The following is a 55,299-nucleotide window of genomic DNA, read 5'->3' as shown; positions in this document are numbered from 1 at the left end:
TTCGCCTTCCGCCGCGAAGGTCAGGAGGATTTCCTGCGCGCGGTGCGAGGGGCTGGTCGTCATCGTCTCTCTCCGAGTTCCCGACGCAGCGTCTCGTACGCATTCCTGAGGCGATAACGTACCGCCCGGTCCGAGACGCCGCAAAGCTTCGCTATGGTCTCCGTGTCCCCTCCCTCGATGCGGTGGCCTTCGAGGAAGAGGGCTACGGCTTCCCGCTGAAGGGGTGGCAGACGGTCGATCGCGCGAAGCAGCTCGTTCCGGAAATGTTCTTTTTCCTGTTCGGACCCGTCGGCGGCGAAGGCTTGGCTGATACGGTTCGTCAGGGCCGGGACGGCATCACCTTCACCGTCGCCCATGTCTTCGATGTGGTCGGTCCCCTCCGCCCGGCTTTCGGAACGCCGCAGCACGCCGATGCGCAAGGCGGTCATGGCGCGGGCGAACCGCACCTCGAAGAAATCCAGCTTGATGCCCGGAGACTGCCTGTCCTCGACGAGGAGATCGACGAGGCGGTTGACGACCTCGGTCCGCAACTCCTCCGCGTCGTAGCGGCGGCTGGTCCGGATCGAGCCCTTCAGGGAGCGCTCGACCCTCTCGATCAACACCTCGAACAGTCTCTGGAAACGGGTGTCCGTGTTGTCGTGGCGTGTCGAACGCAGCAGATGGACCAAGCATTCGCTCTCGACGTAGCCGGGCGCCTTGGGGTCCTCCGCCCGTGCCTCACGCACGATCCCATCCAGGTCGAGGGCGGCCAATCGGTCGAGGGCGGCTTCTATCGAAGGGGGGCGCACATACGACTCTCCCTTCTTGGTTCGTCGGTTGAGCGGGGGAGCCATCGCGAAGTCGGGATCAAGCCATGGAAACGGGGATCACCCAGCTCACGTGGCCACTTAGAGTGGCCGAAATTCGGCAGCGCCGACACGGTTGTGCAATGGCTTGGGGATCTTGCGCGCCGCCATGAACTCAATCGCCTTGGGATGTCGAGGAGCGGCATACCCGCTCCGGCGGGGACCGCGGGTTCGAGACGGCGGGCCTCGCATCGTCGGCACAAGACTCAGCCGATGATGGGCGCTCAAGGTGTCGCGGGCCGGCTCGGCGGAGTAGTCGCTTCCCCCATCCACATCAGGCTCATCCGAGGCGCGGGGGCACGGCGGCAACTCTCTTCCCCGAGCGCGACCGTGAGGCGTCCGCCTCATGCACGGGAGGGCGCAAACCGGCGCCCTCCCGACACGCGGTCTCCTACCGTCGCGGACTTGGCTCCCGCGGACCGCCGAGGGTGTGGACCCAAGGCCTTTCGGGTGGGCGCCGCGCCTTGGAGCCAACCAGCCTTTTGCGCTCCGACGGCGGCGGCAGGACCTTGACCGACGGGGGCCCGAAGAAGGCGAGTTGGACAGCCAGGGACGTGCCCATGGCGAGCTCCTGGTCGACCGCCGCCAGACGGAAGGTCCGCCCCGCCACCATCGCTTCGATCTGGCGCAGGTCGACGGGGTCGACCACTGCGGCGACCTCGAAACGGCCGCCGGAATCCTCGCCATCCAGGAACTCGATCCACTCGTCGGACCGGTAGGCGAGGCCGACGACCATCAGGTCGGCCCCGGCAATCTTCGTCGGCGGATACAAGGGTTCGGGCACCCCCGGGCCGACGGCCGACGCGCCCGCGTCACCGGGCGTCTCCCGCGCTTCGCGTGCGGGATCTCGATCATGCTTCGTGTTCAATGACAGCTCCGCGCTGGCGACGCACAGCCGGTCGATGCCTGGCGGCTGGCGTCGTTCGAGCCGGAGCGGAACGGGGACTCTTGCCAAGGGCGGTGGGAGATGCGAATCCACTGCCCATGCGCCGAAGCGCCCGTTTCCGCCCTCGGCGGTTCGGGGTTGCTGACCGGGGTGCCTTTGGCCTCGTGAGGGCGCACCCCGGTCGATGGATCGCAAGGAGGCGTGTGTGGGCGGCTACCCGCACACGCCTACCTGCGCGACGGCGGTTCCGGAACTTTCATTCCCTTACTCCTGGTCGGCTCGGGCCGACGCGGCCCGGGCAGCGCCTTGTACCGCGAGCACGGCCCTGGGAGTCAAGTCTGACCACCGCCTTTTACTGCAGGATCGGCCTGCGATCTGGCATGATCGCGAGATGATGCTCGATTGAAGCAGGATATCAGAGTGGCGTCGAAGCATTCCAAGGATTGAATAGCCTATTCTTTCGGATTTGATCTTGAAATATGAAAAAGCTCAATCCAGGCAGTCACTTATACAGAATGCCCGATCAAAGAGGCGACGGAAGGAGCAACGACGCAATCCTTGCCCCTGCTCCGGCAATCCTTCGCTGGCGGGTGGAGGAAACCGCGGGCAGGCTTGGCACCGCCGCGCCGACCTCAAGGGCGATCCGCGTGTCGGAAGCGGGGCGGCCCATGGTGCGCGATGTGGGTTGAGTCGGCCGCCGGTCCCATCCGGCCCAAGTATCGAGGCGGCCTGGGCGACGGTGGTACATAGCCGTCTCCGGAGCGGCCGGTGCCGCGCGAAAGCGTCATGTCCGGGTGGATGCCGGGCCCGCGCTTAGCCCTGCGGGCCGTCGACCGGGGGCATGCCTTCCCCGAGCGGGGATATTTTTTCCGCCTGGTGGTTGCCGGACACCGTCCCGGTAATGGCCGACGCAATATCTCCGCTTTCCCACCCCTTAGTACCGCACCGGAGCAATCCAGAGCAAAAGGGGGCCGCCAATACAATGGCGGCCCTTGGCCTTTGCGACCGACGCAGATCACTCCTTCCGCGCCTGCGCCCGATTACCTCGGGGACGATGGCAGCAAGGCGGCACCAGGAAAAGCCTTTGATGACCTCCTGGGCGAAGCCGCGGAGTGGGCAAAGAAGGAGCACAGCCCCTGATTTTATATTAGGATCGCCTAAATAAGATAAGGCTGACATTCTGGGATACGGACCGATGGACGTAGCGACTCCGACCGACCTGATGCGCCTGCAGGACAAGGCCGCCGACGCGGCCCGCCTGCTCCGCCTCCTCGCCAACGAGAAGCGGTTGCTCATCCTGTGCCTGCTGGTCGCCCGCGGCGAGATGGACGTGACCAGCCTCGCCGGGGAGGTCGAGCTCAGCCAATCGGCCCTGTCGCAGCACCTCGCCAAGCTGCGCGAGGATGGGTTGGTCGCGTTCCGGCGCGAGAGCCAGACGATCCACTACCGCCTTGAGGACCCCAGGGCCGCGCGGGTGCTGGCGACCCTCAAGGACATCTTCTGCCCGGAGCTCGGCTGACCGGTCTCAGCCCGGGAGGATCTCCGCCTCAAGCCCCGGGCGATCCGTCCGGTTGCGCAGCCGCAGGCTCAGGCCACTCCGGCGGGACGCCATCTCGGCGATGGCGAGGCCGAGACCGCTACCCGTCTCGCTCTTGTGTCGCCCACGGAAGAACCGTGTCGTGACGTGGGGCAGTTCCTCCTCCGGAATGCCCGGTCCCTCGTCGCGAACGACGATGCCCTCGCCATGCGGCCGCGCGCCCCAAGCCACCGTGCCGGTCACCATGTGCTGCACGGCGTTCTCGTGCAGATTTCGGACGGCGAGGCGCAGGCCTTCCGGGTCGGCCAGCAGCGTGTAGCCCCGTAGCCCCGGATCGATTTGGGTCCGGACCCCGGGAGGCGTCCGCATCCCCTCCACGGTCTCCGTCACCAGTGCGCCGACGTCGACCTCCGCCAGGGAGGGCGCCTCCCCTGCGGCATCGAGCTGGGCGGCGTCGAGCAACTGGCGGACGAGGCGCGTGGTCCGGTCGACGGCCGCAAGGATCTGTCTCAGCGCCGCCTTCGCCACGTCCGGGTCGGTGGCGGCCATGGCGACCTGGGCCTGGACCTTGAGGCCGGCGAGCGGTGTTCGCAGTTCATGCGCGGCGAAGGCCGTCACTTCCCGTTCGTGCCGGCGGGCCGATTCGACCTTGAGGAACAGCCCGTTCAGGGCGTCTGCCAGGGGACGCACCTCCGCCGGCGTCCGATTTGTGTCGATCGCACTCATGTCGTCGGCGCCGCGACCCGCGAGGTCCCGCGCCATCAGCCGCAAGGGACGCAAGCCCCGACCGAGGCTCGCCCAGATCAGCATGCCGAGCAACGGAACCATCAGGATGGCGGGTGTGACCAGGCCCATGATGAGGTCAGTGACGAGGCGCTCGCGGAGGCCAAGACGATCACCCACCATGACCCGCACACCTCTCTCGGCATCCTCCACGGTGAACACCCGCCAGGTCTCGCCGTCGACCTCGCGCTGCGAGAAGCCGGCCGGCGCGTCGGTCAGGCGGCGCTCCGGGGCCCCGGTCGACCGCGCTACCATGCGCCCGTCGAGCGACCAGATCTGGCAAGAAAGCTGCCGCTCGTAGGCCGTCGGGGCCGGGAAGGTTCGGGGTGCCCCGTCCGGGCCAGCGCTCCCAACCGCACCCACCAGGGAACTGACCATGCGGGCGGCTTCCTGCAGGCGGTTGTCGAGGACCTGCTCCACCTCGCGCTTCGAGCCGAGATAGATCCAGGCGACCGCGCTGAGCCAGATCAGGCCGGTGGCGAGGACGAGGATGGCGAAAAGCCTGACGCGTAGCGACCTCATGCGAGTGCCCTCATCCGGTATCCGAGACCTCGGACCGTCTCGATGGCGTGCTTGCCGATCTTGGCACGCAGGTTGTGCACGTGGACCTCGACCGCGTTGCTCTCGACCTCCTCCTGCCAGCCGTAGAGCCGCTCCTCCAGTTCGACCTTGGAGCGAAGCACGTTAGGTCGTTCCATGAGGGCCGCCAGAACCATGACCTCGCGCCGGGAGACGGCGACCGGCACACCGTCGACGGTGACGGCAAGGCTGCCGGGGTCGAGCCGAATTCCGCCGTGCTCCAGGAGCGCGGCGGCCCGACCCGAGGCCCTCCGGACGACGGCACGGATGCGGGCGGAGAGCTCGTCGAGGTCGAAGGGCTTGCCGAGGTAGTCGTCGGCGCCATCGTCGAGCCCGGCGATCCGGTCGGTCACGGCGTCCCGGGCCGTCAGCAGGACGACCGGCGTCCGGTCGTTCCGGCGGCGAAGCCCCCGCAACACGTCGAGGCCGGAGCCGTCGGGCAGCATCAGGTCGAGCACGATGGCCGAGAACGCGCTCGTGGCGAGCGCCGCCTCGGCGTCGGCGCAGGTTGCGACGCAATCGACCGTCGCCCCGCCCAGGCCCAAACCAGCCCTGAGACCGTCCGACAGGATGGTGTCGTCCTCGACGACGAGGATGCGCATGCGTGTCTCCCTTTACGGCCCCCATCCTCCGGGCCCCGCTTAAGCCTGGCTTAAGCTGCGTTTCCGACCCGCGGCGGGCCGATCCGATCCCGGACCCTGCCCATGCCGAACGTTTTCACCCACCTTATCCTCGCTGCCCTGCTCTGGACCGGCTCCTCGCTGTGGTCACCGGGGCAGTGCCGCGAGCCCGGTGCGCGGCCGACGCCCTTCACCGTCGATGCGGCTCGCGACCCAGACCTCTCGCTGCGCCTGCGATGGACCATCGCCCCCGGCACCTACCTCTACCGTGACAAGATCGCCGCCACCGACGCGAGCGGCAGGGAGCTTCCTGTCAGCACCCAGCTCGGCGAGACCAAGGATGACCCCAACTTCGGGCCGACGGAAGTCTATCACGGCGCGACGGAGGCCATCGTGCCGGGTGCGGCTCTCGCGGGGGTGCGCGAGGTGCGCGTCACCTATCAGGGCTGTGCCGAGAAGGGCATCTGCTACCCGCCGATCAACAAGGTCATCGAGGTCCCCGCGCTAGGTCCGCAGGCGACCGCGACCGCCGCGACGCCGGCCACGGACGCGCAGGCCGAGCCCGCGAGCGGCCTGCTCTCGGGCCATCTCGCGGGCGTCCTGGCGACCTTCCTCGGGCTCGGCCTGCTCCTGGCCTTCACCCCGTGCCTGCTCCCGATGGTCCCGGTGCTGGCCGGCATGCTGGCCCGGTCCGGGGAGCGGCTCTCGGCCGGACGAGGTTTCGTACTCTCCGGCACATACGTGATCGCGATGGCGCTGGCCTACGGGACGCTCGGCGTGGCGGCGGCATGGTCCGGGCGCAACCTTCAAAACGCACTCCAGACTCCCGCCGCGCTTGGACTGCTCGCCGCAGCCTTCGCCGCCCTGGCCCTGTCGATGTTCGGCGTGTTCGACCTGGCGCTGCCGTCCGGCGTCGCCGGCCGGCTGTCACGCCTGAACGGAGGCAAGCTTGGCGCGCTCGGCGCCGCCGCTGTCATGGGCTTCACCTCCGCCCTGATCGTCGGGCCCTGCGTGACGCCGCCACTCGCCGCGGCCCTCCTCTATGTCGCCCAGACCGGCGACGTGGCGCGCGGCGCCGCCGCCCTGTTCGCGCTCGGCCTCGGCATGGGCCTGCCGCTGATCGCATTCGGGACGTTCGGGGCGGGTATCCTGCCGAAGTCAGGCCCTTGGCTGGTCGCGGCCAAGCAGGCCTTCGGCGTAGTCTTCCTCGCGTTGGCCATCACCATGGTTTCGCGCCTCGTGCCGTCCGAGGTCTCCCTCGTGCTCTGGGGCGCGCTGGCGATCGGCGTCGGCGTGTTCGTCGGGGCGTTCGACGTCCTCAGGGCGGGTGCCGCGGGCCGGCTAAGCAAGGTCGCCGGTATCGTTGCCGTGACCTACGGCTGCGCCCTCGTCGTCGGCGCCGCGGGCGGCGGGACCGACCCGCTCCGGCCGCTCGCAGGCTTCGGCCCGTCGCGAGCGGTTCACGTCGAGGAGAGCCGGTCTGTCTCCTCCGTCCCGGCTTTCGAGGCCGCCCTCGCGGCGGCCCGTGCCGCGGGCAAGCCGGTGCTCGTCGAGTTCGCCGCCGACTGGTGCAGCGTCTGCAAGACCAACGAACGGACGGTCCTGGCTGACCCCGGCATCCGGGCGAGGCTGAGGGCCGTCTCGGTCATCCGCGCCGACGTCACCCGCGACGACGACGCCACCCGCGCCCTGATGCGGCGCTTCGAGGTGGTCGGACCGCCGACCCTCATCCTGATGCGCCCCGACGGCGGCGAGGTCCGCGAGGCCCGCACCGAGGGCGAACTCACGGTCGAGGACCTGAAGCGCCGCCTCGCCCTCGTCGGCGCCTGAGCCCCCCTTTTCGACAAACCAAGTTTCACGGAGACCACCATGGACCGCAGGACCCTGCTCGCCCTTATGCCCGCCGTCGCGCTCGCGCCTGCCCTGTTGTCGCTGGCGCCCCCCATCGAGGAGGCCTTCGCCCAGGGCGTCGACCCCAACGCCATCCTCAACGACCCGGAGGTGCCGGTCTCGGGCAACCCGAAGGGCGACCTGACCATCGTCGCCTTCCTCGATTACAACTGCCCCTTCTGCAAGAAGGCCGAGCCCGACCTCATCCGTCTGGTGAAGGCGGACGGGCGCATCCGCCTCGTCCACAAGGACTGGCCGATCCTCGGCGACGCCTCCGTCTACGGCGCCCAACTCGCCCTCGCGGCGAAGTACCAGGGCCGCTACGACGAAGTGCACCGCGCGCTCATGGGGATTCCGGGCCGCAAGATCCCGAAGGAGCGGATGCTGGAGGCGGTGGCCGCCTCGGGCGTCGACGTCGCCCGCCTGGAAGAGGACCGGAAGGCGCACCAGGCCGAGATCGCGGCCCTGCTCCAGCGCAACCTCGACCAGGCGGACGCCCTGGGGCTCCAGGGAACGCCGGTCTTCCTGATTGGCCAACTCAAGGTCGCGGCGGCGCTCGATTACGACGGCTTCAGGCAGGCAGTCGCCCAGGCCCGAGCGCGGGGTCGCTCGTGATGCCGCGGCCCCTCCGCCTTACGACGTTGATCGCGCTCGCCTCGGCGCTCGGCGCCTGCTCGACCTCGCAGGGGGCTCCGGCCCCCGTCGCGGAAGCCCGGCCGCAGATCACCCCGGAGGTCTTGCGCCGGTACGCCGCCGTCACGGACGAACCCTTCCCGGTCGAGGCGGTCGACCCGCGCGACCTCAAGGCTCGCAACGTCCGCCAGTTGGTCGACTACCCGTCAAAGGAGCTGCCCGGCACCCTCGTCGTCGATCCATACAAACGCTTCCTCTTCCTCGTCATGGAGGGCGGCAAGGCGATGCGCTACGCGGTCGGGGTGGGCAAGGCCGGATTCGAGTTCACCGGCGAGGCGACCGTGGCGCGCAAGGCGTCCTGGCCGCGCTGGACGCCGACGCCCGACATGCTCCGGCGTGATCCGGAGCGGAACGGGCGCTGGGCCGGCGGCATGCCGGGCGGCGACAGGAACCCGCTCGGCGCCAGGGCGCTCTACCTGTTCAAGGACGGCAAGGACACGCTGTACCGTATCCACGGCACGACGGAACCATCGAGCATCGGCGAGGCGGTGTCCTCGGGATGCATCCGCATGCTGAACCAGGACGTGATCGACCTGCACCGGCGCGTCCCCACCGGCACGAAGGTGGTGGTGCTCGGGTCCCGAGGCACCGTCCACGCCGCACGGCCAAAAGCGCCGGAGACGACGGGCAGCCTCGGGAACGGCGCATCCTCCGGACCGAAGCCGGACGACGGCCTCGATCATGCGGGGCTCGACAACCTATCGCGCAGCGCGTCGGAAGCACCCGAGCCTCCGGCCTATGACGGGGAGGCGGACGATGACGGTCTTTAGGAGCCTGATGATCGCGGTCGTGCTTGCGACCCTGGGCGTAGGGGCCGCCCATGCCGGCCCGGAAGCGCCGGCCGGGTACTACGCCGACCAGAAGGTGGTCTACCACAACGACGGCGGCCCCGACGGAGCCGCCTACTTCAAGCGCCTGCTCGGCAATCTGCGCAACCACGTCGAGACCGTGGGCAAGACCCACGTTGAGATCCGCGTGGTGAGCCACGGCGACGGGGTCGGGCTCTTCCAGTCGGCCGCGAGCGACAGGGAGCTCGCCGCCCGTATCGATGCCCTCAAGGGGATGGGCGTTCGGTTCCTCGTCTGCGGCCATACCCTGCGCGAGCGGAAGATCGACCGCAACACGCTCTACGGCGTCACCGAGGACGAAGTGGTGCCGAGCGGTGTCGCCGAACTGGCGCGGCTGCAGGGCATGGGGTTCGCCTACATCCATCCCTGAGTTGGTCGAACGGGAGACGGCGAGCCTCCCGTCGGCATCGATGCCACGCCAACGATGGCGTCCGCCCAAAGGCGAAGGCGCCCGTGCGCCACCGCACCCCCTCTGCGCGTCCCAATCCAGGCCGTCGGTTTCACGCTTGCCATTCCATTAGATGATGCTAAATAAGAGTTATCTAATGTTCTGGTTTGGCAGGGGAGGACGTCCCTTGCGCCCCGCCGGGCATCCCCCGGACCACCGTTTGGGAGCGACCACCATGGACGGCTTCACGCCTGTCAGCGCCCTCGCCGGCGGTGCCTTGATCGGCACCTCCGCGGCCCTGTTCCTGCTCCTCAACGGACGGATCGCCGGCATCAGCGGCATTCTCGGCGGCCTCCTAACCCCGCCATCTCGCGAGACGGGCTGGCGCGCCGCCTTCGTGGCAGGACTCGTCCTGGCGCCGTTCGCCTACGCCGGCCTGGGTGGCAGCCTGCCGCCGCTGACGGTGGATGCCTCGTTCCCGCTGCTCGTGGTCGCCGGTCTGCTGGTCGGGTTCGGATCGCGCCTCGGTGCCGGCTGCACGAGCGGCCACGGTGTCTGCGGCATCGGCCGTGGCTCGCCCCGCTCCGTGGTCGCCACCGGCACCTTCATGGCCGTCGCCATCCTGACCGTCCTCGTCGTGCGCCATCTCGTCGGAGCCTGAGCCATGGCCAAGACCGCCTCCGCCTTCGCCGTCGGTCTCCTGTTCGGCCTCGGCCTCCTCGTCTCCGGCATGGCTGATCCGGCCAAGGTTCTCGCCTTCCTCGACGTGACCGGGCGCTGGGACCCGAGCCTCGCCTTCGTGATGGCTGGCGCCGTCGCGGTCTCGGCGACGGGCTATTTCGTGGCGCGGCGCCGTGGGCGGCCGTTGCTCGCCTCCCGGCTTGAGATCCCGACCCGGCGCGACCTCGACCCGCGCCTGATCGCCGGCGCCGCGGTGTTCGGTCTCGGCTGGGGCCTCGCCGGCCTGTGCCCGGGGCCCGCCCTCACCCTGCTGACGGTCGCACCGGCGCAAGCTGTGACCTTCGTCGTCGCCATGGTCGTCGGGATGCTGGCGTTTCACCTTCTTCCGGCGGCAGCCCCGAAGCCGGCGGTCCAGGGAGCCGACGCATGACGCCCGGCCTGCTGACATCCGGCCTCGCGGCCGGCTCGGGCGGGGTCGTCGGCCTGATCCTCGGTCTCGTCGGCGGGGGCGGCTCGATCCTGGCGGTCCCGCTCCTGACCTACGTCGTCGGCGTGTCCTCGCCACACGTGGCGATCGGCACCAGCGCCCTGGCGGTGTCGGTCAGCGCGGCCGGCAACCTCGTCCCGCAATGGCGGGCGGGGAACGTGAAGTGGCGCTGCGCGGCGGCATTCTCGGTCGCCGGCGTCCTCGGCGCGCTGGCCGGCTCGGTCGCTGCGAAGGCGGTCGACGGGCAGAGCCTCCTGGCCCTGTTCGGTGTCGTGATGCTCGTGGTCGGGGGCCTGATGCTGCGCAAGCGGCGCGGTGACGGCGACCCCGAGGTGCGCCTGACGAAGGCCAACGCCCCGGTACTCCTGCCCTGGCTGCTCGGCATCGGGTTCGCGGTCGGCCTGTTCTCCGGCTTCTTCGGCATCGGCGGGGGATTCCTCATCGTGCCGGGCCTGATGCTGGCGACGTCGATGCCGCTGCCGATGGCCATCGGCACCTCGCTGGTCGCGGTCAGCGCCTTCGGGGCGGCGACCGCCGCGAGCTACGCCGCCTCCGGCCTGATCGACTGGCCGTTGGCCGGCCTGTTCATCCTGGGAGGCGTGCTCGGCGGCCTCGCCGGCACGCGCCTCGGCCAGAGGCTCGCCGGGCGCAAGCGAGCCCTGACCGTCACCTTCGCCGGCCTCGTCATCCTGGTCGGCCTGTACGTCGTCGCCCGCGGAGCCCTGCCGCTCCTCGGCGCCAACACCTGAACCCGAAAAAGGAGGCGTTTCATGTCGGACCAGACCATCGCAGCCCTGCGCGGGCGTCCCATCGTGACCGGCTTCCATGACGAGCCGACCGGCAGCATCCAGTACGTCGTCGCCGATCCCGGGACGAAGCGCTGCGCCATCATCGACCCGGTGCTCGACTTCGATCCGAAGTCCGGCGCGACCGCGACCCGCTCCGCCGATGCCCTGCTCGCCCACATCGAGCGCGAGGGCTACGAGCTGGAGTGGATCCTCGACACCCATCCGCACGCCGACCACTTTTCGGCGGCCGGCTACCTGCACGACAAGACCGGCGTCCCGACCGCCATCGGCGAGAAGGTCGTCGACGTGCAGCGGCTTTGGAAGGGGCTCTACAACCTGCCCGACACGTTCCGGACGGACGGTTCGCAGTGGTCGCGGCTCTTCGCCGACGGCGAGCGCTTCCGGATCGGCGACCTCGACGTCGAGGTGATGTTCACGCCCGGCCACACCATGGCCTCCATCGCCTACCGGATCGGCGACGCCGCCTTCATCCACGACACGCTGTTCATGCCCGACAGCGGCTCGGCGCGGGCCGACTTCCCAGGCGGCAGCGCGCACGCGCTCTGGCGCAGCATCCAGCGCATCATGGCCCTGCCGGACGAGACACGGCTGTTCACTGGGCACGATTACCGCCCGGGCGGGCGCGAGGCGGCCTGGGAGAGCACGGTCGCCCGGCAGCGGGCCGAGAACCCGCACCTCGTCGAGGCCCCGACCGAGGAGGCGTTCGTCCGCATGCGCGAGGCACGCGACCGCGAACTGCCGATGCCCAAGCTCATCCTGCATTCCCTGCAGGTGAACATCCGAGGCGGCCGCCTGCCCGAGCCCGAGGCGAACGGCAAGCGTTACCTGAAGATCCCGCTGGACGCCCTCGACGGCGCGGCCTGGGGCGAGTGACGGAGGAAGCCATGACCATGAGAAGCGCGAAGGATTTGGTGGCGGAAGCCAACCGCGAGGTTGAGACCCTGTCGGCCGAGGAGGCGCTCGCACGCCTCGGCCAGCCCGACACGATGCTCGTCGACGTGCGCGAAGGCGAGGAATTGGCCAAGACCGGCAGGATCGCCGGCGCGGTCCATGTGCCCCGCGGCTTCCTGGAGTTCCAGGCCGACCCGGAGAGCCCGACCCACAAGGCCGAGCTCGGCGGCGGTAGGCGCCTGGTACTCTACTGCGCCTCCGGCAACCGGTCGGCCCTGGCCGCCAAGGTGCTCAACGACATGGGCCTCGGACCGGTCGCCCACGTTGCCGGGGGCTTTCCGGCACTGGTCAAGGCGGGGGCCTCGGTCGACCCCGCCTGAGGACCGTTCGGGCGGTCAAGCTCGGGGTTCCGCATCACAACGAATGCATCGTGCGGTCGTCGCACCTTACCCTCACTCGAAAAGGCATCCGACCGTGACCGACACCCCGCATGCCGCCGATCCAACGGCTTTGCCCAGCGGCGATTGCTCCAAGGCGGGCATCGCTGCCCATCTTACGGGTCCGTTGCGGGATTACTTCTCGGTTGCCGAGCACGCGGCCATCCCGGAGAGGCTCTCGCTCCTCGTCGAGCGGTTCGAGGCGTCGCTGGTCGCATCCGGCGAGCGTCTCGGGGTCACGTTCCGCGACGATCTCCTCCGGGCGCTGCCGATGCTTCGGACGTTCGCGATGTCCCTCTGCGCGAATGCGGCCCGCGCCGACGACCTCGTGCAGGAGATGATGGTCCGGGCATGGGCCAACCGGGAGAAGTTCGTGCCCGGCACCAACTTCACGGCCTGGAGCTTCACGATCCTGCGCAACCAGTTCTACACCGAGATGCGCAAGGCCAGGCGCGAGGTCGAGGACGCCGAGGGCGCGCACGCCGCGACGCTTACGGCGGCACCGGACCAGGACCACGTCGTGGCGCTCGGGGCCGTGATGAACCTCATCGGGACGCTGCCGCTCCCGCAACGCCAGGCGCTGCTGCTCGTGGGGGCCGAAGGCTTCACCTACGAAGAGGCGGCAGCCCGCCTCGGCTGCCAGGTAGGGACCGTCAAGAGCCGGGTGAGCCGCGCACGGAGCCAACTTGTCGCCAGCCTGACGCAGACTGTTCCGTCGCTGTGCGTCACGAGACGCTACGATTCTCACACGGCCGTTTGACAAGGCCTTTCAAGGGTGAACGAATCTAGGCTGATGTTGGACACGCTGCCTGCTTACCTTCTCCGGGCGGCGCTCGGCCTCGCCCTTGGAGCACTGCTCGGCACGGTCGCACGGCGGGGTCGCTTCTGCACGCTCGGCGCCATCGAGGATGCCGTCTACGCGCGTGACACCCGCCGCGCGCGTGCTTGGCTGCTGGCGATTGGCATCGCCATCCTCGGCACCCAACTTTTGGAAGCCGCTGCCGGTCTCGACCTCTCCCGGTCGATCTACACGGGGCCGCGCTTGGAATGGGGCGCGATGATCCTCGGCGGGGCGATGTTCGGCTTTGGGATGGCGCTCGTAGGGACCTGTAGCTTTGGGGCTCTCATTCGGCTCGGCGGGGGAGACCTACGAGCCCTCCTCGTCCTGCTTGTGCTCGGCCTCTCAGCCTATATGGCAATCAGCGGCGTGACGGCGCTCATGCGCGTGACGATTACTGAGCCGTTAAGCGTCGATCTCGGAAGCCAGCGCCTCGGCGCTCTCCTGCGGCTCGATCAGGCGGGCCGCATTGTCGTGAGCGTCGTGGTAGGCGTCGGCTTCTGTATCGCGGCGCTCACGAGCGGCGCCTTCCGGGAGACGAAGCGGCTGCTGGTCGGCGCTATCGTGATCGGATGTGTGATCGTCGCCGGATGGTGGGCCAACGGAAGCGCGGGCTTCGACGAGTTCGAGACCCAGGCGGTCGGCTCCTTCAGCTTCGCTCGACCTGTCGGCGATACGTTGCTCTACGCCATGCTCGCGAGCGGCACGAAGATCGATTTCGGCGTGGCCTCGGTCTTCGGCGTCCTGGTCGGATCTTTCGCGTCGGCACGCCAAGCGGGCGAATTCTATTGGGAAGCGCCCGACGATGCCCGGGAGGTGAAGCGCCACCTTCTCGGCGCGTTCCTAATGGGCACGGGCGGCGTCACTGCCCTCGGCTGCACCATCGGCCAGGGGTTGAGCGGTCTCTCGACGCTGTCGGTCGGCTCGATGCTCGCCCTCGGCGCGATCCTCGTCGGAGCCCGAGCGGGTCTCTACTTTCTCGTAGACCGACATACGTGAGGGGCTTCAAAGGTTACGGCGTACGTCCGTTGCAGAAGGCGCGGTGCAAGGCAGCGATGATTTCGCGAACCTCGGGCCGGGCCAGCGCATAGTAGATGTTCTTGCCGTCGCGGCGGGCCTCGACGAGATCGTCGGCCCGCAACCGCGCCAACTGCTGGGACACGGCGGGCTGGCGCAGGTTCAGCAGTTGCTCCAGTTCCGAGACTGAGCGCTCGCCCTCGACCAACAGGCAAAGGATAACAAGGCGCGCCTCGTGGCCGAGAGCCTTCAGCAGCTCGCTGGCATCACGTGCATTGGCCAGCAACAGTTCCAGGTCGAGGCTGCCCGGGGCCTCGGCGCTCGTCACCGGCTGCGCTTGCTGCAACGGCATCATCTCACCCTTTTCCTTGCCGTCTAAAACCCGTCACGGGGAAGCCGGTAGCTGTTTCAGCAACCGCTCGGCCCGCCCCCAGAAAAACTCCTCGCCCGGATAGCCCTCGATCCGGTCGACCTCGGCGCCGCCTTCGATGAGGACGAATGTCGGTGTGTAGAGGATCGGGCGCTTGAGCGTGAGTCCGGGAGGGATGCCTGCGTCGAGATCGACACGGCGCAACGGCGCCCGCTTCCCGATATCCGTCTTCGGATAGATCGGCCCGATCTCCTTGTCCCACACCTTGCACCACGGGCAGCCGCGCCGCTCGAATTTGACCATTTCGGCGGCCTCGACGGAGCAAGGCCATAGGGCGCCCCCCCAAGCCCCCGCCATGACTGCCCGCCTCGTTTCCCGCATCGACCTTCCCAAGCTCAAGACCATCACTTTGATATAGCAAAAATCGAATGTGTTCGAGTGGAAGCGACGTGGCCGCCGGGATTGTGATTGGCCCCGGAACAGCGGACTCAATCGCCCCTTCACCTCGCCTCCTCTCAAAGCCACAGCAGCAGCGGGTATCAGGGGCAACGGATTGCCAGATGCGGGAAATTCGCACTACACATGCACGAACAAGAATATTTGGAGGGGACGTCATGTCGACCCGGCGCCGGTTCCTTGCGGGTGCCCTCGCGCTTGGCCTGCCTTCCAAAGCCATGGCCCAGGCGATCCAGGGCGATGACGGTCTCTACCGGGAGCCCTGGTTCCTCGAAAGCTTCCTCGACCTGTCGGACGATCTGAGGGCGGCCCGGGACCACGGCAAACGTCTTGCCGTCCTTTGGGAGTTGAAGGGCTGTCCCTACTGCAAGCAGATCCACCTCGTGAACTTCGCGGATCGGGCGACGAGCACGTATATCCGCGAGCGTTTCGATATCCTGCAGTTGAACTTCATCGGTTCGCGCGAAGTCACCGATTTTGACGGGCAGACCCTTTCCGAAAAGGGCTTCGCGGAGAAATACGGGATCTACTCCACGCCGAGCATACAGTTTTTCCCGGCGGAAGAATCGACGCTCGCGGACAAGCCGCCTCAGCAGCGCGAGGTCCTGCGCCTTCGGGGTTATGTCGCGCCTGAGGAGTTCCGGCGAACCTTCGCCTTCGTGGCCGAGCGAGCCTACGAGCGTACGAACCTGCAGGACTACCTGCGCTCCCCGGAGGCGGCGCGGCGGGGCTAACAGTTCGGCCGCGATGATCGGTGGCCTCCTGATTAACGCTTGACTCGAAAGCGATAAGCGTCAAACTTGCAAATATTCGCATATGTCGATTGGTTCGCCCATCGGCAGTGCGTGCGGTTCGAAACGACCGCACCCGCCGCAATGACGGCGCACCGAGGAAACGCCAGATGCGTAGGCCGATCACAGCCTTTGCGCTCGCAGGACTTTGCGTCCTCGCGACCGCCGCCGGAGCCGAGACGGCTTCAACCGGGCTTGCACCGTTCAAGGTCGTGGCCGTCGACGGCAGCGACGCGATCCCCGAGCCGCTTACCGACAAGCCGGGGAATGCGGCGGCCGGCGCCAAGGTCGTGGTGAACCGCCGCCAGGGCAACTGCCTCGGCTGCCATCAGGTCTCTTCGCTGAGCACCGAGTCCTTTCACGGCGAGATCGGACCCTCCCTCGACGGCGTCGCCGAACGGTGGGACGCGGCGCATCTGCGCATGATCGTCGTCAACCCGAAGCACGTCTTCACCGAGGCGACCGTGATGCCTGCCTTCTACCGGATCGAGGGCCTTCATCGCGTGCGTCCCGAGTTCCAGGGCAAGCCGATCCTGACCGCGCAGCAGGTCGAGGACGTCGTCGCCTACCTCACGACCCTGAAGTGATCTCGCGGGCTGAAGGAGCCGCTTCCCATGACCTCTGCCAAGATCCCCGCATTGAACCGCCGCCAAGCCCTGGCCTTCGGCACCGGAGCCGTCGTGGCAACCGCCTTCGCCTTCCGCGCTGGACCGGCCCTGGCCGCGAAGCCTGCGACCGATGAGGCCATCAAGGCCTTCACCCGCGGCAAGGAGCCCGTGAGGGGCAAGGTCAAGCTCGAACTCCCCGAGATCGCCGAGAACGGCAACACCGTACCGATGACGGTGAGCGTCGACGTGCCGATGACGCCGGAGAGCTATGTCGAGGAGGTGATGATCGTTGCCGAGGGCAATCCGAACCCCGGCGTCATCAGCTTCCACTTCACGCCGTCGAGCGTCGCCGAGGCGAACACGCGCATCCGTCTTGCCGAGACGCAGAACGTCATCGCGGTCGCCCGCATGAACGACGGCTCGGTCTTCAGCGACGTCCGCCAGGTGAAGGTCACCATCGGCGGCTGCGGCGGCTAACCCACACGCAACAGCATCGAACGAGGACGGGAGGACCACATGGCCGACGTGAAGCCGCGGATCAAACTGGACAAGAAGGATGTCGCAAAGGGAGACATCATCGAGGTGAAGACGCTCGTCTCACACACGATGGAATCCGGCCAGCGCAAGGACAAGGACGGGAAGACGATCCCGCGCAAGATCCTGAATAAGTTCACCTGCGACCTGAATGGCAAGACGATCTTCAGCGCCGACATAGAGAGCGCGGTCTCCGCCAACCCCTACTTCCAGTTCAAGATCAGACCCGAGGAAACCGGCACGCTGACCTTCACTTGGATCGATGACGACGGGTCGAAGACCCAGGCCACCGAGCAGATCAAGGTCGCCTGACGCGCGCCCGGGGCCGATTGCCCCGGAGCGCCTCCCCCGCCGCGCCGGAGCCCTCGCAATGGTCCGCCCCATTCCCTTTGCCGTCACCGCGCTCGCGCTCGTCGCGCTGGCCGTCGCACCCCATGCGCAGGACATGCCCTCCGCGCCCGCCGCTAAGGAAGGGTCCGAGCGTCCGGCCTGGCAGGCGCACGGCCTCAAGGTCCAGAACCCGAATTCCCCGTTTGATGAAGTTGTCTCCGGCCTGTATTTCCGCTCCAAGGAAACGCAGGACATGCAGGCCGACGACTTCAACAATCCGGGCTTCCTCGCCGTGGAGCAGGGAGAGGAACTCTGGTCGAAGGTCGATGGCGCGGCGGGAAAGTCCTGTGCGAGCTGCCACAACGAGGCATCGACCTCGATGAAGGGCGTCGCGGCGGCCTATCCGAAGTGGAACGAGAAGCTCGGCAAGCCGGTCAATCTGGAGCAGCGGATCAACATCTGCCGCAGCGGCGCCCTGAAAGCCGAGCCCTGGGCCTTCGGCTCGTCCGAACTTACGGCCATGACCACCTACGTCCGTAACCAGTCCCGCGGGATGCCGGTCGCCGTGAAGGTGGACGGGCCCATGACGCCCTGGTTCGAGCGAGGACAATCGCTCTACTACCAGCGGAACGGCCAACTCGATCTCGCTTGCGCGAGCTGCCACGAGAAGAACCACGGCAAGTATCTCCGGGCCGACTTCCTCAGCCAGGGGCAGAGCAACGGATTCCCCGTCTACCGCCTGCGCGACCAGCGGCTGGTGCCGCTCCACGAGCGCATGGAAGGTTGCATGCAGGACGTCCGGGCCACGCCGTTCAAGCCGCTCTCCGACGAGTTCCTCGCCCTGGAGACCTACGTCGCGTGGCGCGGCCTCGGCCTTCCGGTCGAGACGCCCGCCGTGCGCAACTGAGGGCCTGATCCTGCCATGACCTCACGCCGCGACTTCCTGCAGATCGCCGCCGCCACCGCGGCCCTGGTGCCGACGGGCTGGACCCGCGCCTTCGCCCAGCAGCGCCTGACCCAGGACGACCTCCTGGCCTTCGAGCCGATGGGCAACGTCACCCTGGTCCATCTCACCGACATCCACGCGCAGTTGCGGCCCGTGCTGTTCCGCGAGCCCTCGACCAACCTCGGGATGGGCGAGGCGCGCGGTCAGGTCCCCCACGTCACCGGACGCGCCTACCTCGACCTCTACGGCATCCCCGGCGGCTCGCCGCTGGCCTATGCGCTCACGCCGGAGGACTACGTCGCGCTGGCCCGCAGCTATGGCCGGATGGGCGGCCTCGACCGGATCGCCACGGTGCTCGACGCGATCCGCGCCGAGCGAGGCGACAAGGTGCTGTTCCTGGACGGCGGCGACACTTGGCAGAACAGCTACACCTCGATGGTGAGCAAGGGCCAGGACATGGTCGACTGCATGGCGCTGCTGAAGCCCGACGCCATGACGGGCCACTGGGAGTTCACCCTCGGCACCGAACGGGTTAAGGAGATCGTGGACGGGCTCGGCTGCCCGTTCCTGGGCCAGAACGTTCGCGACGCCGAATGGAACGAGCCGGCCTTCGAGGCCACGAAGATGTTCGAGCGCGGCGGCGCGAAGGTCGCGGTGATCGGGCAGGCCTTTCCCTACACGCCCATCGCCAACCCTCGCTGGATGATCCCCGGCTGGTCCTTCGGCATCCGCGAGGAGGACGTGCAAGCGAGCGTCGACAAGGCCCGGAAGGAGGGCGCCGACCTCGTCGTGCTGCTCTCCCACAACGGCTTCGACGTGGACCGCAAGCTCGCCTCGCGGGTGAAGGGAATCGACGTCGTACTCACCGGACACACGCACGACGCGCTGCCTCAGGCGGTAAAGGTCGGCAACACCCTACTCATCGCCTCGGGCAGCCACGGCAAGTTCCTCACCCGCGTCGACCTCGACGTGCGGGACGGGGCCGTGAAGGGCTACCGTTCGAAGCTCATCCCGATCTTCTCCGATATCATCGCCCCAGAGAAGACGATGGCGGCCAAGATCCGGTCGATCCGTGCGCCCCACGAGGCGATGCTGAAGGAGGAACTCGGCCGGACCGAGGCCCTGCTCTACCGGCGGGGCAACTTCAACGGCACGCTCGACGACATGATCTGCGATGCGCTCCTGTCCGAGCGAGAGGCTGAGATTGCCCTCTCGCCCGGCTTCCGCTGGGGCACGACCCTCCTGCCCGGCCAGTCGATAACCCGCGAGGACGTCTACAACGCCACCGCCATCACCTACCCGGCGGCTTATCGGATGCCGATGACCGGCGCCCGGCTGAAGGAGGTGCTGGAGGACGTGGCCGACAACCTCTTCAACGCCGATCCGTACTACCAGCAAGGTGGCGACATGGTGCGGGTGGGCGGCGTGTCCTACGCCATCGACGTCGCTCGCCCGGCCGGCAGCCGCATCTCAGACCTCACCCTCCTGCGCACCGGCAAACCCATCGAGGCTGGCACCAGCTACACCGTGGCAGGATGGGCGAGCGTCAACGAGGGCACCGACGGCCCGCCGATCTGGGACGTCGTCTCCTCGCACATCAAGGCCAAGGGAACGGTGAACCCGACGCCCGCGCAGGTCACCGTCCGTGGCGCCTAGTCGTCTCCAATATATTCACACATTGCTATACTTGAAACAGTTCGGAGAGGCCGATGTCTGAACCGAAGCCGCGCCCCGATCCGTCCGGGCCAACCTCTCGAAGATCCTTCCTGCGCACCGGCCTCGCCCTCGGCGGAGCGGTCGGCACGGGGGCTTTTGCGGGCCGCGCAGCCGCCGCGCCGGACGCGAAGAACCTTCCGCCGAGCGTACCGGAATGGTCGCAGTCGCTCGGTGAGGGTGTCGTCAGCCGGCCCTACGGCCGCCCGTCGAAGTTCGAGGTGGACGTGATCCGCCGCGACGTCGAATGGCTGACCGCCTCGCGCCAGAGTTCGGTCAGCTTCACGCCGCTGCACCAGCTGGAGGGAATCATCACCCCGAACGGCCTGGGCTTCGAGCGCCACCATGGCGGCATCGCCGAGATCGATCCGTCCGAGCATCGGTTGATGATCCACGGCCTCGTCGAGAAGCCGCTGATGCTGACGCTGGAGGACATCAAGCGCTTCCCCCGCGTCAACCGGATCGCGTTCCTCGAATGCGCGGCCAATTCCGGCATGGAGTGGAAGGGCGCGCAGCTCAACGGCTGTCAGTTCACCCACGGCATGATCCACTGCGTCATGTACACGGGCGTCCCGCTCAAGCGCTTGCTCGAAGAAGCCGGTCTCAAGACCAACGCCAAGTGGCTGTTGCCGGAGGGCGCCGACGCCGCGGCGATGACCCGCTCCGTGCCGATCGAGAAAGCGTTCGACGACGCCATCGTCGCCTACGCCATGAACGGAGAGGCGCTCTATCCCGAGCACGGCTATCCGCTCCGCCTCGTCCTGCCGGGATGGCAAGGCAACATGTGGGTGAAGTGGCTGCGCCGGATCAAGGTCGGCGACGAGCCCTGGCACACCCGCGAGGAGACGTCGAAGTACACGGCACTCATGCCGGACGGTCAGGCGCGGCGCTTCACCTGGGCCATGGACGCGAAGTCCGTCATCACCAATCCGAGTCCGCAGGCGCCCATCCACGGTAAGGGCTTCACCGTGCTTTCGGGCTTGGCGTGGTCGGGGCGGGGCGCGATCAAGGGCGTGGACGTCTCGCTCGATGGCGGCCGCAACTGGCGGGCCGCGCGGCTCGACGGGCCGGTCCTCGATAAGGCGCTGACGCGTTTCTATTATGAGTTCGACTGGAACGGCGATCCGCTGCTGATCCAGTCCCGCGCCATGGACGAGACCGGCTACGTCCAGCCGACCAAGGCGGCCCTGCGCCAACACCGCGGCCTGAACTCGATCTACCACAACAACGGCATCCAGACCTGGCACGTGCTGCCCAGCGGGGAGATCGAGAATGTCGAGGTCGCGTAACCGTCTTTCGGCCGCCCTTGCGACCGTCCTCCTCGCGGCCACGCCGGTGGCGGCGGAGCGTCTGAACATCGGCCGCGTCGCGACGCCGGAGGAGATCAAGGGCTGGGACATTGACGTGCGGCCGGACGGCCAGGGGCTTCCTGTCGGCAAGGGAACCGCGGCGCTCGGCGAGACGGTCTTCCAGGAGCGCTGCGCCAGCTGCCATGGCGAGTTCGGCGAGGGCGCGGGACGGTGGCCGGAGCTCGCCGGTGGGTCCGGCACGTTGAAGTCCGACAGTCCGGTTAAGACCATCGGGTCCTACTGGCCCTACGCCTCGACCGTCTTCGATTTCATTCACCGGGCAATGCCGTTCGGCGCGGCACAGACCCTCACGCCGGACGAGACATACTCGGTCACCGCCTATCTCCTCTATCTCAACGACATTCTGAAGGATCAGGACTTCGAGCTGAACGAGAAGAACCTCGCCAGCATCCGCCTGCCTAACGAGAAAAACTTCTTCATGGACGACCGCGAGACGGCGGAGAAGGAGTTCTGGACGGCCAAGCCCTGCATGACGAACTGCCTGCCGAAGGAAGCGTCCATCACGAGCCGCGCTCGCATCCTCGACGTGACGCCAGACAAGGCTGCCGAACCCGCGAAGAAGGCCCCGCCGGTCCAATGACGAGCCGTCCCAACTCCGCGGGAACGCGCTGCGACAGGCGGTTGTTCTTGGGTGGCCTCGCAGCGGGCTTCGCGGGCGCGTGGCCCGTCCGCCGCGCTTCGGCGAACCAGACAGCGGCGCTCAGGGTCGGCGCCGCCTCCGTGGAGACGGCGAGCGACGGCACGCTGTCCTCCTCCCTCGCCTTCATGCTGCCCGACACGCCGCGCGCGGAAGTTGAAGCCGTCTTTAAGGCCGAGGGTCAGCCCGCGGAGGCCACCCCGATTCCGACGAACCCGAGCCTCGTTCGGATCGGCTCGGAAGTCATTCTGATCGATGCCGGCTCGGGCAACTCGTTCCAGCCCACGGCCGGCAAGCTCGGCGAGACGCTGGAGAGCCGGAACATCTCACGTGAGGCGATCACCCAGGTGGTGTTCACGCACGCCCATCCCGATCATCTCTGGGGCGCGGTCGATGATTTCGACGACAGCGAACGGTTTCCCAATGCCCGCTACGTCGTGCCGGCCGCGGAATGGGATTTCTGGACCCGCGAGGATGTCGAGACCCGCGTACCGGATTGGCTTAAGGGCCTCTCCGTAGGCTCGCGACGGACCCTGCGACGCCTTGAGGCGAAGGTGGAGCGCCGTAAGCCCGGCGAAAGCATCGCTCCCGGCCTCACCTACGTCGCGACGCCGGGGCATACGCCCGGTCACGCCTCCGTCCTTGTCGAAGCCGGTCGGGAGCAGGTACTGATCGGCGGGGATGCCTTGAGCCACGCGGTTGTGTCGTTCCGCCGCCCCGCCTGGGCCTTCGGAAGCGATCTCGACCGTGACCTCGCGGCGCGTACCCGCCTCACCCTGCTGGACCGCTTGGCGAATGAGCGGATGACGCTTGTCGGCTTTCACCTCCCGAGCTCAGGCGTCGGACGTGTCGAGCGCGTTGGTGCGAGTTATCGCTTCGTACAAACCTGACGACACGATTTCGCAGGAATATTCCTGTCGGAACAGGACCGTTCGCGAACGGAGTGGACACGATGATGCTGTCGCGTAGGGGCGTGTCCGGACTGGCCGCGCTGATGGCTTGGCTCGTGGCGAGCAGGGCCTCGGCGACCCAATCGGCTGACCCCAAGACCCATCGGGTCGCACTGCAGGTCAGTTCTCGCGAGAACGGCGTGTTCGACCTCGCCCTCAACAACGCGGTCAATCTCGCACGCGAATACAGCAATCAGGCCGAGGAGCTTGAGGTCGAGATCGTTGCCTATGGGCCGGGTCTGCACATGCTGCGGGCCGACACATCGCCCGTGACGTCGAGGATCCACTCCATCACCGAGAGCGTGCCGGGAATCGTACTCTCGGCCTGCGGCAACACCATCAAAGCCATGGAGAAGGCAGAGGGGCACCCTCTGGAATTACTGCCACACGTCGGCATCGTTTCGGCTGGTGCAGTCCGTCTCGTGGCACTTCAGGAGGCAGGTTGGAGCTATCTCCGCGTTTGATCGCGCCGGGTCGCCGAAGGCTAGCCATTGGTTGGTCGCGAGACTGCCTCAGGGGTACATCGAGTGCACCGTTCACACATCCGCGTTTGGCGTAGTCCGCCTTCGGTCGCGCAGTAGCTGGTTCCTCGGCGCACACGACGCGCTCAAGGTTTTACAGGAACCGATGAATGCTCGGAATCGCCGTCCCCGCCGTGGCGCTGGCCATGGTCGTCGTCACGCCTGCCCTTGCGATTGAAGTGACGAAGAGCGTGATGGTGCCTGCATCGCCCGAAGCGGTCTGGAAGATGGTTGGCGGGTTTTGCGGCATCGGCAACTGGCACCTCGTCATCGAGAAGTGGGTGCTGTCTTAGAAAGGCGGCAGGCAGGAGTGAACATTGTCGATGAAGGGCAGTGACACCATCATGGAGGAAGAACAGTTCCGCGGCGACAAGAAGATAGACTACACATGCACGATAATCTCCCGCCCGCTGCCTGTGTAGAGCTATAAGTCCATGCTCATAGTGTAGAAGGACGGGAGCGGATCGAAGGTATCCTGGGCCGGAAACGTCAAGCCCAAGGGGGCCTTTGATGCTAAAGCCAAGGAGACAATTGCTGAAGTCTAGGAGGCGGGCCCGAGGGTCATCGCCGACAAGTCCCAGTAATCACGTCGGCAGGCGCAGAGATTTTGGGGCCGCTCTTTCGCACTTGGAGCGGGATCGGCCTAGATCAAAATCCGTCACCGTCGAGTAAGACGCGGATCACACCCAGGGCGTCGCCAACGTACTGCTACGCCCCGCAGCGACCTGACTGGGCGATCACATGGTGTTGCTTCGCGCCGAACCGTTCCTCTGACCTCCTATCTTCCAGGGCGACATCGAAGGGACGGTCGAGAATGCGACAGGTGAAGGTCAGGCTGATCGAGCCGGGGCTGCCGCCCCGGCGGACGCGCTTGAAAATTCCCGGTTGGGCGGGCGATCCGGAGCCCCGCACAGAAGGCTCGCAGGATTATGCCTGGCACTGCATCCCGCTCTTGGAAGCGGTCAAAGGCGGGATCGAGCTGTTCTACGCCTACGACGCCGAATTGGGCGTGAGCACCAGGGCCGCAAGACTGGTCTTTGAGGGAATTTCGCCGAGCCCGGCGGACCGGGACCGCAAAGGCCGCCGCTCTGGAGCTTCGGCGAGGCCTACTACGCCTATCGGATCCTCATCGACCTAAGGGTCGAGGAGAATTAGGTGATCAGGACCGAGATCCACCCACGCTTCTACACCGACTGGACCGGAACAGTGCCGGTCGCAATGCCGGCACTCATCCGGCACTGGGGGCCGACGATGTACTTCATGGTGTTCAAGGCCCCGGACGAAGGCCGCAGGCATATCTTCCGGAAGGACGAGCCGTTCATGCAGGTGTCCGTCGTCTCGGTTGAGGCCGATTTCGAGCTCATGGCGATGAACGAAGAGGAGGCGCCGAGCGCGAACTCCAATCGCGACGCATCTACCCCAGCCGCGAGACGCTGGCGGCGGACTCGCAGTGGACCTCGGCGACCCACACCGTGTTCGGCGGAACCTACCGGCGCATCCTAGGCGCCGCCAAGAGCCAGCGGTAAGGCTGGGCGGGGTGCGGAACCATCCACCCCGCCGCATCAGGCTCTGTACCCGTACGGCATGTCGCAGCAGTGATGGTGATGGTGGCGATGATAGTAGTATTGCGCCTGCTGTACCGTGGCCTCGCCCTAAGAGGCGGCAAGTAGCGGTTTGGCCTTCGCCGCGACCTCGTCCGGCTCCTTTAGGAGCGCCACAGCGTCGGGGATGGGCTTGGGCAGGTCGGCGTAGCTCTCGGCACGCATGGCCGCGGTTAGCACGGTCTGGGCAGGCATCGCGGCCTGTGCTGGGTCGGCGGCCGCGAGCAGGTTGACGGCCCCGATCAGGCAGCGACTGGCTTGTCCATCGACGGGAACCTCCCTTGAATGGCGCGGCCCGCCCCGGGAAAAGCGCGGACGGAAGCGCCGCCGGAAACACCACCTGCGGTAAAGCAGTTCCGGCTTGCCCAAGGCCAGGCAAGCACTTCTCCAACATGAGCATTGAAGTGCTTGCCGCCACTCGCTATTGTCGGTGCCGGCATTCGATGAAATTGATTTTAGTCAATTTCATTCACATCTTCAGTTGCTAAATGCAGCTCGACTACACACTGCATCGTCGTCGCAGACATGCGGCGTGTGCCTGCCGCTTTTCGAGGAGACTGCGATGGCGAGACGTTTGCGTTGGTTCCTGCTGGTTCAACTCGCGGTCGTGCCTGCAGCGTTCGCCCAGCAACCTGCGGCGTCACCGGACGCGCCGGCGTCCTTCGTCGAACCAACGAACGCGGCCCACCGGCACTGTTCCGGCTCGTGTCTGAAGACCGGCGCCCTGCAGTGGTTCTGCCGGCCCGACCAGACGTGCTCCATCGATTGCGCGACCGCGCCGCCGAAGATGCACTGCCACGATCCGCAGCGGTAGTCAGACGGCCTTGCCGACCAGGCTCCCGATTCCTGCCGTGACGGCCATGGCCAGTACGCCCCAGAAGGTCACCCGCGCCGTCGCCCGGGCGATGGGGGCGCCGCCCGCCTTGGCGCCGAGTCCCCCAAGCACCGCCAGGAATACCAGCGAGGCCCCCGACACCGTATAGACCGCGATGTTGCCGGGCGAGAGCGCCGCCGTCGCCAGGGGTAAGGCCGCGCCGGCCGAGAAGGTCGCCGCCGAGGTCAGCGCCGCCTGGACCGGCCGAGCCGTCGTGACCTCGGAGATGCCGAGCTCGTCCCGGGCATGGGCGCCGAGCGCATCCTTGGCCATCAGTTGTTCCGCGACCTGCAAGGCGAGCGCATGGTCGAGGCCCCGGTCGACGTAGATCCGCGCGAGTTCCTCCCACTCGGCGGCCGGGTCGTCGCCGAGCTCGCGCTGCTCGCGGGCGAGGTCGGCCTGCTCGGTGTCGGCCTGGGAACTCACCGAGACGTACTCGCCGGCCGCCATCGACATCGCGCCTGCCACGAGGCCCGCGCTGCCGGCGACGAGGATTTCACCCGTGTTGGCGGACGAGGCTGCCACACCCACGATCAGGCTCGCGGTGGAGACGAGGCCGTCATTTGCGCCGAGGACGGCGGCTCGCAGCCAGCCGATGCGGTCGATCAGGTGCCGCTCCTGGTGGACGGGTCGCATGGGCGTCAGGATCCCCGGGGCAGCATGCGGCGCAGGACGGCGTCGTGCCAGAGGTAGTGGTGCACGAGGGCGGCGACCGCGTGGAACAGGGCCAGGACCATCAGCACGTTGGCGGCCAACCCGTGCCAGTGAGTCAGGGGCCGCCGCCACTCCGGGTCGCCGATCTGCGGCAGGCTGACCGGGCCGAGGGAGACACCGCGCACGAAGGCGTTGGCGATGCCGAGGCCGACGATGACCAGCAGCAGGACGTAGAGCGCGGCGTGGGTCGCCTTCGCCAGGCGATGAAGGGGCCCAGGGTCATCGACCGGCAGGTCGCGGCCCCGGGCCCGCCGCCAGATGAGGAAGGCTACGACGAGGCCGGTGAGGACGAAGCCCAGGTCGAAATGGGCCGACCAGATGCCGGAGCGCAGGGCACTCTTTGGGACAAGGTCTTCGAGGAACGTCCCGACCAGCCATAGGCCGAGCACGAGCGCCGCGGTCAACCAATGCAGCGCGATGGTGCCGCCGTCGTATCTCGCCGTCGGCCGTGTCGTATCGTCGGGTGCATTCATGGTCGAGATCCTGCCTACGCCGGTGATGCTGCCGGGGGATGACGGTCGCCGACGGCTGGACCCGCCGGGGCTATGGCTCGCCTGCCCTTGGCGCTGATGAACCAGAGACCCTCCGGGTCCCGGCTCGACAGCCGCGGGCGGATCAACCCGCGTTCCCTCAGGGACCGGACCGTGCGCATCTCCCAGGGCTTGGGCGAGACAAGCGGTCCCTCCCGGTCGAGCCGGAGCAACATGGCTCGCTGGCCGGGCGTGAGGGGAGGCTGAGGCGTCGTTCGATCCCGGGGGCGCATCTCTAGTTTGGAATTAATATAAACTGATCGCGGGTCAAGGGGAAACCCCGCGCCTGACGGCGCGGGGTTGGCTGTCGTCAGGGCTTGGCGGGTGTTTGGGCCGGAGCCTGCTGGCCCTGCAGGTCGACCGGCTTGTTGTCGTTGAGGTCCCAGCCGGTGTTCGGGTCGGTGTGCGTCCGCTGGAGCTGCGCCCGCATCTGCCACTGGTACTTGGCGATCCCGTGCTCGACCTCCTGCAGCAGGTTCGACGTGGTGGGGTCGACGTCCTCGGTCGTCTTGATGGCCGCGTGCACCTCCTCGCCGACGCGCTTGTAGGCGTTGGTGAACCACACGAGGATCTGCGCATCGTCGAGGAAGCCGCCGGGAATCTCCGGCACGCCGGAAGTCTTCACGATGGTGTTCGCGCGCCCGTCGGCCGAGACGCCGACCGCGAGGAGGCGCTCGGCGATGGTGTCGGCGTACTTCGACAGGCCCTCGTAGTGCTCCTGCAGCAGGAGGTGCAGCGGGTAGTACAGGGTGCCCGATGCGTTCCAGTGCGCCTGCTTGGTCTGCAACTGGAGTTGCTGCAACTCGGTCAGGGTCTGCTGAAGGGCGGCGACGTCCTTCTTCATGCCCTCCTCGCCGGCACCGAGGTCGATGACCGGCTGGCGGCTGACCTCGTTCGTCGGGAATGCCCCGAGGGGCTGGCGGCTTGTCACCTGGGTCTGCGAGGACTGGCGAACGCCCTCGGTCTTGTTGCTAGGGCCCTGTGAACCCGCGGGCTGGGTCGCGGTGGTTTCCTGGGCGACCTGCATGCGCGCCAGGATCTGTGCGGCGGAGGGGGCGACCGCCTTGGCGGGGGTTGAGGCTGGGGCGGCCTCGCGTGCCAGGGCTGGTGTGAGCACGGTCGAGGCCAGGAGGAGCATGGCCGCCAGGGCGTGGATCGGACGGGTCATCGGGAACCTTGGGAACGCTGCATTGGGTGAGGTCCCGCACGCCTTCGGGCAGCCGGGAAGCCCTAGCTGGGACGAACACGGCCTCCCCCTCGTTCCGGTATGAACCCGAATTTAGGCACCGGGGATTCCTGCCCCGCTTGTCCCCTGGCGAGGTCTCGGCCATGTCACGGGAGCGTTTTCGGATAGGTTTCCGGAGGCCGTTCATTGCTTGACCTCATCGTCGGGCGCGCTGACGGGCGGCCTCGCCCGAGGGGAGCAAACCGTTGACGTCCACGCGGCGCTTCGAGGTGCGGTTGGCGACCCGCGACGGACGTCGGGTCCTGACGGCGCAGGCGGAGCGCGAGGTCGCGCTGATGGCCGAGTCGGTGATGAGGCGTTACGGCGACGACATCCTCGACGTGGGCTTTTCGGTCGCGGCCCCCGACCCGGCGGCGAGCCGGCGGATCGCCCTCTACCTCTCGACGCTGGTCAACGAACTCGACCCGGCTTGAGGTCTACGCCCCGGTTCTCGCGCGGGGCAGGTGGTTCCCAGGGTGGTGCGCAAGACACTCAACGGTGCATCGCCAGCATCCAGAAGGCCATAACGACCATCATCACGTTCTCGGTGAGCGGGACGAAGCCGAGCGGGACCTTGCTCGACCCGCCCACGCAGGCGCACTTGATGTCGCACTTGTCGAGATGGACCGCCTTTGAACACCGAGACTGAGTCTAAGCGGGCGCTGCGAGCGAGCCCCGCGGGGGTGCGGTTTCGCGACTTCGAGGCCGGGTATGAGGTTGCGCTGACCCGATACCCTGCGCGCGTGGCATCCGAGCGTCGGCCTTGACGCCCATCGCGCCCACTTGGTTGTCCCATTCGGATGCCACTTTGGGCGGGGCGCAGCGGGCGCCCGACGCAGCGTGGCCGGCTCGCGCCCCTACCGGAACCGGATCGGGCAGGGGCGGAGCGTTTCTTGAGACCGGATCGGCGGGTCAGGTGTCGACGCACGGTCGCGTAGCGGGAAGCGATTCCGGCTATCGAGGTCCGGCAGCGGATGCGCTGCCCGTCGGCCAGGATGCCGCCGGCAGTTCCGGGACGGCGTCGCGACAGGACCTGGCAATCCTCCGCATGCCCCGATCCCGCCTGTTGGAGGCGGCCGGCGATGCCGGCGTACCCAGCGCCCGTTCGATGTCGTCCAGCCGATCCGCCAGATCGGACAGGCGTCCGGCCAGGGCTTGGTCAGCCGGATGGGATGCCGGGGACATCAGGTCGGACATCGTCGCGAGTTCGACAGCGGCCGCGTCGGGAACCGCAGCGGCGACCTCAAAGGTCGCCGCCAGCAGGATCCCGATGCGTAGGGTCTCAAGCGTCGGAAGCCCGCGGTCCATGGCGGCCTTCACGGATCGGCCGGGCAAAGGCACCCGGACCGGCAGCGTCCTCGCGGCGGCTTCGGTGCCGCGTCCCTGCAGGCCATGCTTGGGCGATGCGGCAGGCCCATGAGGCCGCCCCGCCCCGAACGTCAGGAGCCACGGGCGCCGCGCGCAGCGATCGGATGCGTCCCGACGCTTCGCGCCGGACGCGAGCTCTCCGCCGGCAGCGTGACCGGCGGACCGCCTAGCGCGCCTGGCTTGCAGGGGGTCCCCTCCGGAGACCACGGCCACGTCGAGGTGGGTCCAGACGCCGCCCTCATGCAGGAAGCCGAGCGGGGCGACGAAGCCGACGTCGGCTTGGCCGCCGGCCGCGGCCCGCGCGAGCATCGCGGACATGTCCGCCCGGGATGCCGCCGCGTCCTCCATGGATGGACCGCAGGTCGGCCGCCCGATCTCGTGTCCGTCGATGACGGTCATGAACCGTCCTACGCACGCGAGCCCGCAGCTGGCCAACAGCGCGGCGTAAAGAGCGGAACCATCGTCAGAAAAGAACCCCACGACCATTGCCACCTCCGTCAGTGCACGCTCGAACCTCGCCCCCTGCGACGCTTATTTATACCATCAGTATAATACCTGCGACAAGGTGGCGGTGGCGCGGAGCCGACCCGAAGCCGTCATGAAGGTTACCGCAAACCTCCAGGATGCAGACAAATGACCTTGGGTCACGTCGCGTGGCTCGCGACGCCCAGGCGCTTGCTCCCGGGACGAGGCCATCACGCGAGGGCGACGCCGATGGGCGAGGCGAGACCCGCTGCCCGTAACGGTTCCTGGGGGGGACGGAGCAAGCCGGTCGCGCGGACGGCTGCCCGTGCGGATGCCGGATGCGCCCGACCGCCCGTCGAAACCGCGCCCTACCTGGGATGCGCCCGCGGCCTGAGGGTCATCTCATCGCGGATCGGGCTGCCGTCCAGCGGGGGCAACTTGAGCTTGGCGATGGCTCGACGCGCCGCGCGCATGTGCGGCCCCTCGCTGTATACGTCCAGGGTGATGCTGCTGCGCTTGTGCCCGACGATCGCGGAAATCATCTCGCCCGGCACCCCGGCCTGCTCCATGCGGCTGCTGAACCAGCGCCGGAAGGAGTGGAAATTCACCAGGGACCGCCGCTTGCCGGGCACCACCTCGTCGACCCCGACGCTTCGGCGGTATTCCGTGAACCGGTTCGAGGCCTTGAAGCTGCGCTCGCGCATCGAGTCGGCCTTCTTGACGGGGGGCCATTCCGGAAAAAGGTCGTCCTCGGGCTGCTTGCCGGCCGTTCGCCGGGCGACGAGTTCCGCCAGGTCGGCATGGATCGGGACGTAGCGGGCCGACGCCTCCTGCTTCTGAGGCTTGAACAGGAAGCAATTGTACGCCGTGTCGCGGACCTTCAGGTCGACGATGGCGTCGAGCCGCGCCCCGGTCAGCGCCCCGATCAGCATCAGGTCTCGCAGCTTCGGCGGGGCGGGCCCGCGGAGCAGGTCCGCGAGTTCACTGTCCTTGAAGGGCCTCTCCTTCTGGTCGTGCTTCTCCTTCGGGCCCTTGAGGCGGACGTTGGCGAACACGTTGCCCGACACGGCCGCCGTCCTCGGCACCATCCACTGCCAGTAGCCGGAGAGCCGGCCGATGTACTTGTTGAGCGTCACGTGGTGGAGGCCGGTCATCTCGACCAGCGCGTCGGCGAAGGCGTGCGCGCGCCTCACGTCGATCTCCTGAAGCGTGGCCGGGATGCGCTCGCGCTTGCACCATTCCTGCAGGAAACGCAGCGCGCGGGCGTCGTCCGCCCGGGTCCGGTCCTTGACGAAGAGCTGCTTGCGGTAGTCCTCGTGCATCAGGTCGACGGGAGTCGCCCGACCGTGCGAGATCGCCGAGAAGAGCATGGCCTTCTCGGTCTGCTCGGGAAGCGCCTCCTCGACCTCGTTCGGACCTTCCTCGGGATCTTCGACCCTGACCCAACGCGCGTCCTTCCAGCGGATCTCCGCATGGCGCTCGTAGACCGCCTCCTGAAACTCCTGCCAATCCTCGGCACTGCCGTTCCGCTTGAGTTCCTCGGCGACCTTCGAGAACTCAACGGCGATCTTCATGTCGTCCACGCCGGGGCGCCCCACCGCCTCCATGGCCTCCGCGATCCGCCGCTTGAAGCGCTCCACGTGCTTCCTCTTGAGCACGTTCGCCTCCCTGAGGCTGTCCGTGCCGAGATTGTGCACGAGCTTCGTGGCCCCGAGGGCGCGCCGCACCGGTACCGGAACCGAGACCGTGACCCGCCACGTACCGCCGTGCAATTCCAGGTAAGCCTTCTTCGGGTCGGGCGTGCGGGCCAAGACGTACTCCATGCGGAGCCCAGCGCGGCGACGCTTCACTCCTGCCAAGCGGGATGCCGGGCACCTCAGACAGTCAATCGTCGGTCCGCTGCAGTGTCGATGATGGGGCGAGTACCTTGATCCAACACTAACGCGTCGTGCTGCTGCCAACCGGCTCCGCCCCGGTCCCCAAGCCGGTCGCCGTGCTAGTCGTGGGCGAATAATTATACCGTAGATAAGAAACGATGGCCACCGCCCGGCGCGCAGCTAGGACCGATGCGCGTCGGCGAGAGCGAGCTCATGTCACTTCATGCCCAGCGAGATGCAGGGCCGATGACACGACCGGACCGTCATGCCGGTGCTTTGCTCCCTTTTGGCAGGACGCATCACGCGCCGAGGGGCGCCTCATACACCGGGATATGGATGTGGGTTTCTCCGGAAGCCTCGCGACCGTGCCGACGCGGGTATGCAGCAGCGCCCACAGGGTCCGAGTCCGGTTACGCGCTCTCAACCACGCCATCGTTTTTGCGGCGCGGGTAGCCTGGGCGTTCACGACTGCGAGTCTTGTTCCGTGCACCCTGTTCGCAACTTGGGGGGATACATGGACCAGCGGCTCCTGGCACAGCTAACCGGAATGGCCAACAAGCACGCTCAGGCGTTGAACGCCTTACCCGTTCGGGAACGCATGGAATACATGCGCTCGCTCGTCGGGTCGGCTGACTGTGCCTGGGCCGTGTTCCCGGACGGGGAGGGATCGGGCGTCCCGCACGTGATCCTCGTCAAGGGGAAGCGCGTGGGCCGGCGTATGGAGAAGTCCGGCCGCCTCAAGGGGAAGGTGACCGCGGTTCCATGCATCGACCGCTTCATGGCGGAGGCGTTGAACGATGCCTTCGGCGACGGGTCCACCACCTTGCCAGGAACTGCGCAACCCTCTCCTGAAGTCGCGGCCTTGCTGCGTGCGAACACGACCGAGATGCGCCGCCTTGTCGATGAGGCGAACCGAAACGGCGATCTCGTGAGGGACGGAAAGGTGACCGTGGAAGACCTTTTCCTCCGGGCCGACGTGGTGCACGCGGTCTGGTCGGACCCATCCTCTCCCGGTGGCGTCGGCAAGATGCTGGCCAAGGGCGAAGGCCGGCTCATGCTCATCAGCCAGGGCACCAAGGGCGTTCCCACCAGAACCGTGGCCCTCCGGTTCCTCGACCGCGTCCAGGCCGAGCAAGCTTGGCTCATTTACGGCGACGGACGCGGCGCGATGAGCCAGGCATCCTGAACCGGCCTTCGCGTTCGGCTTCACCCGTAGTCGCGGGCGAGCGGCGTGGCATTGCCGACCCGGGGTCACACGGGCCATCGGCACATGGGCTTGCGGTTCTCGCCGGGGACGACGGAGGCGGCATGACCTGCACGCGCCCGGGATCGAGGACGGTCGGCAGGCTTCGCGGTCTGCCACCCTCCTCAGGCGGACGAACGACGGCGCTGTCGCAACCCAAGAACGGTCCGATCAGGCCGGGGCGGTGAAACGCGTCGAACGGACCCCTGCCGTATCACGGACCGCGAACGCGCATGCTCCAAGGCAGAACAGGCACGCCGGCGAAGGCCGCTCCCTTGACCCGTGCGGCGCTTCGCACGAGGGCGAGGCTGTCCCTACACACGAACACGTCGATGCGTTGTTCCGGGGTGGGGCTCTCGAAGCGTCGCCGCTCCGGCATCCGAGCTGGATGGAACCACGACGGACCGGGTCGAGCATGACCGCGGGATCTGGCGGCGAAGGCCGCTGATCCCCATCCGAGGCGGGGAACCCCTGGCGGTGGTAGGACGAGGCCCAAGGATCCATAAATCCCATGGCCCTCCCAAGCCATCTCCCGACAAGTCACGGAGGGGAAAGAGTATTTTTCCAGTTCAATGGCTTAGCTCCGACCGGGGTAACGGTCCCCTCAGCTCCACCAGGTCCCTCAGAGGGCCTGATGGACCCCGAAATCCTTGAACACGCATATCTTTTCGGATCGGCCGGCGCTCGCGCGCGGGACGGCCGTGCCTGTTGAGAACGGCCGCTCCTTCGATCGCGGCGCGCTGACGGCCCCCGCTTGCCGGATCACCGCGCGCGGCGGGCGCGGGCGCTTGCCTTTAACGGCGGCTTAGGCGTCTTCGGGGAACAAGGAGCTTTTCGCACGGGACCCCACGCGCCATGGACACCAGCACGATGCGGGAATCCGGTGCCGGCCTGCCGGCCGACGGCATCCTGCCGGCCGAGGACATCGCCGCGCTCGCCGAGGCCGGCGCGATCCGCGCGGACGCCCCCTTCGCCCCCGGCCAGATCCAGCCGGCGAGCCTCGACCTACGCCTCGGGCGGCGCGTCTTCCGGGTACGCACGAGCTTCCTGCCGGGGCGGGAGCGCCCCGTCTCCGCCTGCGTGGCGGCGCTCTCCCTGCACGAGATCGACCTCAGCGAGGGCGCGGTGCTGGAGACCGGCTGCGTCTACATCGCCGAGTTGCAGGAGAGCCTCGCGCTGCCGGGCGATCTGGCGGCCTCGGCGAACCCGAAGAGCTCGACCGGGCGCATCGACGTGTTCACCCGGGTCATCACTGACCGGGCGGCGGCCTTCGATCAGGTCGAGCCGGGCTATGCCGGCCCGCTCTACGCCGAGATCTCGCCGCGCACCTTCCCGGTCCTGGTGCGCGCGGGCTCGCGCCTGTCGCAGATCCGCTTCCGGCGGGGCGACCCGCGCCTGCGCGAGGCGGAACTCGCGGCACTCCACGCCCGCTCCCCCCTCGTCAGCACGGCCGAGCCCTCCTTCCAGGGGGGCGTGGCGGTCTCGGTGGATCTGGCGGGCTTCGACGGGCTGATCGGCTACCGGGCCAAGCGCCACACGGGCCTCGTCGACGTCGACGCGCCCGGCCGCCACCGCGTCCGCGACTTCTGGGAGCCGCTCGCCGCCGACGGTTCGGGCACGCTGATCCTCGACCCCGGCCAGTTCTACATCCTGGCCTCGAAGGAGGCGGTGCAGGTTCCGCCCGACCACGCCGCCGAGATGGTGCCGTTCGATCCGCTGGTGGGCGAGTTCCGGGTGCACTACGCGGGCTTCTTCGACCCGGGCTTCGGCCATGCGGGGGCGGGCGGCAGCGGCGCCCGGGCCGTGCTGGAGGTGCGCTCGCGCGACGTGCCCTTCCTGCTGGAGGACGGCCAGATCGTCGGCCGCCTCGTCTACGAGCGGATGGCCGCGCTGCCCCGGACCCTCTACGGCGCGGCCGGCGCCGGCTCGAACTATCAGGCCCAGGGCCTCAAGCTCTCGAAGCACTTCGCCTGAGCGGCCCGCCGAGGGCCGCCCCCTGGACGGCGCCGGCCGGGCGCGGGCGGGAACCCGTGCCCGGCCGCCCGCTCAGGCGGCCCGCACGGTGGCGAGGAAGCGTCCGACCTCTGCGCTCAGGTGCTCGGACTGGCGCGACAGCTCGGAGGCCGAGGCCAGCACCTGGGCGGCGGCCGCGCCCGTCTCGGACGCCGCGCCGGCGACGCCGGCCACGTTCGTCGTCACCTCGGCGGTGCCGGTGGCCGCCTGCGAGACGTTGCGCACGATCTCCTGGGTCGCCGCGCCCTGCTCCTCCACCGCCGCCGCGATCGCGTTGGCGACGCCGCTCAAGTCGCGGATCCGGCCCGTGATCCCGCCGATGGCGCCGACCGCCTGATCCGTCGAGCCCTGGATCCGGCCGATCTGCGTCGAGATCTCCTCCGTCGCTCGCGCCGTCTGGGCGGCGAGCTCCTTCACCTCGGCGGCCACCACCGCGAAGCCGCGCCCCGCCTCGCCGGCGCGCGCCGCCTCGATGGTGGCGTTGAGCGCCAAGAGGTTGGTCTGGCCGGCGATCTGCGAGATCAGCGCCACCACGTCGCCGATGCGGCTGGCAGCCTGGGCCAGATCCTGCACGAGGCCGGCCGTTGCGTCGGCCTCCGCCACCGCGTCCTGGGCGAGGTCGGCCGAGCCCGAGACCTGCCGGCCGATCTCGGCCACCGACGAGCCGAGTTCCTCCGCCGCCGCCGCAACGGTGGCGACGTTCGAGGCCGCCTGGCTCGCCGCCGCCGCCACGGCGCTCGACTGGCCGGCGGCGAGGTCGGCCGTGCCCGACATGCCGCGGGCGGTGGCCTGCAGCTCGGTCGCCGCCGCCGTGACGGTCGCCACGATGCCGCCGACCGCGCGCTCGAACCCGTCCGCCATCGCGTGCGTCGCCGCCCGGCGCTGCGCCTCGGCCCCGGCCCGGGCCAGCGCCGTCTCCTCCTCGAGCTGGCGCGTGCGGACGAGGTTCTCCTTGAACACCTGCACGGCGGCCGCGATCGCGCCGATCTCGTCGCGCCTGTCGCGGTGGCTCACCTCCGTCGTCGCGTCGCCATCCGCCAGACGGCCCATCAGGACGGTCATCGCGCGCAGCGGGCTCGAGACGGTGCGGTTCAACAGGAGGATGCCGAGGACGGCCGCGCCGACCATGACCAGAAGCCCCCCCAGGACGGCGACGCGCGCGTCCAAAGCGGCCGCCTCGGCCGCCGCGACCCGCTCGCCCAGCAGGCCCCGCTCGGCCGCGTCGATCTCCCCGGCCTTGGCGCGCAGGGCGTCCATCACGGTCCTGCCCTGCCCCGAGATCTCGATCTGACGGGCCTGGCCGCGGGTCTCCGGCTCGCGCATCAGCGCGATCGCCCGCTCGCCGACCTGCTCCCGCCACCGGCGCGCCAGCACGTCGATCTGGTCGAGGCGCCGCAGCTGCCGGGGATTGTCGGCGGTGAGGCGGCGCGCCTCGGCGAGCGCCTCGGCGTAGCGCCCGGCGCCGGCCCTGTAGGGGTCGAGGAAGCGCTCGTCGGCGGAGAGCAGGTAGCCGCGCACCCCGGTCTCCTGGTTGACCATGGCGCCGGCCAGGGCCTCGACCTGTTCGAGCACCCGGTGGGTGTGCTCGTTCCAGCTGCTGGCATCCTGCATGGACGCCACGTCGCGCCACGTGACGGCGGCCGAGCCCGCCGCCGCGAGGATGAGGACGAAGAGTACGGCGGCCAGCTTCGTGACCAGCTTGAGTCGAGCAAATGCGCGCATGGGGGCGGCTGCGTCCCGTTCGATGGATCGGAGGCATTCGATTGCGGTGGATCCGACCGATCTGTGAGCAATACCGGTAAGAGAATCTCTAATTCACCGCGCGCCTCGGGCGGGCACGTCCACAACCGAAAAAATACAGTAATCGATCAACACAACCCAGGATACCCGCTCGGGCCGCGCGCGCGCACGGTCCCGGGCAGGAGCGCGGGGCTGGGCGGGGCTGGAGGGCTGGTCCCGCCCCCCTGTCGCGACGGAACGACGCACCCCGCAGCGGGGCTCTCAGGTCCCGGAGACGCTGCGGGCGAAGGCGTGGACCAGGGGCATGTCGAGCTTGCCCGCCATGCCCAGCAGCACCTCGACGGCCTGGCCGCTCGGCATTGGAGTCCGGTAAGGGCGGCTCTCCACGAGGGCGGCGTAGATGTCGCAGATCGTCACCAGCCGGACGGGATCGCTGATCGCGCCGCCCGCGAGGCCGTCGGGATAGCCCGAGCCATCGAGCGCCTCGTGGTGGTGGCGGACGACGTCGAGGGTGAGGGCGTCGAACCCGCCCGCCTCCACGAGGATGCGGTGTCCCAGCGCGGCGTGCGAGCGCATCACGGCCTGCTCGGCGGGTTCCAGCCGGCCGGGCTTGTTCAGGACGTCGAGGGGAATGCGCGCCTTGCCGACATCGTGCACCAGGGCGGCGCGCACGATCTGCTGCCGGTCGCGCTCGGAGAAGCCAAGGTCGATCGCGAAGGTCGCGGCGAGCCCCGTCACCAGCAGGCAGTGCTGGTAGGTCGCGTCGTCGTAGCTGCGCACGGTGGACAGCCAGCGGTCGAGGCCGCCGGCCTCGACGGCCGTGAGCACGGGCGTCAGGCCCTCGTCGATCGCGGCGGCCTGGACCGCCTTGCCGTTTCGCACGGCGTCGAGCAGGCCGGTGATCACCGTGCCGGCCTCGTCGGCCCCGCGGGCGACGACCGCCTCGATGCCGGTGGAGGCCGGGCGCAGATGGGCGAGCACCGCCTGCGCCACGGTGCGGGCCGGCGTGTCGCCGGGCAGGCAGAGCTCGGCCCCCAGCCTGCGCGCCTCGGCGAGGCTGCGCTCGCCCATGCTGCGCATCAGGCAGATCAGGGGCGTGCGCGCCCCACCCGCGGCCCCTCGCAGGGTGCGCAGGCTGCGGGCGGCGTCAGGCTGCAGCAGGTCGATGTCGGCGACGAGACCGAGCACCGACTCGATGCGGCCGGGGAAGCGCCCCTGCACCGTGGAGACGCGGCAGGGCGCGATCTGCTCGAGAAGCTGGGCCAGGACGGTGTTGCGATCCGGCCTGTCGGTGAGAAGAAGGAGCATGCCCGGCGCCGAAGACGGACGGTTGACGTTGGATGCCGGACCTGTCGTTGCGGGCACGAAAGCGGGCGAAACCTCCTTCGCACCGATTGGGGGTTTTCCCAAGTCCACTCCCGAATCTATCCAACTCTTGTCCCGCCGATGACCAAGACGGCGTTAATTTCACCGCGTCACCGGGACGGGGTGTCGGGATCCGCCGCGCGCTCCGCCGCGGCGCCGGCCGCGTCCGGCACCCGGCCATCCTGGGCCGCGACGGTACGGAGGCTCTTGGACCCGGCGTCGGCACCGCCGCCCACGCGCACGAAGGGCAGGGTGAAGGCCGCCAGGAAGGCGAGGCCGAGCAGGGCGCCGGTGAGCATCCCGGCCGCAACGCCGCCTCGCGCCCGAGTCTGAGCGGGCCGGAGGGGGCCCGGCACGATCCGGCTGCGGCGGCGGAAAGCGAGGCCGCGCGCGGTCGAACGCCGGGAGGGCGCGAGATCTTCGGTCATCGGGGGTGGCTGGCCCGGCGGATCGGTGGATCCACCCGACCCTGCCGCCGCGGCGGAATCAAGGCCGTCGGCCGCGCCGCGGGGGAATCCCGCGGGCCGGCGTCACCGGTTCGTCGTCGGCTCTCGATCGGCCCGTCGAGGCGATGCCCGCTCAGGCCTCCGCCGCCGCGGCGTCGATGAGCCAGACGAGCCCCCCGAGGCTGGTCACGCGGGAAGCCGGCAGGTCCTCGCCCGCGTGGATGCGCGCCAGCGCCTCCCGCTTGCCCGCCCCGGTGACGAGGAACAGCGACCGGCGCGCGGAGGCGAGCGCCGGAAAGGTGAGGGTGATGCGCGGCACGAAGGGGGCGAGCCCCGCCTCCGGCACGGCGACGGCGAGCGCCCCGGTCTCGGCGAGGGCGGGCTTGCCCGGAAACAGCGAGGCGGTGTGGCCGTCCTCGCCGAGGCCGAGCAGGACGAGGTCGAAGAGCGGCCGGGCCGGGTCGAGCCGCGCGGCGCCGTAGAAGTCGCGGAGCGTGCGGGCATAGGCCTCGGCGCCCCGCTCGGGCCCGAGATCGGAGGGGATGAAGTGGAGGTGCGTCTCGGGCAGCGGCGCGCCGTGCCCGAAGGCCTCGCGCACCATGCGGACGTTGCTCAACGGGTCGTCCCAGGGCACCACTCGGTCGTCGCCGAAGAACCAGTGCAGGCGGTCCCAGGGGAGGCGATCGACGTATTCTGGCCCGGCCAGCAGCTCGTAGAGGCGCTTCGGGGTCGAGCCGCCCGAGAGGCAGACGGCGATCCGCTCCTGTGCCGCGTCGGCGCAGACCGCCACGAGATGATCGGCCGCCGCGCGGGCGACCGCGTCGGCGTCCGGCAGGACCTGGGCGCCCGGAGGCAGGTGGCTCGGCATGGGGCTCCTCTGGCGGTCCCGCGTCGGATCCGTCGCTTGCTCGGGTACCCCGCGGGGCGGGCGGCAGTTCCTCACATCTTCGGCTGCTTCGGCTCCAGATGGCCGCCAAAACCCTTGCGCATCGCCGAGAGCAGCTTGTCGGCGTAGCTCTCCTGCTCGCGGGAGCGGAAGCGGCGGTAGAGGGCGTTCGACAGGACGGTGGCGGGCACCCCCTCCTCGACGGCCGCGTTGATGGTCCAGCGGCCCTCGCCCGAATCCTCGACGAAGCCGGAATAGTCCTCCAGGTGCTCGTCGCCCGCGAGCGCGCTCGCGGTGAGGTCGAGCAGCCATGACGAGATCACGCTGCCGCGCCGCCAGACCTCGGCGATGTCGCCGAGTTCGAGGTCGTAGCGGCGCGCCTCCGGCACGCTCTCGGCATTGGCGTGGCGCAGGATGTCGAAGCCCTCGGCATAGGCCTGCATCAGGCCGTACTCGATGCCGTTATGGACCATCTTCACGAAGTGGCCGGCGCCGCAGGGACCTGCGTGGATGTAGCCGAGTTCCGCCCGGGGGTCGCGCCCCTCGCGGCCCGGGGTTCGGGGGATCTCGCCGGCGCCCGGGGCCAGCGTCCTGAAGATCGGGTCGAGCCGGTCCACGCTCGGCGTGTCGCCGCCGATCATCATGCAGTAGCCGCGCTCCAGCCCCCAGACGCCGCCCGAGGTGCCGACATCGACGTAGTGGATGCCCTTGGGGCGCAGCTCGCCCGCCCGGCGCACGTCGTCGCCGTAGAAGGAGTTGCCGCCGTCGATGATGGTGTCCTCGGGCGCCATCAGGTCGCCGAGTTGCTTCACAGTCTCCTCGGTGATGGCGCCGGCCGGCAGCATCACCCAGGCGGCGCGGGGCGCCTCCAGCTTGGCGACGAGATCCTCCAGGCTGTCGGCGCCCGTGGCGCCCGCCTCGACGAGGGCCGCCACCGCCTCGGGGTCGCGGTCGTAGACCACCGCGGAGTGCCCGTCCCGCAGGAGCCGGCGGACGATGTTGCCGCCCATCCGGCCGAGGCCGATCATGCCAAGTTGCATCGCTGCCCTTCCTTCGGATCGCCCCCGGTTCGGTCGGTGCCGGCGCGTCAGCCGACCGCCGCCTTCAATGCCGCCGCGACGCGCTTCAGCCCCGCGTCGAGGTCGCCCTTGAGGTGGACCCGGAGCGCCCGCCGTCCACGCTCGGCGAGGACGGAAAAATCGCCCCGGGCCTGCGCGGCCACCACCGTCGCGAAGCCGAGCTTGCGCCCGGGGATCGCGAGGTCGGCGGTGGGCTCGGCGGTGATCTGCAGGAACACGCCCGTGTCCGGCCCGCCCTTGTAGGCCTGCCCCGTCGAGTGCAGGAAGCGCGGCCCGAATTCGAGGCAGGTCGCGACGTGGCGCGCGTCGCGCACGGCCAGCCGGGCCTCCTGCAGCACCGCGTGGTTCGCGTCGTTGCGCGGCAGATAGGCCAGCAGCGCGAGGTAGTCGCCGGCCTTGAGCCGCCCGAGATGGGCGTGGAGCGCCGGGTCGAGCCCGTCCGCCGCCGGCCCCAGCGCCTCGGCGTTGGCGAGGTCGGCGTAGAGCGCGATGCCGTCGTCCTCGTAGAGCGGCGTCTCGGCGGGCAGCGCGCCGCTCTGTTCGGCGGCCCCGAACAGCTTCTTGGTCTCGACCTTGCTCGCCTCGACGTCGGGCTGGTCGAACGGGTTGATGCCGAGGACCGCGCCGGCCACCGCGGTCGCCATCTCGAAGCGGAAGAATTCCTGGGGCAGCTGCTCGACCTTGTCGAGGCTGATCCGCACGATCGGATGCCCCTCGCGCTCCAGGCTGCGCAGGGCCTCGTCCTGCTGGGTCACGGCGTGGCCGTCGAGGCGCAGATAGACGAAGACGCGGTCGTGGCCGTAGGCCGCCGGCACGTCGACCGGCTCGCCGTCGATCGGGATCAGGCCCTTGCCCTGCTTGCCGGTCGATTCGGCGATGAGCTGCTCGGCCCAGCCGCCGAAGCTCGCGATGGCCGGCGAGGCCACCAGCGTGACCTTGTCGCGGCCCTGGAGCGCGGCGGCGCCCAAGAGCGCGCCGAGGCGCACGCCCGGGTTCTCGGACGGCGGCACCGCCGGCCCGCAGGAGCGGACCATGGTGCGGGCGGTGTCCAGGAACTCGGCCACGTCGATGCCGATGGCGGCGGCCGGCACCAGCCCGAAGGCCGAGAGCACCGAGTAGCGCCCGCCGATCTGCGGCACCCCGTAGAAGATTTTCTCGAACCGATCGTCCTTGGCCGCCTGCTCCATGGCGGAGCCGGGGTCGGTGATCGCCACGAAGTGGGAGCCGGCCCCCTCGCCGACGACCGCTTTCATGCGGCCGAGGAAGTAGTCGCGGAAGACATTGGGCTCCAGCGTCGAGCCCGACTTCGAGGCGACGATGAAGAGCGTGTTGGGCAGATCGACCGCCGCCTCCACGGCCCGGACCTCGTCGGGATGGGTCGAGTCGAGGATGCGGAGTTTCGGGAAACCCTCGCGGCTGCCGTAGGTCAGGCTCAGCACTTCCGGCCCGAGGCTGGAGCCGCCCATGCCGAGCACCACGGCGTCGCGGAAGCCGCGCCCCTTCACCCAGGCGGCGAACTCGGCGTACTGCTCGGCCTTCTCCCGCTCGTCCTCGACGATGCGGAGCCAGCCGAGCCACCGGTCCTCGTCGGCCCCCGACCAGACGGTCTTGTCGTGGGCCCAGAGCCGGCGGATCGCGCCGCTCGCGCGCCAGGACTCGACCACCTCGGCGCTCGCCTTCTCCAGATCCTCGGCGGTGGCGAAGCTCTGGCCGTTCAGCCGGTGGCCCAGCAGCGCCGCGCGCTTGCCCGCGACCGCGCCGAGCAGCTTGTCGGCGGCATCGATGAAGAGCTGCACGCCCTCGTCCACCAGTTGCTTGGCCACCGCCTCGATGTCGATGCCGGCCTTCGCCAGGGTGCTCATCACCGCGCGGGCGCCGTCGAGATCCTCCTCGATGGTGGCGCGCACCTGCCCGTGGTCGCGGAAGGCGTCCATCGTGGCGGGCGGCATGGTGTTGACGGTGTTGGGGCCGATCAGCTCCTCGACGTAGAGCACGTCGGAATAGGCCTTGTTCTTGGTGCCCGTGGAGGCCCAGAGCAGGCGCTGCGCCTTGGCGCCCTTCTCCGCGAGCGCCTGCCACTTCGGCTCGGCGAAGATCGCCTTGTAGCGCTGGTAGGCGAGCTTGGCGTTCGCAATCGCGACCTTGCCCTTCAGCGACTCGAGCGAGAGCTTCACCGCCGGGTCGTTGGCTTGCGCGATCTTCTCGTCGATCAGCTTGTCGACGAGGCTGTCGATGCGGCTGATGAAGAAGCTCGCCACGCTGGCGATGCGCGAGACGTCGTGCCCGGCCTTGGCCCGCTCCTCCAGCCCCTCCACGAAGGCGCGGGCGACCTTCTCGTACTCCCCTTGCGAGAAGAGCAGCGTGACGTTGATCGAGATGCCCTCCGCCGTCAGCTGTCGGATCGCCGGGATGCCCTCGGGGGTCGCCGGCACCTTCACCATCAAGTTGTCGCGCGACACCATCTCGTGGAGGCGGCGCGCCTCGGCGAGCGTCGCCTCGGTGTCGAGCGCGAGGTAGGGCGAGACCTCGAGGCTGACGTAGCCGTCCGCGCCGTCGCTCGCCTCGTAGACCGGGCGCAGCACGTCGGCGGCGTTCTGGATGTCCGCGACGGCCATGTCCTCGTAGAGGTCGATGACGCGGGAATCGCCCGCCTCCATCACGGCCTTGAGGCTGGCGTCGTACTCGTCCGAGTGGCCGATCGCCTTCTCGAAGATCGACGGGTTCGAGGTGACGCCGCGCAGGCCGTCGCGCTCGACGAGCGCCTTCAGCTCGCCCTTGGCGACGAAGCCGCGCGCGACGAAATCGAGCCAGACCGCCTGATCCTGTTCCGCATGCAGGGCCTTGAGCGCGTTCATGTCGATCCCTTGGAAGAGTTGGGGGGCGCAGGTCGGGAGCGCCGCCCCGGCCGGGGCATACGGGCGATGTAGGGACTCGGGCCGCCCCGCCCCAGGGGGCGGCCCTGCCGTCGCCGGGTTACTTCTTGTGCTTGGCGACCTGATCGCGGGCGGCCTGCAGCACCTTGTCGGGCGTGAAGCCGAACTTGGTCAGCAGGTCCTTGATCGGGGCCGAGGCGCCGAAGGTGTGCATGCCGATGATCGCGCCCGCCGAGCCGGCGTATCGGTCCCAGCCGATCACCGAGCCCTGCTCCACGGCCACCCGCGCCAGCACCTCGGGCGGCAGCACGCTGTTGCGGTACGCTTCGTCCTGGCGCTCGAACAGGTCCCAGGACGGCATCGAGACGACGCGGGCCTTGACGCCCTCCGCCTTCAGCGCCTCGTAGGCGCCGACGCAGAGCTGCACCTCCGAGCCGGTGCCGATGAGGATCACGTCGGGCGTGCCCTCGCTGTCGGCCAGCACGTAGCCGCCCTTGGCGGTGCCGGAGGCTTGCCCGTACTTCGAGCGGTCGAGCGTCGGCAGGGGCTGGCGCGAGAGCGCCAGCACCGCCGGCTGGTTCCTGAGGCTGAAGATCACCCGGTAGGCCTCGGCCACCTCGTTGGCGTCGGCCGGGCGGATCGTCACGAGGCCCGGGATGCAGCGCAGCGAGAGAAGCTGCTCGACGGGCTGGTGGGTCGGCCCGTCCTCGCCCACGCCGATCGAGTCGTGGGTGAAGATGTGGAAGATCGGCAGCTCCATCAGGGCGGAGAGCCGGATCGGCGGACGCATGTAGTCGGCGAAGACCAAGAAGGTCGCGCCATAGGCCCTGAGCCCCGAGAGGCCGAGCCCGTTCACGATCGAGCCCATCGCGTGCTCGCGCACGCCGAAATGGATGTTGCGCCCGCCCGGCTCGAAGGGCGTCAGCGAGCCGGCGCCCGCGAAGGTGAGGTTCGACTTGTTGGACGGCGCCAGATCCGCCGAGCCGCCGAGCAGGAACGGCACGTGCTGGGCGATGGCGTTGAGCACCGTGCCCGACGATTCGCGGGTGGCGAGCCCCTTGGCGTCGGCCTCGAAGACCGGGATGTCCTTATCCCAGCCCTCGGGGAGCCGCCCCTCGAAGAAGGCGTCGAGCGCCTCCGCGTGCTCGGGGTCACCCGCCTTGGCGGCCGTCAGGAAACCCTGCCACTGGTCGTAGAGGGCCGCACCCCGCTTGCCGATCCCGTCGCGGAAGACCTCCTTGACGCCGTCCGGCACCAGGAACTCGGCGTCCTCCGGCCAGCCGTAGGCGCGCTTGGCGCCCTTGACCTCGTCGGGGCCGAGCGCGTCCGAGTGGGCCTTGGCGGTGTTCTGCTTCGTCGGGGCGCCGTAGCCGATGATCGAGTTGACGATGATGATCGTCGGCCGGTCGCTCGACTGCAGGAAGGTCTCGAGCGCGCCCGCGATCGCGTGGACGTCGTTGGCGTCGGCCACCCGCAGCACCTGCCAGCCATAGGCCAGGAAGCGGGTCGCCACCTCCTCGCCGAAGGCGAGCTCGGTGTGGCCCTCGATGGTGATGGTGTTGTTGTCGTAGATCCAGCAGAGGTTGGCGAGGCGCAGGTGCCCGGCGATCGAGGCGGCCTCCGAGGCCACGCCCTCCATCAGGTCGCCGTCCGAGCAGATCGCGTAGACGTTATAGTCGAACAGCGGCAGGTCCGGCTTGTTCAGGCGCTCGCCGAGGAAGCGGCCGCCCATCGCCATGCCGACCGAGTTCGCCACGCCCTGGCCGAGCGGGCCCGTCGTGGTCTCGACGCCGGTAGTGAAGTGGTACTCGGGATGGCCCGGCGTGCGGCTGTCGAGCTGCCGGAATTTCTTGATATCATCCAGGGAGATGGCCGGGGTGTTCCCGCCATCCTTCTCGGCGACCTCGGCGAGGTGCAGGAGCCCGTAGAGCAGCATCGAGGCGTGGCCGGCCGAGAGCACGAAGCGGTCGCGGTTCGGCCAGTGCGGGTGGGCCGGGTCGTAGCGGAGATACCGGTTCCACAGGGTGTAGGCGACGGGCGCCAGCGCCATCGGGGCGCCGGCATGGCCGGAATTGGCCCGCTGCACCGCGTCGATCGCCAGCGTGCGGATCGTGTCGACCGCCAGCTTCTCGGTCTCGCTCAAGCCCGTCTTGGCGACGGTGTCTGCTCCGCTCATCGTGTCAGCCTCTCAAAATCGTAGGGGCGCCTAGAGCGCGGGCGCGGCGGCGACGCGGGCCTCTGCGGGGATCGTCTCGCCCGCGCCCGCGCCGTCCGCCCCGCCGCGCTCCCGGGCCGGGCCTTCCGTGCGGCTGTAATTGAGGATGGTGTTGACGAGCGCAACATGCGTGAACGCCTGCGGGAAGTTTCCCACCTGGCGTTTGGCCTGCACGTCGTACTCCTCGGAGACCAGACCGAGGTCGTTGCAGACCCCGATCAGGCGCTCGATCAGGGCGCGGGCCTCGGCGCGGCGCCCGAGGCCGATCAGGTTGTCGGCGTACCAGAAGCTGCAGGGCAGGAAGGCGCCCTCGCCGCCGGGCAGGCCGTCCGTCGTCTGGTCGTGGGTCTCGTAGCGCAGGATGAAGCCGTCGCGCATCAGGTGCTTCCCGATCGCCTCGACGGTGCCGACCACGCGCGGGTCGTCCTGCGGCAGAAAGCCCATATGGGCCATCAGGAGAAGGCTCGCATCGAGGTCCTTGGAGCCGTAGAACTGTACGAAGCTGTTGAGTTCCTTATCGAACCCCCGCTCGCAGACCTCGGCGTGGATCTCGTCGCGGGTGGCGCGCCACTCCGCCAGCGGCGGGTCGGGCAGGCGGCGCCCGCTCGGGCTGAGCGCGGTGCCGGACTCGCAGATCGCCTCCCAGCTGCGGATGGCGCGGTCGTAGGCGACCCAGGCCATCACCTTCGAGTGCACGAAGTGCCGGCGCCCGCCGCGCACCTCCCAGATGCCCTCGTCGGGCTCGCGCCAGACCCGGTCGAGATGGTTCATCAGGGCGCGGCCGACGCGAAACCCCTCGCGGTCCTCCGGCATGCCGCGCTGGCGCGCTTGGTAGAGCGCGTCGAAGACCTCGCCGTAGACGTCGAGCTGGAACTGCTCGATCGCCGCGTTGCCGACGCGCACGGGCTTGGCGCCCTCGTAGCCCGGCAGCCAGTCGAGCTCGATCTCGGGCAGCAGGCGCTCGCCCGCGATGCCGTAGAGGATGTGCGCCTGCTGCGGGTTGCCCGCGACCGCCCGGGTCAGCCAGTCGCGCCAGGCGCGGGCCTCCTCGATGTAGCCGGAATCCATCAGGGCCAGCAGCGTGAAGGTCGAGTCGCGCAGCCAGCAGAAGCGGTAGTCCCAGTTGCGCACGCCGCCGAGCTGCTCGGGCAGCGAGGTGGTGGGCGCGGCCACGATCCCGCCGGTGGGCCGGTAGATCAGCGCCTTCAGCGTCAGGAGCGAGCGCTTGAGGATGTCGTCCCAGGGCGTGCCCCCGGCGCAGTGGTGCGACCAGTCGCGCCAGAACCGGCTGGTCGCGGCGAGCACCCGGCGCGGCTCGATGGGCGGCGGGTCGTCCTCGTGCGAGGGGCCGTAGCTCAGCACGAAGCGCACGGTCTCGCCCTCGTGCACGGTGAACTCGGAGACCGTGGTCTGGCGGTGCGAGCCGCGGGTCGGCACGTTCGTGCGTAGCACGACCTTGTGGGGCCCGGAGATCATGCGCAGGTCGTCGAGCTCGCTGCGCGAGACCCAGGGGACCGCGAGCCCGTAATCGAAGCGGACCGCGAGTTCCGTGCGCATCGCGACCTTGCCGCTCACGCCCTCGACCAGGCGGATCAGGTGCGAGCCGTCCTCGGCCGGCATGAAGTCGGTGACCTTGACCTCGCCCTCGTGGGTCCGGTGGCGGGTCTCGAGGATCAGGGTGCCGTCGCTGTAGGCCCGCGTGGTCTCGGCGTGATCGGCCACCGGCCCGAGCTGCCAGAAGCCGTGCTCCTCGGTGCCGAGCAGGCCCGCGAACAGGGCGGCGGCGTCGAAGCGGGGGAAGCAGAGCCAGTCGACGCTGCCGGCCCGGCTGATCAGGGCGGCGGTGCGCCCGTCGCCGACGAGCGCGTAATCCTCGATGCGTGCGGCCATGGGAACGGGGTCTGCTCGGGCTCTCGATGCACCGCACCTAGTTCGGCGCGGGGGCGGATCCAGAGCGGGGCCGCGGCGATCTCGGATGGGGGTGGGTTGCGCGGCGAGACCGGCGCGCGGCCCCTGCCGGTGAGGCGCGGTCCCTGTCCCGGATGCCTGGAGCGTCGGCGGAAGGCGATCCGGAGCCCGGACGGCCGGATGCCGCGAAGCGGCGCGATCCCGAGCGGCGGTTCGGCACCCGGACGCTTCGCGTCCGCCTGCGCTGGGCGAAGATCACCGTGCGCTTCGGTCCAGGCGTCCGGGGAAGGGCCCGGAGCACGGGGCGCGTCGACGGCTCGCCGATCCTCTCAGCGCATCCGATCGACAAGAATCGAGACCGACCCTCCGAACGCGGCGGCGCGCCCCCTCACGTAGCCGACCGCCTCCCCGACGGCGTGGGCCGCCGGGGCGAAGGGCAGGGCGAGGCCGGGCAGGCCCTCCTCCTCGGCCTCGACATCCGGGATCGCCGCGGGCGGGACGAGCCAGGGCTGGGAGATGGCCACGGGGACGGGTTCGGGGGCGGGTTCGGCCGCGCGGGCGACGACCGCCTCCGGGCGGCGGGGCGGGGGCGGAGCCACCGGGCGGCGCACGGGCGCGGCGGCGACGCGCGGCGCGGGCGCCGGGCGCGCCGCGACCGGCGGCTCCACGGCCGACCCGGCGGTCACCGGAAAGTGCTCGGCGAAGATCAGGGCGGCCGGCGGGCGCGCAGCAAGGGTCGGCAGAGCGGCCGGCTGGGCAGCGGCCGGCGCGAAGGCCTGCGCGTCGAGGCGCGGCGCGGGCGGCGGGGTTGCCGGCCCGCGGCAGAGCAGGGAGCCGGCACCGATCAGCACCGCGGTCACGAGCGTCGGCAGGAAGGGGAGGGACAGGCGCGGTCCCTGAGCGTCCCGCAGCGGGTCCTGTCCAAGCATCCGACTCACCGATCCACCTCGCGATCCGCGCCGCCGACGCCGGAGAATGCGGCTCCGTTTGCGGCGGAAGCTGGGCCGTCGCGTCTCATTGTGTAAACGCCGGGCGCTGGGCGTCGCGCGGATCGGCCAGCTGGGCGGGCACGCGGCTTGCGTCGCCCACGGCAAAGCATAAGAGCGTGTCGCGACAGCCGATCGCCACGCTTCGCCCGCCCGCCGCGGACGAGAACAATGATCGGCGCGAGAATCCTCAGGGACATGGCCGGAACCGGGCCGCGATGACAGAGACCAACCTCACCGTCGCCGTGATCGACCCGAGCCGGGCGCGCGCCGCCATCCTGGAGGAGGGTCTGCGGGCCGCCGGGATCGGCCGCGTCGTGGTCGTGCCCGACACCGCCGACCTGATGGAGCGCGTCGCCGCGCTCGCCCCCGACGTGGTGGTGATCCACCTCGAGAGCCCGAGCCGGGACATCCTGGAGCAGATGTCGAGCGTCACCCGGCAGGCGGAGCGGCCGGTGGCGATGTTCGTCGACCGCTCCGACGCCGCGATGATGCAGGCGGCGGTCGATGCCGGGATCTCGGCCTACGTGGTCGACGGGTTGAGGCCGGAGCGGATCCGCTCGATCCTCGACATCGCGATCCTGCGCCACAACGCCTTCGCGCGGCTGCAGCGCGAGCTCTCGGAGGCGCGGGGCGAACTTGCCGACCGCAAGCTGATCGAGCGCGCCAAGGGCATCCTGATGAACCTGAAGGGCCTCAGCGAGGAGGAGGCCTACAAGCAGCTGCGCCGCAAGGCGATGAACGAGAAGCGCAAGATCGCCGATATCGCCCGCGCCATCGTCACCACCGCGGACCTGCTGGGATAGGACGATGCGCCTCCATATCGGATACGTGCCGCTCTGCGACGCCGCCCCGCTCATCGCGGCGCACGCCTTCGGCTTCGCCCGGGCCGAGGGGCTCGACCTCGACCTCGCGCCCGAGCCCTCCTGGGCGACGCTGCGCGACCGGCTCGCGCTCGGCCATCTCGACGCGGCGCAGATGCTGGCGCCGCTGGCGCTCGCGAGCGGGCTCGGCCTCTCGGGGCCGCCCGCCGACCTCGCGGTGCCGCTCGGGCTCAGCCTCAACGGCAACGCGGTCACGGTGACGAACGCGCTTTGGGCGGCGATGGCGCCGGAGGGCGACGACCTCGACGCGGTCGCCGCCGCGCTCGGCCGGGTGGCGCGGGAGCGGGCCGGGTCCGGCCGGCCGCTCACGCTCGGCACCGTCCACCCCTTCTCCTGCCACACCTACCAGCTCCGGCTGCTGGCCTGCCGCGGCGGGTTCGATATGAGTCTGGTGCGCCTCGTCGTGGTGCCGCCCCAGCACAGCGTCGAGGCCCTCGAGCGCGGGATCGTGGACGGCTTCTGCGCCGGCGCGCCCTGGAACGGCGTCGCGGTGGCGGCCGGCCTCGGGCGCATCGCTGCGCTCGGCCGCGACCTCGCCCCCGACGCACCCGAGAAGGTGCTGGCGGTCTCGCGCCGGCGCGACGGGGCGACGCTGCCGCTGGTGCGCGCCGTGGCGCGGGCCGGCCTGTGGTGCGCCGAGCCGGGCAACCGCGCCGAACTCGCCCACTGCCTCGCCGGGCGCCGCTACCTCGACCTCGACGCGGAGCTGGTCGGCCGCACGCTGGCGGGCGAGCTGACGGTCGGCGCCGCGCCCCGCCGCGTCCCCGACTACATCCGCTTCGGCGCGCCCGCGCAGGCACCGGGCCCCGACCGCCTGCGCTGGCTCCTCACGCAGATGCGGGCGGCCGGGCAGCTGCCGCCGGGCCCGGACCTCGAACCCGCGGCGGCCGCCCTCTACCGGCCGGACATCCTGGCGGAGGCCCTTCCCGAAAGAACGGACTGAGCGGCCTCACGGCGCGGAACGCCGAGGCGGCCCGGACGTTGAGGACCACCATGCCCGGTTGCCGCAAGCTCGACACCTTCCAGACCGCGCCCCGTCCCACGGACGGGCGGGTCGTGTTGTCGGACTACGTCCGGCTCCGCGCCCGGGCGCCGCGGCCCGCGAACGACAACCGCCGCATGGCCGGCCCGGCGCTGTGGCACTGGGCTCTCCTGGTCGGCATCGGTCCGGCAGTCGGCCTCCTCGCGGCCTTCTCGGCCCTGCTGTGACGGCCTGACGGCGGGCGCCGACGCGCGCCCTTCTCGGATCTCCGATCCCCACCCTCGCTCGGCTGGCGAAGAACGGCGGCGCGCGCCCTAAGGCGCCGCGGCTCGGCCCGCGGATGCGTGCCGGACGAGGTGCGCACGGCCCAGGGCCGTCACCCTGCCCACATCGAATCCATGCGCCTGAATTTTGTGCAGCGCACCCGCTCGGACGGCGGCCGACCCCAGCGGGCCGCCGGGCGCCGGACCACAGGGCGGCGCGGCCCCTCGGGCAGGCCGCATCTCCTCTGGCACGGAACCTGCTCTGACGATCGTGTCCGTCAACGGCGACGGACAGCACCGTCAGCGAGGCCGCTGATCCGGTTCGCGCGTAGGGCGGTCACAGCCGCACGGGGGCGAACGGTCGGCGGCTTTTTGTTTGGCGGTTCGCCACTCCCTTCTTCCCGAGGATCGAGACCTTTCAGGCGATGGCAATTCTCCGGACGGATCCGGCGGGCGCGCAGAGTCCGCCCAGCGCGGGCGCGCCGCGCGAGCGGCTCGTGGTCGTGGGCAACGGCATGGCCTCGCTCCGCTTCCTGGAACGCCTGACCGAGGGCTCGCCCGGGCGCTACGACGTCACCGTGGTCGGCGCCGAGCCGGTCGCCGCCTACAACCGGGTGCTGCTCTCCTCGCTGCTGGGCGGCGAGGTGGACGAGGCGGCCTGCGAATTCCGGGGCCTGGACTGGTACGCCGAGCACGGCATCCGCCTGATCACCGGCGCGCCCGTCACCGCCATCGACCGCGAGAACGGTCTGGCGATCGTCGGCGAGGCCCATGTCCTGCCCTTCGACAAGCTGGTGCTGGCGGTGGGCTCGACGCCGATCCGCCTGCCGAAGCCCGGCATGGAGCTGCCGGGCGTCATCACCTTCCGCGACCTCGCCGACGTCGCGGCGATCCGCAAGGCCGCGGTGGAGCACGCCCGGGCCGTCGTGATCGGCGGCGGCCTGCTCGGGCTGGAGGCCGCGGTCGGGCTCAGTCGGCTCGGCGTCGACACCACGCTGCTCCACGTCATGGACCGCCTGATGGAGCGCCAGCTCGACCACGCGGCGGCGAACCTCGTGAAGCGCGCCATGGAGGCGCGGGGCGTGAAGGTCCTGCTCAGGGCCGACACCGCCGCGGTCGAGGGCGACGGCCGCGTCGAGCGCCTGCGCCTCGCCGACGGCACGGTGCTGCCGGCCGACCTCGTGGTGATGTCTGTGGGCGTGCGCCCCTCGGTCACGCTGGCCCGCGAGGCCGGCCTCGCGGTCGCCCGCGGCATCACGGTCGATGACCGGATGACCACCTCCGACCCGCGCATCTTCGCGCTCGGGGAGTGCGCCGAGCACCGCGGCCAGATCTACGGCCTCGTCGAGCCCGCCTACGAGCAGGCCGACACGCTGGCCCGCCACCTCGCGGACGAGGCGGCGAGCTACGTGGGCACCGCGCTCTCCACCAGCCTCAAGGTCTCGGGGCTGCCGGTCTTCTCGGCGGGCGTGGTGGACACACCGGAGGGCGCCGAGGCGGTCGTGCTCTCCGATCCCGGCGCCGGCCTCTACCGCAAGCTCCTCGTCGCGGAGGGACGCCTGATCGGCGCGGTCTTCGTCGGCGACGTCGGCGAGCAGGCCCTGTGCAAGCGTCTGATCCGCTCGGGCGAGCCGGTCGGCGACGACCTCGACGACATCATGTTCGGGCGCCCCGCGCCCCAGGCCCTCGCTGCGTGAAGGAGGCGACCATGGCTGACAACTTCAACGCCGAGCAGAAGCGCTACCTCGAAGGCTTCGCCTCCGGCATCGCGGCGGCCCGGCTGACGGGCGGCCTCGCGATCGGGCAGGGCGCGGGCGCCCCCCCGGCCGAGCCCACGGGCCCGGACGCGATCCACATCAAGGCGCAGGACCGCACCATCAAGGACGGCGGCAAGCTCTGCGACCAAGAGAAGTGGAAGCGGGCCGAGAACCCCTTCGACGGGCACAACCGCCTGAAGGCCGAGGCCGCCACCGGCAAGCAGCCCAAGCCCGAGGACAATTTCCGCTGGCGCTACCACGGCATGTTCTGGGTCGCGCCGAACCAAGTCTCCTACATGTGCCGGATCCGGGTGCCGAACGGCATCCTGCAGCACTGGCAGTTCGCCGGCATCGCCGACCTCGCCGACGCCCATGGCGGCGGCTACGGCCACGTCACCACCCGCGCCGGCCTGCAGGTGCGCGAGATCGCCCCAGAGCACGCCCAGCCCTTCCTCGACGGGCTGACCGATCTCGGCCTGACCGCGCAGGGGGCGGGCGCCGACAACATCCGCAACGTCACCGGCTCGCCCGCCGCCGGTATCGACGCGCAGGAATTGCTCGACACCCGGCCGCTCACGAAGGCCTGGCACAACTGGATCCTCAACGACCGCTCGCTCTACGGCCTGCCGCGCAAGTTCAACGTCTCCTTCGACGGCGGCGGCGTGATGCCGGCGCTGGAGGAGACGAACGACATCGGCTTCCAGGCGATCCAGGTGCTGGAGGGGGCCTCGGTCGCGCCGGGCGTGTGGATGCGCCTCGTGCTCGGCGGCATCTCGGGCCACCGGGACCTCGCCCGCGACACCGGAATCGTCCTCAAGCCCGAGGACTGCAACACGGTGGCCGACGCGATCATCCGCGTCTTCATCGAGAACGGCGACCGGACCAACCGCAACAAGGCCCGGATGAAGTACGTCCTCGACGCCTGGGGCTTCGAGAAATACCTCGCCGCCGTCGAGGAGAAGCTCGGGCGCAAGCTCGACCGCGTCGCGCCGGAGCACGTCGCGTCCCGCAAGCCGACCGACCGCTTCAGCCATGTCGGCGTGCACAAGCAGGCGCAGGAAGGCCTGAACTGGGTCGGCGTGGTGCTCCCGGTCGGTAAGATGACCACCGACCAGATGCGGGGCCTGGCGAAGATCGCGGCCGAGTGCGGCGACGGCCAGATCCGCATGACGGTCTGGCAGAACTTCATCTTCTCGGGCGTGCCGGACGCGCGCGTGGACGAGGTCGAGGCCCGGGTGCTGGCGTTCGGGCTCACCGTGAAGGCGGCCGGCATCCGCTCGGGGTTGGTGGCCTGCACGGGTGCGCGGGGCTGCAAGTTCGCCGCCTCCGACACCAAGGGCCACGCGATGATCATCGCGGAGCATGTCGAGGCGACCGTGACGGACCTCGACGTGCCGGTGAACGTGCACCTCACCGGCTGCCACCACTCCTGCGCCCAGCACTACATCGGCGACATCGGGCTGATCGGCGCCAAGGTCGTCGTCTCGGAGGAGGGCGACACCGTCGAGGGCTACGACATCGTGGTCGGCGGGGGCTTCGCCGAGAACCCGAAGATCGGCACCGAGATCTGGAAGGCGGTGAAGGCCGAGGACGCGCCCGCGCGCGTCGAGGCGCTGCTGCGCGCCTATCTCGACCGCCGCCAGGGGCCCGAGGAGAGCTTCCAGGCCTTCACCAGTCGCACCGGCGCGGAATCGCTCCGCGACGCCGCCGAGGAACAGCCCGCCCTGAAGGCCGCCGCATGACCCAGCATGTCTCGCCCCCCCTCGTCCTGATCCCCGAGACCGCGCCCTTCGACGCGGACCAGCGCGCCTGGCTCTCCGGCTACTTCGCGGCGCTGCTCGGCCCCGCCGTTCCCGGTGCCACGGCGCTGGCGCCGGGTGAGGATCCGACCGCCGGTGCGAAAAAGCTCGCCGACAACGACGACGCGCCCTGGCACGACCCGTCCATGCCGCTCGCCGACCGGATGGACCTCGCCAAGGAGCGCTCCGAGCCGCAGAAGCTGATGGCGGCGATGGCCCAGCAGGATTGCGGCCAGTGCGGCTACAACTGCGCCGACTACGCCAACGCCCTCTTCCTGAAGAAGGAGGAGCGCCTGAACCTCTGCCAGCCCGGCGGCAAGGACACGCTCCGGATGCTGAAGAAGCTGGAGGAGGAATTCGGCGCCGCCGGCGGAGCCGCGCCCGCGAAGGCCGCGGACGACGCACCCAAGGCGCCCGCCGAGCTCGGGCCGCTCGGCTACTGCCGCGAGAACCCGGTCGAGGCGACCTTCCTCTCCCGCACGCGCCTCAACGCGCCGGGCGGCGAGAAGGAGACCTGGCACATCGAGATCGACCTGAAGGGCACGCCGATCGATTACGTGGTCGGCGACTCGCTGGGGCTGTTCCCGGCCAACGCCCCGGCGCTGGTCGATGCGGTGATCGCCGAACTCGGCGCCCGCCCCGAGCGGATGATCGGCGGCAAGACCCTGCGCAACCGCCTGCTCACCGAGTACGCGCTGGGCGCGGCGCCCGACGGACTCTACCAGCTCCTCTCGCTCCTCACCTCAGGCGA

Annotated in this window: 54 protein-coding genes and 2 pseudogenes (2 of these 56 running past the window's edge); 34 read left to right on the top strand and 22 right to left on the bottom strand. The window is 69.5% G+C overall.

Annotated elements, in window-relative coordinates; all coding sequences use genetic code 11:
- The 3 genes from MFF56_RS21815 to MFF56_RS21805 all read right to left on the bottom strand — a co-directional run.
- Positions 1–63 carry the start of a hypothetical protein gene (locus MFF56_RS21815; protein ID WP_012455887.1) on the bottom strand. The gene continues 570 nt to the left of window position 1, outside the view, so only the first 63 of its 633 coding nucleotides appear in the window; the start codon lies at positions 61–63; its stop codon lies off the left edge, out of view.
- A complete protein-coding gene (locus MFF56_RS21810) occupies positions 60–752 on the bottom strand; it encodes a sigma factor-like helix-turn-helix DNA-binding protein (protein ID WP_238230997.1) in 693 nt (230 codons plus the stop codon). The genes MFF56_RS21815 and MFF56_RS21810 overlap by 4 nt, the downstream gene beginning before the upstream one ends.
- Positions 753–1,236: 484 nt before the next feature.
- On the bottom strand, positions 1,237–1,713 hold the full coding sequence (locus MFF56_RS21805; protein ID WP_003596991.1) for a hypothetical protein: 477 nt from the start codon (positions 1,711–1,713) through the stop codon (positions 1,237–1,239).
- Positions 1,714–2,926: 1,213 nt separating this feature from the next.
- On the opposite strand from MFF56_RS21805, the gene MFF56_RS21800 reads away from it, so the two are divergent.
- Positions 2,927–3,250, top strand: a complete 324-nt coding sequence (locus MFF56_RS21800; RefSeq protein WP_003596992.1) for an ArsR/SmtB family transcription factor — start codon at positions 2,927–2,929, stop codon at positions 3,248–3,250.
- A 6-nt stretch (positions 3,251–3,256) separates the two neighbouring features.
- Here MFF56_RS21800 and MFF56_RS21795 read toward each other — a convergent pair whose 3' ends face one another.
- Together MFF56_RS21795 and MFF56_RS21790 are read right to left on the bottom strand one after the other, a co-directional pair.
- Positions 3,257–4,573, bottom strand: coding sequence for an ATP-binding protein (locus tag MFF56_RS21795; RefSeq protein ID WP_003596994.1), 1,317 nt, complete (start codon positions 4,571–4,573; stop codon positions 3,257–3,259).
- Entirely contained in the window at positions 4,570–5,232 is a 663-nt protein-coding gene (locus MFF56_RS21790; protein ID WP_003596996.1) for a response regulator, read from the bottom strand. Before MFF56_RS21790 ends, MFF56_RS21795 begins: the two co-directional genes overlap by 4 nt.
- Before the next feature lie 102 nt (positions 5,233–5,334).
- Here MFF56_RS21790 and dsbD point away from each other — a divergent pair, with 102 nt between their 5' ends.
- The 11 genes from dsbD (at position 5,335) to MFF56_RS21735 (ending at position 14,211) form a co-directional block, all read left to right on the top strand.
- Positions 5,335–7,080, top strand: coding sequence for a protein-disulfide reductase DsbD (gene dsbD / locus MFF56_RS21785; protein WP_003596998.1), 1,746 nt, complete (start codon positions 5,335–5,337; stop codon positions 7,078–7,080).
- Between the two features lie 39 nt (positions 7,081–7,119).
- On the top strand, positions 7,120–7,755 hold the full coding sequence (locus MFF56_RS21780) for a DsbA family protein (RefSeq protein ID WP_003596999.1): 636 nt from the start codon (positions 7,120–7,122) through the stop codon (positions 7,753–7,755).
- Positions 7,755–8,603: a L,D-transpeptidase gene (locus MFF56_RS21775; protein ID WP_003597001.1), complete on the top strand. Its 849-nt coding sequence runs from the start codon at positions 7,755–7,757 to the stop codon at positions 8,601–8,603. Before MFF56_RS21780 ends, MFF56_RS21775 begins: the two co-directional genes overlap by 1 nt.
- Positions 8,590–9,051 carry a DsrE family protein gene (locus MFF56_RS21770; RefSeq protein WP_003597002.1) on the top strand — a complete coding sequence of 154 codons (462 nt, stop codon included), beginning with the start codon at positions 8,590–8,592 and terminating at the stop codon, positions 9,049–9,051. Before MFF56_RS21775 ends, MFF56_RS21770 begins: the two co-directional genes overlap by 14 nt.
- Before the next feature lie 253 nt (positions 9,052–9,304).
- Positions 9,305–9,730 carry a YeeE/YedE family protein gene (locus tag MFF56_RS21765; RefSeq protein ID WP_003597005.1) on the top strand — a complete coding sequence of 142 codons (426 nt, stop codon included), beginning with the start codon at positions 9,305–9,307 and terminating at the stop codon, positions 9,728–9,730.
- Positions 9,731–9,733: 3 nt separating this feature from the next.
- Entirely contained in the window at positions 9,734–10,180 is a 447-nt protein-coding gene (locus MFF56_RS21760) for a YeeE/YedE family protein (RefSeq protein WP_003597007.1), read from the top strand.
- Positions 10,177–10,986, top strand: a complete 810-nt coding sequence (locus tag MFF56_RS21755) for a sulfite exporter TauE/SafE family protein (RefSeq protein ID WP_003597009.1) — start codon at positions 10,177–10,179, stop codon at positions 10,984–10,986. The genes MFF56_RS21760 and MFF56_RS21755 overlap by 4 nt, the downstream gene beginning before the upstream one ends.
- Before the next feature lie 21 nt (positions 10,987–11,007).
- Positions 11,008–11,919: an MBL fold metallo-hydrolase gene (locus MFF56_RS21750; RefSeq protein ID WP_003597874.1), complete on the top strand. Its 912-nt coding sequence runs from the start codon at positions 11,008–11,010 to the stop codon at positions 11,917–11,919.
- 11 nt (positions 11,920–11,930) lie between these two features.
- Positions 11,931–12,317, top strand: coding sequence for a rhodanese-like domain-containing protein (locus MFF56_RS21745; RefSeq protein WP_003597873.1), 387 nt, complete (start codon positions 11,931–11,933; stop codon positions 12,315–12,317).
- 94 nt (positions 12,318–12,411) lie between these two features.
- Positions 12,412–13,134 (top strand): sigma-70 family RNA polymerase sigma factor, encoded by a 723-nt coding sequence (locus MFF56_RS21740; RefSeq protein WP_012455888.1) that lies wholly within the window; start codon positions 12,412–12,414, stop codon positions 13,132–13,134.
- A 33-nt stretch (positions 13,135–13,167) separates the two neighbouring features.
- Positions 13,168–14,211 (top strand): YeeE/YedE family protein, encoded by a 1,044-nt coding sequence (locus MFF56_RS21735; RefSeq protein WP_012455889.1) that lies wholly within the window; start codon positions 13,168–13,170, stop codon positions 14,209–14,211.
- Between the two features lie 13 nt (positions 14,212–14,224).
- On the opposite strand, the gene MFF56_RS21730 is transcribed toward MFF56_RS21735, so the two are convergent.
- Positions 14,225–14,581 (bottom strand): ArsR/SmtB family transcription factor, encoded by a 357-nt coding sequence (locus tag MFF56_RS21730; RefSeq protein ID WP_026105494.1) that lies wholly within the window; start codon positions 14,579–14,581, stop codon positions 14,225–14,227.
- Between the two features lie 33 nt (positions 14,582–14,614).
- Entirely contained in the window at positions 14,615–14,902 is a 288-nt protein-coding gene (locus MFF56_RS21725) for a thioredoxin domain-containing protein (RefSeq protein WP_012455890.1), read from the bottom strand.
- A 311-nt stretch (positions 14,903–15,213) separates the two neighbouring features.
- On the opposite strand from MFF56_RS21725, the gene MFF56_RS21720 reads away from it, so the two are divergent.
- The 13 genes and pseudogenes from MFF56_RS21720 to MFF56_RS21660 all read left to right on the top strand — a co-directional run bounded on the left by MFF56_RS21720 (position 15,214) and on the right by MFF56_RS21660 (position 25,870).
- Positions 15,214–15,789 (top strand): thioredoxin family protein, encoded by a 576-nt coding sequence (locus MFF56_RS21720; RefSeq protein ID WP_003597867.1) that lies wholly within the window; start codon positions 15,214–15,216, stop codon positions 15,787–15,789.
- A gap of 167 nt (positions 15,790–15,956) precedes the next feature.
- A complete protein-coding gene (gene soxX / locus MFF56_RS21715) occupies positions 15,957–16,433 on the top strand; it encodes a sulfur oxidation c-type cytochrome SoxX (RefSeq protein WP_003597865.1) in 477 nt (158 codons plus the stop codon).
- A gap of 27 nt (positions 16,434–16,460) precedes the next feature.
- Positions 16,461–16,931 carry a thiosulfate oxidation carrier protein SoxY gene (soxY, locus tag MFF56_RS21710; RefSeq protein WP_003597863.1) on the top strand — a complete coding sequence of 157 codons (471 nt, stop codon included), beginning with the start codon at positions 16,461–16,463 and terminating at the stop codon, positions 16,929–16,931.
- A gap of 39 nt (positions 16,932–16,970) precedes the next feature.
- Positions 16,971–17,300, top strand: a complete 330-nt coding sequence (gene soxZ / locus MFF56_RS21705) for a thiosulfate oxidation carrier complex protein SoxZ (protein WP_003597861.1) — start codon at positions 16,971–16,973, stop codon at positions 17,298–17,300.
- Positions 17,301–17,358: 58 nt separating this feature from the next.
- Positions 17,359–18,225, top strand: coding sequence for a sulfur oxidation c-type cytochrome SoxA (gene soxA, locus MFF56_RS21700; RefSeq protein ID WP_003597860.1), 867 nt, complete (start codon positions 17,359–17,361; stop codon positions 18,223–18,225).
- A gap of 15 nt (positions 18,226–18,240) precedes the next feature.
- Positions 18,241–19,920, top strand: a complete 1,680-nt coding sequence (soxB, locus tag MFF56_RS21695) for a thiosulfohydrolase SoxB (RefSeq protein ID WP_003597858.1) — start codon at positions 18,241–18,243, stop codon at positions 19,918–19,920.
- Between the two features lie 53 nt (positions 19,921–19,973).
- Positions 19,974–21,266 (top strand): sulfite dehydrogenase, encoded by a 1,293-nt coding sequence (soxC, locus tag MFF56_RS21690; RefSeq protein WP_003597857.1) that lies wholly within the window; start codon positions 19,974–19,976, stop codon positions 21,264–21,266.
- On the top strand, positions 21,250–21,927 hold the full coding sequence (locus tag MFF56_RS21685) for a c-type cytochrome (protein ID WP_012455891.1): 678 nt from the start codon (positions 21,250–21,252) through the stop codon (positions 21,925–21,927). Before soxC ends, MFF56_RS21685 begins: the two co-directional genes overlap by 17 nt.
- Complete coding sequence (locus tag MFF56_RS21680; protein ID WP_012455892.1) at positions 21,924–22,874, top strand: MBL fold metallo-hydrolase; 951 nt, start codon at positions 21,924–21,926, stop codon at positions 22,872–22,874. Before MFF56_RS21685 ends, MFF56_RS21680 begins: the two co-directional genes overlap by 4 nt.
- Before the next feature lie 62 nt (positions 22,875–22,936).
- The gene (locus MFF56_RS21675) at positions 22,937–23,398 is read left to right on the top strand and encodes a DsrE family protein (RefSeq protein WP_003597852.1); all 462 of its coding nucleotides are present in this window, start codon (positions 22,937–22,939) and stop codon (positions 23,396–23,398) included.
- Positions 23,399–23,565: 167 nt separating this feature from the next.
- Positions 23,566–23,748: an SRPBCC family protein gene (locus MFF56_RS21670; RefSeq protein WP_017484328.1), complete on the top strand. Its 183-nt coding sequence runs from the start codon at positions 23,566–23,568 to the stop codon at positions 23,746–23,748.
- Positions 23,749–24,269: 521 nt separating this feature from the next.
- Positions 24,270–24,981 (top strand): annotated as a pseudogene (locus MFF56_RS32315) (hypothetical protein).
- 637 nt (positions 24,982–25,618) lie between these two features.
- On the top strand, positions 25,619–25,870 hold the full coding sequence (locus MFF56_RS21660) for a hypothetical protein (RefSeq protein ID WP_012455893.1): 252 nt from the start codon (positions 25,619–25,621) through the stop codon (positions 25,868–25,870).
- Here the strand turns inward: MFF56_RS21660 and MFF56_RS21655 are convergent, their stop codons facing one another.
- The 3 genes from MFF56_RS21655 to MFF56_RS21645 form a co-directional block, all read right to left on the bottom strand.
- Entirely contained in the window at positions 25,871–26,566 is a 696-nt protein-coding gene (locus MFF56_RS21655; protein ID WP_012455894.1) for a VIT1/CCC1 transporter family protein, read from the bottom strand.
- A gap of 5 nt (positions 26,567–26,571) precedes the next feature.
- Entirely contained in the window at positions 26,572–27,117 is a 546-nt protein-coding gene (locus MFF56_RS21650) for a cytochrome b (RefSeq protein WP_012455895.1), read from the bottom strand.
- 367 nt (positions 27,118–27,484) lie between these two features.
- Entirely contained in the window at positions 27,485–28,342 is an 858-nt protein-coding gene (locus tag MFF56_RS21645; RefSeq protein ID WP_012455896.1) for a Dps family protein, read from the bottom strand.
- Between the two features lie 263 nt (positions 28,343–28,605).
- On the opposite strand from MFF56_RS21645, the gene MFF56_RS21640 reads away from it, so the two are divergent.
- Positions 28,606–28,833: a hypothetical protein gene (locus MFF56_RS21640; protein ID WP_012455897.1), complete on the top strand. Its 228-nt coding sequence runs from the start codon at positions 28,606–28,608 to the stop codon at positions 28,831–28,833.
- A 58-nt stretch (positions 28,834–28,891) separates the two neighbouring features.
- Here the strand turns inward: MFF56_RS21640 and MFF56_RS21635 are convergent.
- From MFF56_RS21635 to MFF56_RS21625, 3 genes and pseudogenes are all read right to left on the bottom strand, one after another.
- Positions 28,892–29,032: pseudogene (locus MFF56_RS21635) on the bottom strand (glutaredoxin); the annotation flags it as partial.
- Positions 29,033–29,353: 321 nt separating this feature from the next.
- A complete protein-coding gene (locus MFF56_RS21630) occupies positions 29,354–30,166 on the bottom strand; it encodes a hypothetical protein (RefSeq protein WP_231343950.1) in 813 nt (270 codons plus the stop codon).
- A gap of 434 nt (positions 30,167–30,600) precedes the next feature.
- Positions 30,601–32,055 carry a tyrosine-type recombinase/integrase gene (locus MFF56_RS21625; RefSeq protein WP_017484323.1) on the bottom strand — a complete coding sequence of 485 codons (1,455 nt, stop codon included), beginning with the start codon at positions 32,053–32,055 and terminating at the stop codon, positions 30,601–30,603.
- Positions 32,056–32,623: 568 nt separating this feature from the next.
- Between MFF56_RS21625 and MFF56_RS21620 the strand changes: the two genes are divergently transcribed.
- Both MFF56_RS21620 and MFF56_RS21615 read left to right on the top strand, forming a co-directional pair.
- Positions 32,624–33,295, top strand: a complete 672-nt coding sequence (locus tag MFF56_RS21620; RefSeq protein WP_012455900.1) for a hypothetical protein — start codon at positions 32,624–32,626, stop codon at positions 33,293–33,295.
- A gap of 912 nt (positions 33,296–34,207) precedes the next feature.
- Entirely contained in the window at positions 34,208–35,326 is a 1,119-nt protein-coding gene (locus MFF56_RS21615) for a 2'-deoxycytidine 5'-triphosphate deaminase (protein WP_066925732.1), read from the top strand.
- 72 nt (positions 35,327–35,398) lie between these two features.
- Here MFF56_RS21615 and MFF56_RS21610 read toward each other — a convergent pair whose 3' ends face one another.
- From MFF56_RS21610 to MFF56_RS21570, 9 genes are all read right to left on the bottom strand, one after another.
- On the bottom strand, positions 35,399–37,087 hold the full coding sequence (locus MFF56_RS21610; protein WP_238230996.1) for a methyl-accepting chemotaxis protein: 1,689 nt from the start codon (positions 37,085–37,087) through the stop codon (positions 35,399–35,401).
- A gap of 279 nt (positions 37,088–37,366) precedes the next feature.
- A complete protein-coding gene (locus MFF56_RS21605; protein WP_066927823.1) occupies positions 37,367–38,413 on the bottom strand; it encodes an HD-GYP domain-containing protein in 1,047 nt (348 codons plus the stop codon).
- A gap of 167 nt (positions 38,414–38,580) precedes the next feature.
- Entirely contained in the window at positions 38,581–38,769 is a 189-nt protein-coding gene (locus MFF56_RS21600) for a hypothetical protein (RefSeq protein WP_156454060.1), read from the bottom strand.
- A 280-nt stretch (positions 38,770–39,049) separates the two neighbouring features.
- On the bottom strand, positions 39,050–39,784 hold the full coding sequence (pgl, locus tag MFF56_RS21595; RefSeq protein ID WP_066927819.1) for a 6-phosphogluconolactonase: 735 nt from the start codon (positions 39,782–39,784) through the stop codon (positions 39,050–39,052).
- A gap of 71 nt (positions 39,785–39,855) precedes the next feature.
- On the bottom strand, positions 39,856–40,842 hold the full coding sequence (gene gnd / locus MFF56_RS21590; RefSeq protein ID WP_066927817.1) for a phosphogluconate dehydrogenase (NAD(+)-dependent, decarboxylating): 987 nt from the start codon (positions 40,840–40,842) through the stop codon (positions 39,856–39,858).
- 47 nt (positions 40,843–40,889) lie between these two features.
- Positions 40,890–43,736, bottom strand: a complete 2,847-nt coding sequence (locus tag MFF56_RS21585) for a bifunctional transaldolase/phosoglucose isomerase (RefSeq protein WP_066927815.1) — start codon at positions 43,734–43,736, stop codon at positions 40,890–40,892.
- 118 nt (positions 43,737–43,854) lie between these two features.
- Entirely contained in the window at positions 43,855–45,930 is a 2,076-nt protein-coding gene (gene tkt, locus MFF56_RS21580) for a transketolase (protein ID WP_066927813.1), read from the bottom strand.
- 30 nt (positions 45,931–45,960) lie between these two features.
- On the bottom strand, positions 45,961–47,859 hold the full coding sequence (locus tag MFF56_RS21575) for a glycoside hydrolase family 15 protein (protein WP_066927812.1): 1,899 nt from the start codon (positions 47,857–47,859) through the stop codon (positions 45,961–45,963).
- Between the two features lie 347 nt (positions 47,860–48,206).
- The gene (locus MFF56_RS21570; protein WP_238230995.1) at positions 48,207–48,806 is read right to left on the bottom strand and encodes a hypothetical protein; all 600 of its coding nucleotides are present in this window, start codon (positions 48,804–48,806) and stop codon (positions 48,207–48,209) included.
- Between the two features lie 275 nt (positions 48,807–49,081).
- Here MFF56_RS21570 and MFF56_RS21565 point away from each other — a divergent pair, with 275 nt between their 5' ends.
- The 6 genes from MFF56_RS21565 to MFF56_RS21540 all read left to right on the top strand — a co-directional run.
- Complete coding sequence (locus tag MFF56_RS21565; protein ID WP_066920454.1) at positions 49,082–49,669, top strand: ANTAR domain-containing response regulator; 588 nt, start codon at positions 49,082–49,084, stop codon at positions 49,667–49,669.
- A gap of 4 nt (positions 49,670–49,673) precedes the next feature.
- Complete coding sequence (locus MFF56_RS21560) at positions 49,674–50,690, top strand: CmpA/NrtA family ABC transporter substrate-binding protein (RefSeq protein ID WP_066920452.1); 1,017 nt, start codon at positions 49,674–49,676, stop codon at positions 50,688–50,690.
- Positions 50,691–50,740: 50 nt separating this feature from the next.
- The gene (locus MFF56_RS21555) at positions 50,741–50,956 is read left to right on the top strand and encodes a hypothetical protein (protein ID WP_066920450.1); all 216 of its coding nucleotides are present in this window, start codon (positions 50,741–50,743) and stop codon (positions 50,954–50,956) included.
- Between the two features lie 461 nt (positions 50,957–51,417).
- Positions 51,418–52,689, top strand: a complete 1,272-nt coding sequence (locus MFF56_RS21550; protein WP_066920448.1) for an NAD(P)/FAD-dependent oxidoreductase — start codon at positions 51,418–51,420, stop codon at positions 52,687–52,689.
- 11 nt (positions 52,690–52,700) lie between these two features.
- A complete protein-coding gene (locus tag MFF56_RS21545; protein WP_066920446.1) occupies positions 52,701–54,491 on the top strand; it encodes a NirA family protein in 1,791 nt (596 codons plus the stop codon).
- A protein-coding gene (locus tag MFF56_RS21540) for a sulfite reductase subunit alpha (RefSeq protein WP_066920445.1) crosses the window boundary here: on the top strand, positions 54,488–55,299 show its 5' portion. The gene runs 793 nt beyond the window's last position; the window shows 812 of its 1,605 coding nt (coding positions 1–812); its start codon is at positions 54,488–54,490; its stop codon lies beyond the right edge, outside the window. The genes MFF56_RS21545 and MFF56_RS21540 overlap by 4 nt, the downstream gene beginning before the upstream one ends.

It is taken from the genome of Methylobacterium hispanicum, from assembly GCF_022179285.1.
GTDB lineage: Bacteria > Pseudomonadota > Alphaproteobacteria > Rhizobiales > Beijerinckiaceae > Methylobacterium > Methylobacterium hispanicum.
Note: the sequence above shows the minus strand (reverse complement) of the source record. Positions and strands in the feature narration are given on the sequence as shown.

Excerpts from the sequence above, each read along its gene's own strand:
- MFF56_RS21800 (WP_003596992.1), top strand. The coding sequence starts at position 2,927 with ATGGACGTAGCGACTCCGACCGACCTGATGCGCCTGCAGGACAAGGCC.
- MFF56_RS21795 (WP_003596994.1), bottom strand. The coding sequence starts at position 4,573 with ATGAGGTCGCTACGCGTCAGGCTTTTCGCCATCCTCGTCCTCGCCACC.
- MFF56_RS21790 (WP_003596996.1), bottom strand. The coding sequence starts at position 5,232 with ATGCGCATCCTCGTCGTCGAGGACGACACCATCCTGTCGGACGGTCTC.
- dsbD (WP_003596998.1), top strand. The coding sequence starts at position 5,335 with ATGCCGAACGTTTTCACCCACCTTATCCTCGCTGCCCTGCTCTGGACC.
- MFF56_RS21780 (WP_003596999.1), top strand. The coding sequence starts at position 7,120 with ATGGACCGCAGGACCCTGCTCGCCCTTATGCCCGCCGTCGCGCTCGCG.
- MFF56_RS21775 (WP_003597001.1), top strand. The coding sequence starts at position 7,755 with ATGCCGCGGCCCCTCCGCCTTACGACGTTGATCGCGCTCGCCTCGGCG.
- MFF56_RS21770 (WP_003597002.1), top strand. The coding sequence starts at position 8,590 with ATGACGGTCTTTAGGAGCCTGATGATCGCGGTCGTGCTTGCGACCCTG.
- MFF56_RS21765 (WP_003597005.1), top strand. The coding sequence starts at position 9,305 with ATGGACGGCTTCACGCCTGTCAGCGCCCTCGCCGGCGGTGCCTTGATC.
- MFF56_RS21760 (WP_003597007.1), top strand. The coding sequence starts at position 9,734 with ATGGCCAAGACCGCCTCCGCCTTCGCCGTCGGTCTCCTGTTCGGCCTC.
- MFF56_RS21755 (WP_003597009.1), top strand. The coding sequence starts at position 10,177 with ATGACGCCCGGCCTGCTGACATCCGGCCTCGCGGCCGGCTCGGGCGGG.
- MFF56_RS21750 (WP_003597874.1), top strand. The coding sequence starts at position 11,008 with ATGTCGGACCAGACCATCGCAGCCCTGCGCGGGCGTCCCATCGTGACC.
- MFF56_RS21745 (WP_003597873.1), top strand. The coding sequence starts at position 11,931 with ATGACCATGAGAAGCGCGAAGGATTTGGTGGCGGAAGCCAACCGCGAG.
- MFF56_RS21735 (WP_012455889.1), top strand. The coding sequence starts at position 13,168 with ATGTTGGACACGCTGCCTGCTTACCTTCTCCGGGCGGCGCTCGGCCTC.
- MFF56_RS21730 (WP_026105494.1), bottom strand. The coding sequence starts at position 14,581 with ATGCCGTTGCAGCAAGCGCAGCCGGTGACGAGCGCCGAGGCCCCGGGC.
- MFF56_RS21725 (WP_012455890.1), bottom strand. The coding sequence starts at position 14,902 with ATGGTCAAATTCGAGCGGCGCGGCTGCCCGTGGTGCAAGGTGTGGGAC.
- MFF56_RS21720 (WP_003597867.1), top strand. The coding sequence starts at position 15,214 with ATGTCGACCCGGCGCCGGTTCCTTGCGGGTGCCCTCGCGCTTGGCCTG.
- soxX (WP_003597865.1), top strand. The coding sequence starts at position 15,957 with ATGCGTAGGCCGATCACAGCCTTTGCGCTCGCAGGACTTTGCGTCCTC.
- soxY (WP_003597863.1), top strand. The coding sequence starts at position 16,461 with ATGACCTCTGCCAAGATCCCCGCATTGAACCGCCGCCAAGCCCTGGCC.
- soxZ (WP_003597861.1), top strand. The coding sequence starts at position 16,971 with ATGGCCGACGTGAAGCCGCGGATCAAACTGGACAAGAAGGATGTCGCA.
- soxA (WP_003597860.1), top strand. The coding sequence starts at position 17,359 with ATGGTCCGCCCCATTCCCTTTGCCGTCACCGCGCTCGCGCTCGTCGCG.
- soxB (WP_003597858.1), top strand. The coding sequence starts at position 18,241 with ATGACCTCACGCCGCGACTTCCTGCAGATCGCCGCCGCCACCGCGGCC.
- soxC (WP_003597857.1), top strand. The coding sequence starts at position 19,974 with ATGTCTGAACCGAAGCCGCGCCCCGATCCGTCCGGGCCAACCTCTCGA.
- MFF56_RS21685 (WP_012455891.1), top strand. The coding sequence starts at position 21,250 with ATGTCGAGGTCGCGTAACCGTCTTTCGGCCGCCCTTGCGACCGTCCTC.
- MFF56_RS21680 (WP_012455892.1), top strand. The coding sequence starts at position 21,924 with ATGACGAGCCGTCCCAACTCCGCGGGAACGCGCTGCGACAGGCGGTTG.
- MFF56_RS21675 (WP_003597852.1), top strand. The coding sequence starts at position 22,937 with ATGATGCTGTCGCGTAGGGGCGTGTCCGGACTGGCCGCGCTGATGGCT.
- MFF56_RS21670 (WP_017484328.1), top strand. The coding sequence starts at position 23,566 with ATGCTCGGAATCGCCGTCCCCGCCGTGGCGCTGGCCATGGTCGTCGTC.
- MFF56_RS21660 (WP_012455893.1), top strand. The coding sequence starts at position 25,619 with ATGGCGAGACGTTTGCGTTGGTTCCTGCTGGTTCAACTCGCGGTCGTG.
- MFF56_RS21655 (WP_012455894.1), bottom strand. The coding sequence starts at position 26,566 with ATGCGACCCGTCCACCAGGAGCGGCACCTGATCGACCGCATCGGCTGG.
- MFF56_RS21650 (WP_012455895.1), bottom strand. The coding sequence starts at position 27,117 with ATGAATGCACCCGACGATACGACACGGCCGACGGCGAGATACGACGGC.
- MFF56_RS21645 (WP_012455896.1), bottom strand. The coding sequence starts at position 28,342 with ATGACCCGTCCGATCCACGCCCTGGCGGCCATGCTCCTCCTGGCCTCG.
- MFF56_RS21630 (WP_231343950.1), bottom strand. The coding sequence starts at position 30,166 with ATGACCGTCATCGACGGACACGAGATCGGGCGGCCGACCTGCGGTCCA.
- MFF56_RS21625 (WP_017484323.1), bottom strand. The coding sequence starts at position 32,055 with ATGGAGTACGTCTTGGCCCGCACGCCCGACCCGAAGAAGGCTTACCTG.
- MFF56_RS21620 (WP_012455900.1), top strand. The coding sequence starts at position 32,624 with ATGGACCAGCGGCTCCTGGCACAGCTAACCGGAATGGCCAACAAGCAC.
- MFF56_RS21615 (WP_066925732.1), top strand. The coding sequence starts at position 34,208 with ATGGACACCAGCACGATGCGGGAATCCGGTGCCGGCCTGCCGGCCGAC.
- MFF56_RS21610 (WP_238230996.1), bottom strand. The coding sequence starts at position 37,087 with ATGCGCGCATTTGCTCGACTCAAGCTGGTCACGAAGCTGGCCGCCGTA.
- MFF56_RS21605 (WP_066927823.1), bottom strand. The coding sequence starts at position 38,413 with ATGCTCCTTCTTCTCACCGACAGGCCGGATCGCAACACCGTCCTGGCC.
- MFF56_RS21600 (WP_156454060.1), bottom strand. The coding sequence starts at position 38,769 with ATGCTCACCGGCGCCCTGCTCGGCCTCGCCTTCCTGGCGGCCTTCACC.
- pgl (WP_066927819.1), bottom strand. The coding sequence starts at position 39,784 with ATGCCGAGCCACCTGCCTCCGGGCGCCCAGGTCCTGCCGGACGCCGAC.
- gnd (WP_066927817.1), bottom strand. The coding sequence starts at position 40,842 with ATGCAACTTGGCATGATCGGCCTCGGCCGGATGGGCGGCAACATCGTC.
- MFF56_RS21585 (WP_066927815.1), bottom strand. The coding sequence starts at position 43,736 with ATGAACGCGCTCAAGGCCCTGCATGCGGAACAGGATCAGGCGGTCTGG.
- tkt (WP_066927813.1), bottom strand. The coding sequence starts at position 45,930 with ATGAGCGGAGCAGACACCGTCGCCAAGACGGGCTTGAGCGAGACCGAG.
- MFF56_RS21575 (WP_066927812.1), bottom strand. The coding sequence starts at position 47,859 with ATGGCCGCACGCATCGAGGATTACGCGCTCGTCGGCGACGGGCGCACC.
- MFF56_RS21570 (WP_238230995.1), bottom strand. The coding sequence starts at position 48,806 with ATGCTTGGACAGGACCCGCTGCGGGACGCTCAGGGACCGCGCCTGTCC.
- MFF56_RS21565 (WP_066920454.1), top strand. The coding sequence starts at position 49,082 with ATGACAGAGACCAACCTCACCGTCGCCGTGATCGACCCGAGCCGGGCG.
- MFF56_RS21560 (WP_066920452.1), top strand. The coding sequence starts at position 49,674 with ATGCGCCTCCATATCGGATACGTGCCGCTCTGCGACGCCGCCCCGCTC.
- MFF56_RS21555 (WP_066920450.1), top strand. The coding sequence starts at position 50,741 with ATGCCCGGTTGCCGCAAGCTCGACACCTTCCAGACCGCGCCCCGTCCC.
- MFF56_RS21550 (WP_066920448.1), top strand. The coding sequence starts at position 51,418 with ATGGCAATTCTCCGGACGGATCCGGCGGGCGCGCAGAGTCCGCCCAGC.
- MFF56_RS21545 (WP_066920446.1), top strand. The coding sequence starts at position 52,701 with ATGGCTGACAACTTCAACGCCGAGCAGAAGCGCTACCTCGAAGGCTTC.